General features: G+C 69.3%; 55 protein-coding genes, 1 tRNA gene and 1 pseudogene (1 of these 57 running past the window's edge). 27 read left to right on the top strand and 30 right to left on the bottom strand.

Features of this window, described 5'->3' with window-relative positions; genetic code table 11:
- A partial coding sequence (locus VI238_RS03495; protein WP_331648492.1) for a hypothetical protein occupies positions 1-306 on the top strand: 306 nt, incomplete at its 5' end.
- On the top strand, positions 303-1,199 hold the full coding sequence (locus VI238_RS03500; RefSeq protein WP_331648494.1) for a hydroxymethylglutaryl-CoA lyase: 897 nt from the start codon (positions 303-305) through the stop codon (positions 1,197-1,199). The genes VI238_RS03495 and VI238_RS03500, both read left to right, overlap by 4 nt.
- Positions 1,200-1,457: 258 nt before the next feature.
- Here the strand turns inward: VI238_RS03500 and VI238_RS03505 are convergent, their stop codons facing one another.
- The 3 genes from VI238_RS03505 to VI238_RS03515 form a co-directional block, all read right to left on the bottom strand.
- Positions 1,458-2,051 carry a hypothetical protein gene (locus VI238_RS03505; protein WP_331648496.1) on the bottom strand — a complete coding sequence of 198 codons (594 nt, stop codon included), beginning with the start codon at positions 2,049-2,051 and terminating at the stop codon, positions 1,458-1,460.
- Between the two features lie 171 nt (positions 2,052-2,222).
- Positions 2,223-2,714 carry a GNAT family N-acetyltransferase gene (locus VI238_RS03510; RefSeq protein ID WP_331648498.1) on the bottom strand — a complete coding sequence of 164 codons (492 nt, stop codon included), beginning with the start codon at positions 2,712-2,714 and terminating at the stop codon, positions 2,223-2,225.
- A gap of 4 nt (positions 2,715-2,718) precedes the next feature.
- Complete coding sequence (locus VI238_RS03515; protein ID WP_331648500.1) at positions 2,719-3,528, bottom strand: cyanophycinase; 810 nt, start codon at positions 3,526-3,528, stop codon at positions 2,719-2,721.
- 171 nt (positions 3,529-3,699) lie between these two features.
- On the opposite strand from VI238_RS03515, the gene VI238_RS03520 reads away from it, so the two are divergent.
- The 3 genes from VI238_RS03520 to yeiP all read left to right on the top strand — a co-directional run bounded on the left by VI238_RS03520 (position 3,700) and on the right by yeiP (position 7,243).
- Entirely contained in the window at positions 3,700-4,467 is a 768-nt protein-coding gene (locus VI238_RS03520) for an SDR family oxidoreductase (protein ID WP_331648502.1), read from the top strand.
- Between the two features lie 111 nt (positions 4,468-4,578).
- Entirely contained in the window at positions 4,579-6,567 is a 1,989-nt protein-coding gene (locus VI238_RS03525; RefSeq protein WP_331648504.1) for an acyltransferase family protein, read from the top strand.
- Positions 6,568-6,679: 112 nt separating this feature from the next.
- Entirely contained in the window at positions 6,680-7,243 is a 564-nt protein-coding gene (gene yeiP, locus VI238_RS03530; RefSeq protein WP_331648506.1) for an elongation factor P-like protein YeiP, read from the top strand.
- A gap of 36 nt (positions 7,244-7,279) precedes the next feature.
- On the opposite strand, the gene VI238_RS03535 is transcribed toward yeiP, so the two are convergent.
- A complete protein-coding gene (locus VI238_RS03535) occupies positions 7,280-8,137 on the bottom strand; it encodes a hypothetical protein (RefSeq protein ID WP_331648508.1) in 858 nt (285 codons plus the stop codon).
- 145 nt (positions 8,138-8,282) lie between these two features.
- On the bottom strand, positions 8,283-8,864 hold the full coding sequence (locus VI238_RS03540; RefSeq protein ID WP_331648510.1) for an NUDIX hydrolase: 582 nt from the start codon (positions 8,862-8,864) through the stop codon (positions 8,283-8,285).
- Positions 8,865-9,022: 158 nt separating this feature from the next.
- Here VI238_RS03540 and VI238_RS03545 point away from each other — a divergent pair, with 158 nt between their 5' ends.
- Positions 9,023-10,501 carry an amino acid permease gene (locus VI238_RS03545; protein ID WP_331648512.1) on the top strand — a complete coding sequence of 493 codons (1,479 nt, stop codon included), beginning with the start codon at positions 9,023-9,025 and terminating at the stop codon, positions 10,499-10,501.
- Between the two features lie 91 nt (positions 10,502-10,592).
- Positions 10,593-12,029, top strand: a complete 1,437-nt coding sequence (locus VI238_RS03550; RefSeq protein WP_331648514.1) for an amino acid permease — start codon at positions 10,593-10,595, stop codon at positions 12,027-12,029.
- 105 nt (positions 12,030-12,134) lie between these two features.
- Here the strand turns inward: VI238_RS03550 and VI238_RS03555 are convergent, their stop codons facing one another.
- Complete coding sequence (locus VI238_RS03555) at positions 12,135-13,631, bottom strand: DNA recombination protein RmuC (protein WP_331648516.1); 1,497 nt, start codon at positions 13,629-13,631, stop codon at positions 12,135-12,137.
- 123 nt (positions 13,632-13,754) lie between these two features.
- Complete coding sequence (locus tag VI238_RS03560) at positions 13,755-14,096, bottom strand: high-potential iron-sulfur protein (RefSeq protein WP_331648518.1); 342 nt, start codon at positions 14,094-14,096, stop codon at positions 13,755-13,757.
- Positions 14,097-14,320: 224 nt separating this feature from the next.
- On the opposite strand from VI238_RS03560, the gene VI238_RS03565 reads away from it, so the two are divergent.
- From VI238_RS03565 to VI238_RS03585, 5 genes are all read left to right on the top strand, one after another.
- Positions 14,321-14,968 carry a methylthioribulose 1-phosphate dehydratase gene (locus VI238_RS03565; protein ID WP_414650024.1) on the top strand — a complete coding sequence of 216 codons (648 nt, stop codon included), beginning with the start codon at positions 14,321-14,323 and terminating at the stop codon, positions 14,966-14,968.
- Positions 14,965-15,531: an acireductone dioxygenase gene (locus tag VI238_RS03570; RefSeq protein WP_331648520.1), complete on the top strand. Its 567-nt coding sequence runs from the start codon at positions 14,965-14,967 to the stop codon at positions 15,529-15,531. Before VI238_RS03565 ends, VI238_RS03570 begins: the two co-directional genes overlap by 4 nt.
- Positions 15,531-15,977, top strand: coding sequence for a PH domain-containing protein (locus VI238_RS03575; RefSeq protein ID WP_331648522.1), 447 nt, complete (start codon positions 15,531-15,533; stop codon positions 15,975-15,977). Before VI238_RS03570 ends, VI238_RS03575 begins: the two co-directional genes overlap by 1 nt.
- A 90-nt stretch (positions 15,978-16,067) precedes the next feature.
- On the top strand, positions 16,068-16,748 hold the full coding sequence (gene mtnC / locus VI238_RS03580; protein WP_331648524.1) for an acireductone synthase: 681 nt from the start codon (positions 16,068-16,070) through the stop codon (positions 16,746-16,748).
- A gap of 96 nt (positions 16,749-16,844) precedes the next feature.
- A complete protein-coding gene (locus VI238_RS03585; protein WP_331648526.1) occupies positions 16,845-18,380 on the top strand; it encodes a C13 family peptidase in 1,536 nt (511 codons plus the stop codon).
- A 143-nt stretch (positions 18,381-18,523) separates the two neighbouring features.
- Here the strand turns inward: VI238_RS03585 and VI238_RS03590 are convergent.
- Positions 18,524-18,600: transfer RNA gene (locus VI238_RS03590), tRNA-Arg, on the bottom strand.
- A gap of 107 nt (positions 18,601-18,707) precedes the next feature.
- Here VI238_RS03590 and VI238_RS03595 point away from each other — a divergent pair.
- The 8 genes from VI238_RS03595 to VI238_RS03630 all read left to right on the top strand — a co-directional run bounded on the left by VI238_RS03595 (position 18,708) and on the right by VI238_RS03630 (position 27,705).
- Entirely contained in the window at positions 18,708-19,526 is an 819-nt protein-coding gene (locus VI238_RS03595) for a class III extradiol ring-cleavage dioxygenase (protein ID WP_331648528.1), read from the top strand.
- A 183-nt stretch (positions 19,527-19,709) separates the two neighbouring features.
- Positions 19,710-21,242 carry an aldehyde dehydrogenase family protein gene (locus VI238_RS03600; RefSeq protein ID WP_331648530.1) on the top strand — a complete coding sequence of 511 codons (1,533 nt, stop codon included), beginning with the start codon at positions 19,710-19,712 and terminating at the stop codon, positions 21,240-21,242.
- A gap of 119 nt (positions 21,243-21,361) precedes the next feature.
- Positions 21,362-21,856 carry a cytochrome C gene (locus VI238_RS03605; protein WP_331648532.1) on the top strand — a complete coding sequence of 165 codons (495 nt, stop codon included), beginning with the start codon at positions 21,362-21,364 and terminating at the stop codon, positions 21,854-21,856.
- A 94-nt stretch (positions 21,857-21,950) separates the two neighbouring features.
- The gene (locus VI238_RS03610) at positions 21,951-22,238 is read left to right on the top strand and encodes a DUF4190 domain-containing protein (protein ID WP_331648534.1); all 288 of its coding nucleotides are present in this window, start codon (positions 21,951-21,953) and stop codon (positions 22,236-22,238) included.
- Positions 22,239-22,249: 11 nt separating this feature from the next.
- Positions 22,250-23,284 (top strand): quinone-dependent dihydroorotate dehydrogenase, encoded by a 1,035-nt coding sequence (locus VI238_RS03615; RefSeq protein WP_331648600.1) that lies wholly within the window; start codon positions 22,250-22,252, stop codon positions 23,282-23,284.
- Complete coding sequence (murB, locus tag VI238_RS03620) at positions 23,281-24,336, top strand: UDP-N-acetylmuramate dehydrogenase (protein WP_331648536.1); 1,056 nt, start codon at positions 23,281-23,283, stop codon at positions 24,334-24,336. Before VI238_RS03615 ends, murB begins: the two co-directional genes overlap by 4 nt.
- Before the next feature lie 94 nt (positions 24,337-24,430).
- Positions 24,431-26,275, top strand: a complete 1,845-nt coding sequence (locus VI238_RS03625; protein WP_331648538.1) for a DUF1800 domain-containing protein — start codon at positions 24,431-24,433, stop codon at positions 26,273-26,275.
- Positions 26,276-26,289: 14 nt separating this feature from the next.
- Positions 26,290-27,705 carry a DUF1501 domain-containing protein gene (locus VI238_RS03630; protein WP_331648540.1) on the top strand — a complete coding sequence of 472 codons (1,416 nt, stop codon included), beginning with the start codon at positions 26,290-26,292 and terminating at the stop codon, positions 27,703-27,705.
- A gap of 279 nt (positions 27,706-27,984) precedes the next feature.
- On the opposite strand, the gene VI238_RS03635 is transcribed toward VI238_RS03630, so the two are convergent.
- Positions 27,985-28,893: an adenylate/guanylate cyclase domain-containing protein gene (locus VI238_RS03635; protein WP_331648543.1), complete on the bottom strand. Its 909-nt coding sequence runs from the start codon at positions 28,891-28,893 to the stop codon at positions 27,985-27,987.
- A 284-nt stretch (positions 28,894-29,177) separates the two neighbouring features.
- On the opposite strand from VI238_RS03635, the gene VI238_RS03640 reads away from it, so the two are divergent.
- Positions 29,178-31,079: a choice-of-anchor J domain-containing protein gene (locus VI238_RS03640; protein WP_331648545.1), complete on the top strand. Its 1,902-nt coding sequence runs from the start codon at positions 29,178-29,180 to the stop codon at positions 31,077-31,079.
- 59 nt (positions 31,080-31,138) lie between these two features.
- Here VI238_RS03640 and VI238_RS03645 read toward each other — a convergent pair whose 3' ends face one another.
- The 4 genes from VI238_RS03645 to VI238_RS03660 all read right to left on the bottom strand — a co-directional run bounded on the left by VI238_RS03645 (position 31,139) and on the right by VI238_RS03660 (position 35,918).
- Complete coding sequence (locus VI238_RS03645) at positions 31,139-33,409, bottom strand: thiamine pyrophosphate-dependent enzyme (protein ID WP_331648547.1); 2,271 nt, start codon at positions 33,407-33,409, stop codon at positions 31,139-31,141.
- A gap of 30 nt (positions 33,410-33,439) precedes the next feature.
- Positions 33,440-34,093: a glutathione S-transferase family protein gene (locus tag VI238_RS03650; RefSeq protein ID WP_331648549.1), complete on the bottom strand. Its 654-nt coding sequence runs from the start codon at positions 34,091-34,093 to the stop codon at positions 33,440-33,442.
- Entirely contained in the window at positions 34,090-34,644 is a 555-nt protein-coding gene (locus tag VI238_RS03655; protein WP_331648552.1) for a GNAT family N-acetyltransferase, read from the bottom strand. Before VI238_RS03655 ends, VI238_RS03650 begins: the two co-directional genes overlap by 4 nt.
- Positions 34,645-34,745: 101 nt before the next feature.
- A complete protein-coding gene (locus tag VI238_RS03660; protein ID WP_331648554.1) occupies positions 34,746-35,918 on the bottom strand; it encodes an acyl-CoA dehydrogenase family protein in 1,173 nt (390 codons plus the stop codon).
- Between the two features lie 113 nt (positions 35,919-36,031).
- On the opposite strand from VI238_RS03660, the gene VI238_RS03665 reads away from it, so the two are divergent.
- Complete coding sequence (locus VI238_RS03665) at positions 36,032-36,847, top strand: polysaccharide deacetylase family protein (protein WP_331648556.1); 816 nt, start codon at positions 36,032-36,034, stop codon at positions 36,845-36,847.
- Between the two features lie 21 nt (positions 36,848-36,868).
- On the opposite strand, the gene VI238_RS03670 is transcribed toward VI238_RS03665, so the two are convergent.
- From VI238_RS03670 to VI238_RS03685, 4 genes are all read right to left on the bottom strand, one after another.
- Complete coding sequence (locus VI238_RS03670) at positions 36,869-37,360, bottom strand: hypothetical protein (protein ID WP_331648558.1); 492 nt, start codon at positions 37,358-37,360, stop codon at positions 36,869-36,871.
- Positions 37,357-38,292, bottom strand: coding sequence for a 5'-nucleotidase (locus VI238_RS03675; protein WP_331648560.1), 936 nt, complete (start codon positions 38,290-38,292; stop codon positions 37,357-37,359). Before VI238_RS03675 ends, VI238_RS03670 begins: the two co-directional genes overlap by 4 nt.
- A gap of 8 nt (positions 38,293-38,300) precedes the next feature.
- On the bottom strand, positions 38,301-38,648 hold the full coding sequence (locus VI238_RS03680) for a GFA family protein (protein ID WP_331648562.1): 348 nt from the start codon (positions 38,646-38,648) through the stop codon (positions 38,301-38,303).
- 62 nt (positions 38,649-38,710) lie between these two features.
- Entirely contained in the window at positions 38,711-39,334 is a 624-nt protein-coding gene (locus VI238_RS03685) for a rhomboid family intramembrane serine protease (RefSeq protein WP_331648563.1), read from the bottom strand.
- An 80-nt stretch (positions 39,335-39,414) separates the two neighbouring features.
- Here VI238_RS03685 and VI238_RS03690 point away from each other — a divergent pair, with 80 nt between their 5' ends.
- A complete protein-coding gene (locus tag VI238_RS03690) occupies positions 39,415-40,347 on the top strand; it encodes a CorA family divalent cation transporter (protein ID WP_331648564.1) in 933 nt (310 codons plus the stop codon).
- A gap of 39 nt (positions 40,348-40,386) precedes the next feature.
- On the top strand, positions 40,387-41,268 hold the full coding sequence (locus tag VI238_RS03695) for a PhzF family phenazine biosynthesis protein (protein ID WP_331648565.1): 882 nt from the start codon (positions 40,387-40,389) through the stop codon (positions 41,266-41,268).
- A 75-nt stretch (positions 41,269-41,343) separates the two neighbouring features.
- On the opposite strand, the gene VI238_RS03700 is transcribed toward VI238_RS03695, so the two are convergent.
- The 4 genes from VI238_RS03700 to VI238_RS03715 all read right to left on the bottom strand — a co-directional run bounded on the left by VI238_RS03700 (position 41,344) and on the right by VI238_RS03715 (position 43,585).
- On the bottom strand, positions 41,344-41,553 hold the full coding sequence (locus VI238_RS03700; RefSeq protein ID WP_131997266.1) for a cold-shock protein: 210 nt from the start codon (positions 41,551-41,553) through the stop codon (positions 41,344-41,346).
- 236 nt (positions 41,554-41,789) lie between these two features.
- Positions 41,790-41,978 carry a 30S ribosomal protein THX gene (locus tag VI238_RS03705; protein WP_331648569.1) on the bottom strand — a complete coding sequence of 63 codons (189 nt, stop codon included), beginning with the start codon at positions 41,976-41,978 and terminating at the stop codon, positions 41,790-41,792.
- 85 nt (positions 41,979-42,063) lie between these two features.
- On the bottom strand, positions 42,064-43,008 hold the full coding sequence (locus tag VI238_RS03710; protein ID WP_331648571.1) for a cation diffusion facilitator family transporter: 945 nt from the start codon (positions 43,006-43,008) through the stop codon (positions 42,064-42,066).
- 70 nt (positions 43,009-43,078) lie between these two features.
- The gene (locus VI238_RS03715) at positions 43,079-43,585 is read right to left on the bottom strand and encodes a MerC domain-containing protein (RefSeq protein WP_331648574.1); all 507 of its coding nucleotides are present in this window, start codon (positions 43,583-43,585) and stop codon (positions 43,079-43,081) included.
- Between the two features lie 81 nt (positions 43,586-43,666).
- Between VI238_RS03715 and VI238_RS03720 the strand changes: the two genes are divergently transcribed.
- Both VI238_RS03720 and VI238_RS03725 read left to right on the top strand, forming a co-directional pair.
- A complete protein-coding gene (locus VI238_RS03720; protein ID WP_331648576.1) occupies positions 43,667-45,712 on the top strand; it encodes a TonB-dependent receptor in 2,046 nt (681 codons plus the stop codon).
- 194 nt (positions 45,713-45,906) lie between these two features.
- A complete protein-coding gene (locus VI238_RS03725) occupies positions 45,907-46,920 on the top strand; it encodes a LacI family DNA-binding transcriptional regulator (RefSeq protein ID WP_331648577.1) in 1,014 nt (337 codons plus the stop codon).
- An 85-nt stretch (positions 46,921-47,005) separates the two neighbouring features.
- Here VI238_RS03725 and eda read toward each other — a convergent pair whose 3' ends face one another.
- The 9 genes and pseudogenes from eda to gltX form a co-directional block, all read right to left on the bottom strand.
- On the bottom strand, positions 47,006-47,671 hold the full coding sequence (gene eda, locus VI238_RS03730) for a bifunctional 4-hydroxy-2-oxoglutarate aldolase/2-dehydro-3-deoxy-phosphogluconate aldolase (protein WP_331648580.1): 666 nt from the start codon (positions 47,669-47,671) through the stop codon (positions 47,006-47,008).
- Positions 47,672-47,674: 3 nt separating this feature from the next.
- Positions 47,675-49,591 (bottom strand): phosphogluconate dehydratase, encoded by a 1,917-nt coding sequence (gene edd, locus VI238_RS03735; protein WP_331648582.1) that lies wholly within the window; start codon positions 49,589-49,591, stop codon positions 47,675-47,677.
- A 25-nt stretch (positions 49,592-49,616) separates the two neighbouring features.
- Entirely contained in the window at positions 49,617-50,342 is a 726-nt protein-coding gene (locus VI238_RS03740) for a 6-phosphogluconolactonase (protein ID WP_331648584.1), read from the bottom strand.
- The gene (gene glk, locus VI238_RS03745; RefSeq protein WP_331648586.1) at positions 50,339-51,346 is read right to left on the bottom strand and encodes a glucokinase; all 1,008 of its coding nucleotides are present in this window, start codon (positions 51,344-51,346) and stop codon (positions 50,339-50,341) included. The genes VI238_RS03740 and glk overlap by 4 nt, the downstream gene beginning before the upstream one ends.
- Positions 51,346-52,791, bottom strand: a complete 1,446-nt coding sequence (zwf, locus tag VI238_RS03750) for a glucose-6-phosphate dehydrogenase (RefSeq protein WP_331648588.1) — start codon at positions 52,789-52,791, stop codon at positions 51,346-51,348. The genes glk and zwf overlap by 1 nt, the downstream gene beginning before the upstream one ends.
- 135 nt (positions 52,792-52,926) lie before the next feature.
- Positions 52,927-53,223 (bottom strand): annotated as a pseudogene (locus VI238_RS18740) (family 1 glycosylhydrolase); the annotation flags it as partial.
- Between the two features lie 102 nt (positions 53,224-53,325).
- Positions 53,326-53,814 carry a transcriptional repressor gene (locus VI238_RS03755; RefSeq protein ID WP_331648590.1) on the bottom strand — a complete coding sequence of 163 codons (489 nt, stop codon included), beginning with the start codon at positions 53,812-53,814 and terminating at the stop codon, positions 53,326-53,328.
- A 115-nt stretch (positions 53,815-53,929) separates the two neighbouring features.
- Entirely contained in the window at positions 53,930-54,328 is a 399-nt protein-coding gene (locus tag VI238_RS03760; protein ID WP_331648592.1) for a zinc ribbon domain-containing protein, read from the bottom strand.
- A gap of 9 nt (positions 54,329-54,337) precedes the next feature.
- Complete coding sequence (gene gltX, locus VI238_RS03765; protein ID WP_331648594.1) at positions 54,338-55,738, bottom strand: glutamate--tRNA ligase; 1,401 nt, start codon at positions 55,736-55,738, stop codon at positions 54,338-54,340.
- A gap of 122 nt (positions 55,739-55,860) precedes the next feature.
- On the opposite strand from gltX, the gene VI238_RS03770 reads away from it, so the two are divergent.
- Positions 55,861-56,156 carry the 5' portion of a bifunctional 2',3'-cyclic-nucleotide 2'-phosphodiesterase/3'-nucleotidase gene (locus tag VI238_RS03770; RefSeq protein ID WP_331648596.1) on the top strand. The gene runs 1,753 nt beyond the window's last position, so only the first 296 of its 2,049 coding nucleotides appear in the window; it begins with the start codon at positions 55,861-55,863; its stop codon lies off the right edge, out of view.

Below are 56,156 nucleotides of genomic sequence, written 5' to 3' on the forward strand. Positions count from 1 at the left end.
CCGCCGCAGAAGTCGTTCTTCTTCGCCAAGTACCGCGTGCGCGGCGACCGCCTCGAAGTGCGCAAGGTGGACGACGCGAAGGCCGCCAAGCTCGTCATCGACGGCGCGCTCGAAGGCACCGTGCAGAAGGGGCGCAACGAACTGCACGTCTACGTGCGCGGCGGCCGCCAGCAGATGCTCGACCTCGTGCGCCGGCACGACCTGTTCGAGTCGAAGCCGTCGCTCGTGTTCACGCGCAGCCGCGAGGACTTGCAGGACTTCGAGCGCAGCCTGCAACGCGACGCGACCGGGGAGACGCGCCGATGAGCCTGCCCGCCGCGGTCCGCATCGTCGAGGTCGGCGCGCGCGACGGCCTGCAGAACGAGAAGACGATCGTTCCCGCCGCGACCAAGATCGAGCTCATCGACCGGCTTTCGGCGACCGGCCTGCGCACGATCGAGGCGACCAGTTTCGTCAGCCCGAAATGGGTGCCGCAGCTCGCCGACGCGGCCGAGGTGTTCGCGGGGATCGCCAAGCGCGACGGCGTCGCCTACCCCGTGCTCGTGCCGAACCTGCAGGGTTACGCGCGAGCGCGCGAGGTCGGGGCGCGCGAGGTCGCGATCTTCACCGCCGCGAGCGAGGCGTTCAACCGCAAGAACATCAATGCGTCGATCGACGAATCGATCGAACGCTTCCTGCCCGTGCTCGACCAGGCGAACGCGGACGGCGTGCGCGTGCGCGGCTACGTCTCGACCGTGCTCGGCTGCCCGTACCAGGGCGATGTGGCGGTCGCCGACGTCGTGCGCGTCGCCCGTCGCCTGCACGAACTCGGGTGTTACGAGGTCTCGCTCGGCGACACGATCGGCATCGGCACGCCGCTGAAGGCGCGCGCGATGGTCCGCGCGGTCGCGGGTGAAGTACCGGTCGCCGCCCTCGCCGTGCATTTCCACGACACCCGCGGCCAGGCGCTCGCGAACATTCTCGCCTGCCTGGACGAGGGCGTCGCGGTCGTCGACAGTTCGGTCTCCGGCACCGGCGGTTGCCCGTATGCGAAAGGAGCGACCGGCAACGTCGCGAGCGAGGACGTCGTCTACATGCTCGAGGGCATGGGCATCGAGACCGGCGTCGACCTGCCCGCACTCGTCGCCACCGGACTCTGGCTCAGCGAACAGCTCGGGCGGGCGACGTCGAGTCGCGTGGCACGCGCCATGGTTGGGTAGGGTGGGACGCAGCGGCGCGGTAGCGCGCCTGGATGCGACAACGCGCGACCGCGAGTCCCACCGATTCGACGGAGCAGCTCTGTCGAAGAGCATCGCGGCTGAAGCCGCTCCTGCAACAGCGTAGGAGCGGTTTCAGCTGCGTTGCGATTGCGCTCCGTCGCGCCCGGTGGGACTCGCGGTCGGACGCCGCGCACGCATGCGAAGGGCCGTGCCGCTGCGTCCCACCCTACGAGATCCCGACCGTGCGTGCGATCGGCCCTAGTGCACCGGCGCCATCAGGTGCTGGTACTTCGTCCCCGCCCACATCACGTACGGCTGCGACGTGTCGGGATCGGGCGACTTCGGATACGTGTCGTAGAAGGCGGCATCGGCGCCGACGACCATCACGTGCGGGCCGGTCTTGATCCAGTGATTCCCCGCTTCGGGCTTGGTTGCGTACGGATCGGTGTTGCTCGCGTCCGTGCCGCCCGCGAGCATGTACATGAAGCCGACCTTTCCGACTGCCGGATCCTTGTGATCCATGTACGCCTGGATCCACGCCATCGCGTTCGCATCCATGCACATCGGGTCGGGACCGGGCGTCGCGGGATTGTCGGGCATGCAGCTGAAGCCGTTGCTGCCCTTGCGCAGCGTGCGCATGCCGTTGCCATCCATGGCCACGACCGTCGCGCCCTTGGCGACGCTCGCAGGCGCGGCCTTCATCGCGCTCGCGATGAGGTCGGCGTCGGACGGGGCCTTGCCTTCCATCTTGTTCTTGTCGGCGTGGATCGTGTCGGCCGCCTTGCCCTTTTCGCCGGCGACGGCGGTCGCGGCGCAGAGCACGAGCAGCGGGATGGCGATGGAACGTTTCATCAACCAGGTTGCGAGCATGGCTGTCTCCCCGTTCGAGGCGTGGTGACCCGGCGCGCCCGCGCCGGGGAGGCGAATGTCCTCCCGCGGCTGCGCGGCGTCAATTGCCGCAGGATCGATCCTGCGCCAGTCAAACGGCATGCCAGCGATCGGCCCGCGGGGGCCGGGAAACGGCTACAGCTCGCGCAGGAAGTAGCGGTCGCAACCGTGGTGTCCGGTCGCGCCGAGCGCGCAGGTGATCGGCCGGAAGCCGTTCGCGCGATAGAGCGCCTGCGCCGCGTCCATGCCCGTCAGCGTTTCGAGGTAGCAGCGGCGGAATCCGTGCTCGCGGGCCGCATCGAGACAGCGCCCGATCAGCGCGCGACCGGCGCCCTTCCCGCGCAGCGTCGGCAGGAAGTACATCTTGCGCAGTTCGCACGTGTCGGCATCGCCATTCTCGAGCGGTGCGATGCCGCCACCGCCCTCGACCACGCCGTCGTGCTCGACGACGAAATAGGCGCAACGCGGCCGTGCATAGGATGCGCTCATCGCATCCACTTCGGCGTCGTGGATCGCGAAGCCGGGGCCGTCCGCACCGAATTCCGGCATCACGCGCCGGATGATCGCGGCGAGCTGCGCGTCGTCGCGCGGTTCGATCGGCCGGATCGCGATGGACGGTGCGTGCATCGGCTCAGTCGACGGTGCGGCGGAAGTCGAGGTCGTACCGCGCGCCGCCGGTCAATGCATGCAGGCGCAGGTTGGTGATGCGGATCGGCGCGCCGGGTGCGACGTCGGCGACGTTGGAGTGGGCCATCTCGGCCGGATCGATGATCGTGACGCCGCCGCCTCCGAACACCTCGAGCACGTTGTCGGGCCCGATCACGGCTGCGGTCGCCGCATCGAGACCGAGGCCGAGGGCGAACGGATTGAGCGCGAGCGCGGCGAGCAGGCGGCCGAGCCGGTCGCTCGCATGGCCGCCCTGGTCGATCACGACGCGGTTGGTGAGGCCGAGGCCGGGCGCGAAGTTCGCGCCGCCGCCGCGCGGCGTCGCACCTTCCGTCCCATGCGTGAGCATGTGCTCGCAAAGCAGCGCGGCCGCGCCGCCGCAGCCGGCGATGGCCATGCCGTCCGCGTTGCGCCGGCGCAGGGCGCGCGCGAGCGCCGTACCACCGACGAGCGTGGACAGGCGCAGCGGCTGGTCGGTCAGCAGCACGACGAGTTGCGCGTGTTCGACCGCATCGAGCAAGGCGCGCTGCTCGCTGTCGGTGCGCGCGTTCAACGGCGCGCGGCGTACTTCGCCCGCGCCGGCCGCATAAGCGGCCGACTCGAGGTCGGCTTCCGCGTCGGCGTCGTCGGATGCGCTGACGATGACGACGCGCGGCTGGGTGCCGACCAGCGCGAACACGCGCGCGAGCAGGTGCACGCCGCGCTCGCTCGCTTCGAGGTCGCCGCAGGCGACGATGAAGCCGCGGTGGCGGTCGGGAGCGAGTTTGGCAGGCATCGGAATCTTCGCCGGCAGCGGAAGCGCCCGAGTATAGCGACTCGACCACCACCCGCGTCGACTGCGTCGTCGCGGTGCTCACGATCACGTTTCGGCGCCGCGGACCTCGGCCCGCCGGCGCGTGTCGGGCAGCCTGCTAGAATCGCCGCCCTCGCTCATTCGGGACATCCCATGCAACTCGATCAGGTCAAGGCCGCGATCACCGGCGGCGCTTCCGGTCTCGGTTTCGCCGTCGCCCGGCACCTCGTCGCGCACGGCGCGCGGGTCGCCCTGCTCGACGTCAATGACGACAAGGGCCACGCGGCCGCGGCGGAACTCGGTGCGGGCGCCAGCTACCACCGAACCGACGTCACCGACGAAGCCGGCGTCGCCGCGACGCTGAAGGACGTGCACGCCAGGCTCGGCGGCCTCAATGCCGCGATCAGCTGCGCCGGCATCCTCGGCGCGGGACGCGTGCTCGGCAAGGAGGGGCCGATGCCGCTCAAGACGTTCGCGACGACGGTCATGGTGAACCTCGTCGGCAGCTTCAACGTCGCCAAGGCCGCGGCCGATCTCATGCAGCACAACGCGCCGGGCGAGGACGGCGAACGCGGCGTCATCGTCAACACCGCGTCGATCGCGGCGTTCGAAGGCCAGATCGGCCAGGCCGCCTACTCGGCGTCGAAGGGCGGCGTGGTCGGCATGACCCTGCCGATGGCGCGCGATTTCGCGCGCATCGGCGTGCGCGTGATGACCGTCGCGCCGGGCGTGTTCCATACGCCGATGGTCGACGGCATGCCGGAGCAGGTCTACCAGTCGCTGTGCGCGCAGGTGCCCTACCCGTCGCGCCTCGGAAAGCCCGAGGAGTTCGCCGACACGGTCGCCTTCATCCTGCAGAACCGCTACCTCAACGGCGAGACGATCCGCATCGACGGCGCGATCCGGCTTGCGCCGAAGTAGCGTCGCGTCGCGCGGCACGGGTTCCGCGCGCGCGGCGCGCGGGCCGCGTGGCGCGCCGCGAAGCCGAGCTCCCGGTCTCGACCACGGCCGTCAGCGATGAGACGCCTGCGCATGGATTCCGCGACCACCGGCCCGACCGGCGCCGCGGCGACGGCGGTCGATGGGTTCCCGCACCGCTCCCTTGCGCACGCGCCACGAACCGAGGCCGGCGTATACCGACCGGATATCGACGGCCTGCGTGCCGTCGCGATCCTGTCGGTGCTCGCGTTCCACGCGTTTCCGCAGTGGATGCGCGGAGGGTTCACCGGGGTCGACGTGTTCTTCGTCATCTCCGGTTTCCTCATCTCGCGCATCGTCTTCACGGGCCTCGCCGCAGGCACATTCCGCTTCAGCCACTTCTACGCGCGGCGCGCGCGCCGCATCTTCCCTTCGCTCGCGACCACCCTCGTCGCGGCCCTCGCGATCGGCTGGCCGATCGAACGGCAGCTGGACTACGCCCAGCTCGGCAAGCACGTGGCGGCCGGCGCGGGCTTCGTATCCAACATCGCCTTGTGGCTCGAGTCGGGCTACTTCGACGCGACGGCCGACGCCAAGCCGCTGCTGCACCTCTGGTCGCTCGGGATCGAGGAGCAGTTCTACATCGTATTCCCGCTGCTGGTGTTCCTCGCCTGCCGCGTACGTGTCGCACGAGCGCCGCTGCTGGTCGCGACCGCGCTCGCGTCGTTCGCGGCGAACCTGTTCCTCGTCACGCGCGATCCTCCAGGCGCGTTCTACCTGCCGCACGCGCGCTTCTGGGAGCTCCTCGCGGGGTGCCTGCTCGCGCTGGCGGGGCTCCGTGCGGAGGGTCGAATCGACGAGACGGAACCGCGGTGGCTGCGCCATGCGGCCTCGATCGCGGGGGCCGCGCTAGTCCTGGCCGGCCTGCTGTCCATCGATGCGACACGCCAATTTCCGGGCTTCTGGGCGCTGCTGCCGGTCGCGGGCGCCACCGCGCTGATCTGGGCGGGGCCCGGCGCGATCGTCAATCGACGCGTGCTCGCGCAGCGGCCGATGGTGTGGATCGGACTCATCAGCTTCCAGCTGTATCTCTGGCACTGGCCCCTGCTCGCGTTCCTGCACATTGCGCGCCCCGAGGACTCGAGCGGCGCTTCCCGGGCGCTCGCGATCGCCGCGAGTTTCCCGCTCGCGTGGGCGACGTATGCCTGGATCGACAAGCCGCTCCGAAGCGGACCGCGTTCGCGCGCCAAGGTCGTCGTCGCCTGCGCCGCCGTCGTCGGCGCGGGGATCGCGGGAGCGTTCGTCTACCGGCACGCGGGTTTTCCCGCGCGCACGCCGGACACGCTGTCCGCGCTCGCGAACTTCAAGTTCGATTACGCCGTGCCGTTCCGCGAAGGCACCTGCTTCCTGCGTCCCGAGCAGGACTTCCGGCAGTTCCATGACTGCACGAGCACCGTCGCCGGATCGGACGCAGTCGTGCTGTGGGGCGACTCGCACGCGGGGCATCTGTATCCGGGTCTCGCGGCTGCCGCTCGAGGTCGTTTCACGCTGACCCAACTCACCGCCAGCGGCTGCCCGCCGATCCTCGACCTGGACGCCAACCAGCGCCCTCATTGTCGTGCGATCAATGACGGGGTGTTCGCGCGCATCGAGCGCGAGCGGCCTGCGGAAGTCGTGCTCTCCGCTTACTGGCCGTCGTATCCGTGGGAGCGGCTGCCGGCGACCATCGACCGCCTGCTGGCGGCCGGCGTGGGTCGGGTGCTGGTCGTCGGGCCCGGCCCGCTGTGGCCGTCGGGCCTCGCCGGGATCCTCTACGCGCGGGCGAAGGCGGACGTGCCTGCCCATCGCATGCCACGACGCCTCCCGACCGGCGCGGACGCCCAGCAGAGGGCCTTCGATCAGCGCTTCGCGGCGTCGATCGCGCGCCCCGGAGTGGATTACGTCTCGATGCGGTCGATCCTGTGCAACGAGTCGGGCTGCCTCACGCATACGCGCGACGACGCCGCGTCGATCGTGTTCTACGACATCTATCACATGACCACCGAAGGCTCGACGTACGCGGTCGCGCACTTCCCCGACGGCGCCTTGCCGCCGTGGCACTGACGGTCGCGTCCGGCGCCATCGCGCACGCGTGCGGCCATCGACGATAATGCCGGCCCTCGAGCCGCCCTGTCCCGCGGGAGCGGCGCACCGACTACACAGCACGGAACCCCTCATGCGAGCAGCAGAGATCAAGAAAGGCAACGTCGTCGAACACGAAGGCAAGGTCTGGCAGGTGCGCGACATCGAGCGCAGTTCGCCGCAGGGCCGCGGCGGCAACGTCACCTATCGCCTCATCATGTACAGCGTGCCCGGCGGCACCAAGCTCGACGTGTCGCTGCGCGCGGAGGATGAACTTCGCGAGACCGAGCTCGTGCGACGCGCGGTCACCTACTCGTACAAGGACGGCGACGCGTACGTGTTCATGGACAGCGAGGACTACACGCAGTACACCCTCGACGCGAGCGCGATCGGCGACGCGGCGGGCTACCTCGTCGACGGCATCGAAGGCTGCTACGTGCAGCTGATCGAGGATGCGCCGGTCGCGCTGCAGCTGCCGCAATCGGTCGCGCTCGAAGTCGTCGAGACCGCGCCGGAGCTCAAGGGTGCGACCGCGACGAAGCGGCCGAAGCCCGCGAAGCTGTCGACCGGCATCGAGATCCAGGTGCCCGAATACATCTCGACCGGCGAAAAAGTCTACGTCAACACGGTCACGGGCGAGTTCGCCGGCCGGGCCTGATCGCGACGCGCGCGCCGCCGGAAGGCAGCGCGCGCATCATGGCGTCGCTGGGCATGCGGGCGGCCACGCTTCGTCGGCGCCGACGTGCCAGACGAAGAATTCCCCCGACAGCGGCCCTTTCGTATCGCGCGCGAACAGCACGGTGCGCCCGCTCGGCGAAAACGTCGCGCCGATCTCGCTACCGTTGCGGTTGATCTCGACCGGCAGCTTCTCGCGTGGAAGCCAGCGATCACCGTCGCGACGCACGCGGTAGTAGCTGTCGTCGCCTTCCACGAGCATCCACGTGCCGTCCGGCGACGGCAGCGGTTCGTACTCGTCGCCGGCACCGTTGAACGCGGTGCCGGCGTTCTCGACGACCCATGTGCCGTCGCGCTCGCGCGCGCGCCAGATGTCGGTCTTGCCGTGACCTCCGGGTCGGCCCGAGCCGAAGTACAGCCAACCGTCGGCGTCGAGACGCGGGAACCATTCCTGCGCGGTCGAGTTGACCGGTTCGGGCAGGCGCTGCGGCACGCCCCAGCGCCCGTCCGCGGCGCGTTCGACGCGCCAGATGTCGAGGTCCTTGCGTTTCGTGCCGTCGCTCGTGCGCGACGAGATGAAATACAGCACGCGGCCATCGGGCGTGAACCACGGATCGGCTTCGACGCCGTCCCCGGCGAATGCGGGCGGTTGCGGCTCGCTCCAGCCGCCGCTGCCGCAGCGGCTGACGAGGATGCGCCAGCCTTCGAACTTCGGCGAGCTGCGCACGAACCAGAAATCGCCGTTGCGCGGGTCGAATGCGGCGTGCGATTCGAACTGCGCGCTCGATACGCCGTGCGGCGTCCACGCCTCGACGCGTGCGCGAGCCGTCCCGGCCGACACCGGGATGGCGGCGGCAAGCACGATGATGGCGCTCATTCGGTTGAGGATGCTGCGGCATGTCGACGGCATCGCTTCGACTCCCTCTGCGTGATCGCGGAATGTTCGTCGTACACGACGCCGCGTGCGCTCCAGACCGGGCTCATCCGCGACGAGGCGAGCTTCCGGTGCGGCGGAGCGTGGGTCACGCGCTGCGCGCGAGCCATTTGCGTGCCATGCGACGCAACGACGCGTCCGCGGCTTCGTCGTGCGCGATGTCGGCGATGCGACGCCATGCGAGCGCATGCGATTCCGCGCCGACCACGTACGCCTCGCTGCCGCGTGCGCGCACGACGAAGCGCACGTCGTAGTGCCAGTGTTCGGGTTCATCGCCACGCGCGGGGATGCGGTGGCGGTCGAGGTCGAACACGATCGTCTCCACCTCGAGGTCGAGCAGGCCCGACTCCTCCTCGGCTTCGCGCAGCGCGACGCGTGCGAGATCGCCGTCGCCGTCGGCGTGGCCGCCGAGCTGCAGCCAGCGGTCGAGCTTGCGATGGTGGGTCAGCAGCACGCGTTCGCCGTCGGCACTGACGAGCCAGGCCGAGCCGGTCAGGTGCCCGGCCCGGCGCGCGCGCGAGGCGGCTGCATCATCCGTACTCGCAAGTTCACGAAACAGGGCGACGACGCCGGCCTCGTCGGGCCACGCGTGCTGATACGCCTCGAATAACGCGATCCAGTGCCGCTGGTCGGGCGTGACGCCTTGCGGCAGGGCAGCATGTCCGCTCATGACTTCGTTCGCTTGCCGCTCGCCGAGGGGTCGCGTATGTTACCGGACCGCTGCATTCGACCTTCGTCGAGTGCTCGCACGGTGTACGACGGCGCTGGGGGATTTCCGGGCGCACGCACGTTCATGGTCCGGCCATCCAAGCTCGCGAAGGGGATGCAATGATTTTCTGGCGTGTCAAACCGCTCAACCAGATTCTTGAAACGGCAGAAAAGAAATCCCTGAAACGACAACTCGGTGCATTGCAGTTGACCCTGCTCGGCATCGGCGCGGTGATCGGCACCGGCATCTTCGTGCTGACCGCCGAGGCGGGCCAGAAGGCGGGGCCGGGCATGATGCTCGCGTTCGTGATCGCGGCGATCGTCTGCGCGCTCGCCGCACTCGCCTACGCCGAACTCGCGTCGATGGTGCCCGTCTCGGGCTCCGCCTACACGTACACCTACGGCGTGCTCGGCGAACTCATCGCGTGGATCGTCGGCTGGGCGCTCGGCCTCGAATACGGCATCGGCGCGGCGGTCGTCTGCGTCGGCTGGTCGGGCTACATGAACGGCCTGCTCAAGGCAAACGACATGGCGTTGCCGGAATTCCTGCGCACCGGTTACTTCGCGGGAGGCGGATTCGACCTGCTCGCGTTCCTCATCGGCCTCGCGGTGACGGTCCTGCTCGTGATCGGAACCTCGAAGAGCGCGCGCGTCAATTCCGTGCTCGTGGCGATCAAGATCATCGCGCTGACGATCTTCATCTTCCTCGCGATTCCGGCGGTGAAGAGCAGCAACTTCGAGCCGTTCCTGCCCGGCGGCTGGGGAAGCCCGCTCGGCGGCGTCGGCGTGCTCGGCGCGGCCGCATCGATCTTCTTCGCGTATGTCGGCTTCGACGCGGTATCGACCGCGGCTGAAGAAACCAAGAACCCGAACCGAAACATCCCGATCGGCCTGATCGGCTCGCTGACCGTGTGCACGATCTTCTACCTGCTCGTCGGCTACGGCGCGGCTGGTTCGGTCGGCGCGCAGCCGATGCTCGGCGCCAATGGCCTGCCGCTCGATCCCGGTACGCCTGCGATGGCGGCCGCATGCGTCGGTTCCGATGCGCTCGTCTGCAGCAAGGAACCGCTCGCACACGTCATGCGCCTGCTCGGTCACACGCGCATCGGTGACTGGATCGGCATCGCCGCGATCCTCGCGCTGCCTTCCGTGATCCTCATGATGATGTTCGGCCAGACGCGCATCTTCTTCACGATGTCGCGCGACGGCCTGCTGCCGGACGCACTGTCGAAGGTGCACCCGCGCTTCCACACGCCGCACGTGATCACGATCCTGACCGGCGTCGTCGTTTCGGTGTGCGCGGCGCTGTTCCCGGTCGGGAAGCTCGCCGACACGTCCAACTCCGGCACCTTGCTCGCGTTCGCGATGGTCTCGATCGGCGTGCTGATCCTGCGCAAGCAGCAGCCGGAGCGCGCGCGGCCGTTCCGCACGCCGTTCGCGTGGATCGTCTGCCCGCTCGCGGTCGCCGGCTGCTTGCTTCTGTTCGTCAACCTCAGCATGACCGCTAAGGTCGTGTTCGTGACGTGGGCGGCGATCGGCCTGGTGCTCTACAGCGTCTACGGTTACCGGCGCAGCCACCTCGCCAACCAGACCGCCTGAGGCGTGCGCGTGCCGCGACGTTGAAACACGGAGGCCGGCGTGATGCCGGCCTCTTGCCGATCGCGCACCGCGCGACTGATCCGGAATCCCCATGCTCGACCAACTGCTCGCGAAGAAGACCGATTTCAGCAACGCCGCCGTCGACGACGACGGTCCGAGCCTGAAGCGGACGCTCGGTCCGTGGGGGCTCACGGCACTCGGCATCGGCGCGGTCATCGGCGGCGGCATCTTCGTGATCACGGGCCAGGCGGCCGCGGAACACGCCGGCCCCGCGATCATCCTGTCGTTCGTGATCGCGGCGCTGTGCTGCAGCTTCACGGCGCTCTGCTACGCCGAGTTCGCGACCCTGATCCCGATGTCGGGCAGTTCCTACTCGTACGCATACGCGACGCTCGGCGAACTCGTCGCATGGTTCATCGGCTGGAACATGGTGCTCGAGTACGGCGTGTCCGCGTCCGCGGTCGCGGTGAGCTGGACCGGCTACTTCACGAGCCTGCTCGACCATTTCGGCGTCCACCTGCCCGCGGTGCTCACCAATGCGCCGCTCGCGTTCAAGGACAACCAGATCGTCGCGACGGGCGCCTACTTCAACCTGCCTGCGGTCGCGATCGTGCTCGCGCTGACCTGGCTCTGCTACATCGGCATCCGCGAGTCGAGCGGGGTCAACACCGCGATGGTGATCCTCAAGGTCGCCCTCATCGTGATCGTGATCGTCGCGGGCTGGAGCTACGTCAATCCCGACCTCTGGCATCCGTTCATCCCGGAGCAGCAGGGCCCCGAAAAATACGGCTGGGCCGGCATCATGCGCGGCGCAACGCTCGTGTTCTTCTCCTACATCGGGTTCGAGGCGACCTCGACCGCGGCGCAGGAAGCGAAGAACCCGCAGCGCGACCTGCCGTTCGGCACGATCGCCTCGCTCGCGGTCTGCACCGTGCTCTACATCGGCATGGCTGCGGTGCTGACCGGCCTGTTGCCCTACGACCAGCTCGGTACGAGCGAGCCCGTGGTGACCGCGATCAAGGCACACCCCGAGCTCGGCGGGCTGCGCTGGCTGGTCGAGATCGGCGCGCTGATCGGCCTCTCCTCCGTGATCCTCGTGATGGTGATCGCGCAGCCGCGCATCTTCATGATCATGGGCCGCGACGGCCTGCTGCCGCCGGTGTTCGCGAAGATCCACCCGCGCTATCGCACGCCGCACATCAATACCGTGATCACCGGTGTCGGCATCGCCGCGCTCGCCGCGGTGTTCCCGCTCGACGTGCTCGGCGACCTCGTGTCGATGGGCACCCTGATCGCGTTCGTCGCAGTCTGCATCGGCGTGCTGATCCTGCGCCGCACCCAGCCGGACTTGCCGCGCACGTTCCGCGTGCCTTGGGCGCCGGTCACCTGCGTGCTCGGCGTGCTCAGCTGCCTGATGCTGCTGTACTGGGAGAACTGGTACAACTGGACGTTGATGGGCGTGTGGACCGTGATCGGCTTCGTGATCTATTTCGGTTACGGTTTCCGCCACAGCCGGTTGCGCCGCTGACGGATCGTGGTGGTGCGGTGGGTGGGACGCGCGGCCGGAGCCGACGCGACACGGCGCGTGCTGCCGCTGCGTCCCAACCCTACACGTTGATGGGCGTGTGGACGGCTACTCGGCCTCGTCGTTGCCGGTCTCCGCATCGGTGTCGGCCCGGGTGTCGTCCGGCAACAGCGACAGCTGCTTGCGCGTGTCCGCGCCGAGGCGGCGCAACTGGTCGATGCGCGCGAGCAGGTTGCCACGGCCGCTGCCGATGCGCTTGAGCGCGCCTTCGTGCAACGCCTGCGCGCGCGTCAGTGCGTCGCCGACGCCGTGCAGCTCGTTCACGAGCATCACGAAGCTGTCGTGCAGCGCGCCGGCCTGCTTGGCGATCTGCATCGCGTTGACGTTGCGGTCTTCGAGCCGCCACAGGTGCGACACCGTGCGCAACGTCGCGAGCAGCGTGCTTGGGCAGACGAGCGAGATGTTCTTCGAGAGCGCATAGGTGTAGAGGCCGTCATCGGCGCGCACGGCCTCGATCAGCGCCGCCTCGATCGGAACGAACAGCAGCACGAAATCGAGCGTGTTCAAGCCGGGGAGGCTGTCGTACTTCTTCCTCGACAGCGAATCGACATGGCGCCGCAACGAAGCGACGTGCTCGCGCAGCAACGCGTCGCGCTCGCCGTCGTCGACGGTCGATTGCATGCGCTCGTAGGCGGTCAGCGAGACCTTGGCATCGACCACGAGGTCCTTGCGCTCGGGGAGATGGACGATGACGTCCGGACGCGGGCGGCCGCCGTCCTCGTCGGCCAATACCCGCTGCAGCTCGAATTCGCGGCCCTCGCTGAGGCCGGAGGCCTCGAGCACGCGCTCGAGCACGAGTTCGCCCCAGGCGCCCTGCGCGCGCGTGTCGCCCTTGAGCGCGCGCGTGAGGTTGAGCGCGTCCTCGCTGATGCGCTGGTTGAGCTGGCGCAAGCTGTGGATCTCCTGCGCGAGCATGCCGCGCTCGCGCTGGTCGCTCGCATGGCGCAACTCGACCGTCTCGCGGAATTCCTTGAGCTGCAGCTTGAACGGATCGAGCAGGCCGCTGAGCTGCTGGCCGCTCTGCTCGCGGAAACGCTCCGCCTTGTCGTCGAGGATGCCTTGCGCGAGGTTCTGGAAAGCTTCGCGCAGGCGCACCTCGGCCTGCTCGAGCAGTTGCAGCTTTTCCGCGGCCGCGTGCGCCTGCGCGGCCGAGCGGGCCTCGAGCGCGGCATGGCGGCCGGTGAGCTCGACGAGTCGTGCCTGCGCCTCGTCGCGCAGGCGTCGCGCCTCGTCGAGCTCGCGCGCGAGCCGCTCCGCCTGCGCCTGCTGCGCGGCGGCGTGCGCGGTGACCTTGCGCAGGTTCTGCTCCGCGAGCGCCCCATCGTGTTCGTAACGCTCGACGCGCGCGGCCGACTCCGCGGCACGTCGCGCTTCGGCGTCGCGTTGTCCCGCCAGCGTCGCGATCTCGGCATCGCGGCTTGCCCGGCCCTCCGCATGCGCGCGCGCGACGCGCGCGCGCAGACCCAGCCACGCCAGCAGCGCGCCAACGACGAAACCGGCTACGACGCCGGCGAGAATAAGAAGCAGGGGGGCATCATTCGACACGCGCGAATCCGCTGTAGGTGACGGAGCGCGATTGTCGCAGGCCCGATCTCAGATACCGAGATTCGGCCACCGGACGTGCTCCCGGCTCTGCGCGCCGGGAGCGACGATCCATCCGGAACGCGATCAGACCTTCTTGGTCCAGCTCGCGCACCAGCCCTTGGCGCTGACGACCTTGCCCGGGAACAAGTCGCAGGGGCCGTAGGTCATCTCGGTATGACCCTTGTAGAAATTGCAGCCCGCGCAGGTGGAGCCTTCCTTGTACGTCGGATTGCCCTTCGCGGTGCTCGCATCTTCGGTGTAGGCGAGCGCCTTGGCGGTCGGGTCGTTCGGATCGAGATGCGGCGCCGAATCCTGCGCACGCGCGACGCGCGGCAGCAGGCCCGCGGCGACCGGCGCGATGGCGGCGCCGACGACGGCGATCTTAAGGAAACGGCGTCTGCCCTGGCTTTCGGCTGGGTCCGACATGATCCACTCCTCTGGTCTGCGTTGTCTTGAGCTCGGGCACGCCCGTGCCCGACGCGCCCAGCTTAGCGCGATGCGCGTCGACGGACATGCTGCTGCGCCGCTTTGCCGCATCGCACCGCGCGAACGGTAGCGGGCGGCCGATGACCCGCGCATGAAGCCCGGGCCGTCGCGCGGCTTCGGTATAGTAGTAGGAATCGTGGTCACCGGTTGCCGGGAGTCGCGCCATCAATTCCTACCCCATCGACCGCCGGCGCCTCGAGCACTGCGCGCAGCAGATCGCCGAAGCCGGACGCGAGCTCGGCGCGCTCGGCTGGACGCCGGCGACGAGCAGCAATTTCTCCATGCGCCTCGATGCGTCGCATGCGGCCGTGACAGTGTCCGGCCGCGACAAGGGTCGCCTCGGCATCGACGACATCATGGTCGTCGACCTCGACGGACGCGCGGTCGACACCGACGCGCGGCCGTCCGCGGAAACCGCGCTGCACACGCAGATCTACCGGCGCTTTCCGGCCGCGGGCGCCGTGCTCCACACGCACTCGCGTGTGCAGTCGGTCGCGTCTCGCCTGTACGCCCCGCGCGGTGTCGTGCGGTTCGAAGGCTGGGAATTGCAGAAGGCGATCGCCGGCTACACCACCCACGAGAGCGTGCTCGACCTGCCGGTGTTCCCGAACACGCAGGACATGGCGCAACTCGTCGCGCACGTGGATGCCTGGCTCGATGCCGGCAAGCCCCTGCACGGCTACTTGATCGACGGGCACGGCATCTACACATGGGGCAAGGACATGCCGGAAACGCGCCGCCACCTGGAGGCGTTCGAATTCCTGCTGAACTGCGAACTCGACCTGTTGCGCCTGAAGGGAGCCCCGACATGAGCCGTTTGCGCATTTACGACGACGCGCGCGCCGACGCGCCCCTCTCGACCCACACCGACCACGCCGCGATCGCGCGCGAACTCGCGGCGGTCGGCGTGCGCTTCGAGCGGTGGGAGGCGTCGCAGGCGGTCGTGCCCGGTGCGAGCCAGGAGGACGTCGTCGCCGCCTACCGCGGCGACATCGACCGCCTCATGCGCGAAGAGGGGTACCAGGCGGTCGACGTGATCAGCCTCGAGCCCGACCACCCCGATCGCGCCGCGTTGCGCCAGAAATTCCTCAACGAGCACACGCACAGCGAGGACGAGGTCCGCTTCTTCGTCGCCGGCGCGGGCCAGTTCACCTTGCACCTCGGCGGCAAGGTATACGAAGTGCTCTGCGAAAGCGGCGACCTCATCGGCGTGCCCGATCGCACGCCGCACTGGTTCGACATGAGCGAATCGCCCTACTTCGTCGCGATCCGCCTGTTCACGAACAAGGAAGGCTGGGTCGCCGACTTCACCGGCGACGACATCGCGAGCCGCTTTCCGCGCATGGCGCCGCACCGCCCGACCGGGGTGGCCTGATGTCGTACCTGGACGAGTCGCTCGCGCCCGGAGAAGTGATCGTCGCGCGCTTCGACCTGCACTGGACCGCGAAGTGGCGGCTCATCGTTTTCCTCCTGCTCGCGATCCCGACGCTCGGCATCGCGCTGCTCGCCGCGTTGTACGAGTGGATCCGGCTGCGCTCGATCGAACAGGGCGTGACCAATCGTCGCGTCGTGCGCAAGACCGGCATCATGAGCCGCGAGACCACCGAACTGCGCCTCGCCTCGATCGAGACCATCGACCTGCGCCAGAGCGCGTGGGGCCGCCTGTTCGGCTACGGCGACGTCGTGCTGACCGGCCGCGGCGAGACCGCGATGATCTTCACGCGACTCGCGGCGCCGATCGAGGCCAAGCGCGCGATCGAAGGCGCATACGCGGCGAACGTCGAGGCGACGCGCGCGCATCCGGCCGGGCATGCGTCGTAGCCGCGGCTCGCCGCCGCATCGCGGGAACACCGCAGGGTCATCGCGGCCGAACCGCTTCCATCCTTTCTTTTCGTGCGCGACACGAGGCCGATGATCACGACCATCCTCACCGACATCGAAGGCACCACGAGCTCGATCAGCTTCGTCAAGGACGTGCTGTTCCCGTACGCGCGCGCGCGCCTGCCCGCGTTCGTGGTCACCCACGCAGACGACGCGGACGTGCAGCACTGGCTGCACGAAGCGGCGAAGGAAGCGGGCCTCGTGTCGGCGAGCCGTCAGGAGATCATCGACCTGCTCGTCGCCTGGATCGATGCCGACCGCAAGTCGACCGCGCTGAAGGCCTTGCAGGGCATGATCTGGAAGGACGGCTACGCGAGCGGCGAATACCAGGCGCACGTCTATCCCGAGGTCGCTGCGCGACTGCGCGCCTGGCAGGCCGCCGGCAAGCGCCTGTACGTCTACTCGTCCGGTTCGGCACCGGCGCAGCGCTTGTTCTTCGCCCACTCCGAAGCGGGCGATCTCACGCCGTGCTTTTCCGGCTATTTCGACACCGAGATCGGCCCCAAGCGCGAGGTCGACTCGTACCGGCGGATCGCGGCCGCGATCGGCGTGCCGCCTGCCGAGATCCTGTTCCTGTCCGACATCGTCGAGGAGCTCGATGCCGCCGCGGGGGCCGGCCTGCAGACGACCCTGCTCGCGCGCGCGCCCGCGACGTGCCCGGCCGGCGCGGCGCATCGCTGCGTCGCTGATTTCGATGCGGTCGAGGCCTGATCGCGCGCGCGTCGCCGGTGGTGTCGCGCCCCGCGTGCACCGATAATGACGCGTGCCGCGCGAGCGGCCGCTCGACTCCCACCCTCCCGGTCCGCCGTGAATCGACTTCCCGCGATCCTCATCGACGGCCTGCGCGCCGCCCTGTTCCGCCATCCGCGCGTGTCCGCGACGACCGTCGGTGCCGGCATGTTCGTCGCGGTCGTCGGGGTGTACCTGCTCGTGTCGATCCTGCTCGGCATGGCCGGCACCGCGCCGCCGTGGATGCTCGTCCCGGGCGGCGTGCTCACGGTGCTGTGCGACGCGATGCTCACCCTGATCGCAGGCTGGCTGCTCGCCGTGCTCGCGGCTCGCCGCGAGGCCGTGTGGGGCATCGCGACGGTCCTGCTGGCGGCGACCGTCGCCACCGCGGTCATCGTGCACTGGCCGCTCGGCGAGCTCGCGGCCCGGCTGCTGCAGCACGACCACCGCGCGCTCGCGGTCCTCGTCGACCTCGTCGCGAGCACCTGGTGGTTCTTCGTCCTGCTCGTGTTCGCCCATTGGCTCGCGCCGCGCGGCCTCGGCCACGCACTCGGCAGCGCGCTGCTCGCGTATGCGATCAGCGCCGCCGCGTGGTGGTGGCTGCCGCAGCCGCGGCTCGTGAGCACGATGCCCGGCGTGGCGGCGACGGAGGCCCCTGAAGCCGTCGAAGCCGGCGACGACGCACGCGCGACCGGCGAGGAGGACGGCAGCGCGAACGAAGCCGCCGGTGCGAGCCCCTTCGACGCGGAAGCGGCGATGTACGCGCAACCCGCGCTGCTCGACGCCGCGCTCGCGAAACTGAAACCGCAGACGCCCGGCAAGGTCGACCTCTACGTCGTCGCGTTCGCCGGCGACGCGCAGGAAGACGTGTTCCGCAACGAAGCCGAGTACGTCGAGTCGCTGTTCGCGCAACGCTTCGGCGCGGCGGACCGCACGGTCGTACTGGAAAACCATGCGGCGACCGTCGCGACGCGCCCGCTCGCGAGCTGGACCAACCTGCAGCGCACGCTCGCAGCGATCGCGCGCACGATGGATCCGGCGGAGGACGTGCTGCTGCTCTACTTCACCTCGCACGGCTCGGACGATCACCAGTTGCTGGTCGACCTCGACCCGCTGCCGCTCAACCAGATCGGTCCGGACGACGTCGCCGATGCGCTGAAGACCGCGCCGGCGATGCGCTGGAAGGTCATCATCGTCAACGCCTGCTATTCGGGCGGGTTCGTCGACGCATTGCGCGACGACTCGACGATGGTGATCACCTCCGCACGCGCCGACCGCACGTCGTTCGGCTGCGGCGCGGACTCGGACATCACCTGGTTCGGCAAGGCATTCCTCGCCGAGGCGCTGAACAAAACGACCTCCCTGCGCGATGCGTTCGACCTCGCTCGCACGTCGGTCGATGCATGGGAAAGCGAAGGCGGGAAGGACGCGGCGCCCGCGGCGCAGGGTGGCACCGAGGTCGAGCCGATCCTGCACTCCGAGCCGCAGATCGCCACGAGCCCCAGCATCGAGGCGAAGCTCGCCGCATGGCGGCGTGGTCTGCCCGAGCGTCCGCCGGTACCGTTCGCGCCCGCGGGCGAGGCAGCGCCCGCGAGCAAGGCAGCGCCACACTGACGCAGCCGCTGCGCGCGACGCTTCGACGACCACGGCCGGCGCACGACGCACGCGCGGCACGTGTGCCGAGCGCGCCGGCGTGGATCATCCTGCGGAGGGGTTCCGTACGGGCCTGCGGGCGAAACGTCCTCGCACGCGAGGATTGGCGACCCCGGCCCGATTCGAACGGGCGACCTCGCCCTTAGGAGGGGCGCGCTCTATCCAGCTGAGCTACGGGGCCGCGTGGCCGCCGCAATTGTAGCGGCTCGCTACGACATGGCCTACCCGACGCTTGCACGGAGCGCCGAGCGAACCCATCTGACGGTTTTGGCCGAGGAATCGCCGAGCATGACTGCCTCCCTACGCCAGCCGGCCGTCTATCTTCCGCACGGTGGCGGCCCCTGCTTCTTCATGGATCCGCCAGCGCAAGCGCCGCTGGCCTGGAACGGCATGGCGACCTACCTGCGCGGCCTTGCCGCCTCGCTCGGCGCGCGGCCGTCCGCGATCCTATGCGTCTCGGCGCATTGGGAAATGGCACAGCCGACCGTGAACAGCGGCGCGCAGCCGGGCATGCTGTTCGACTACTACGGCTTTCCGCCGCACACGTACCGGCTGTCCTATCCGGCTCCCGGCTCTCCCGCGATCGCCGCACGCGTGCGCACCATGCTCGCGGGCGCGGGGATCGCTTCGGACGAGGACGCCACGCGCGGCTTCGACCACGGCGTGTTCGTGCCGTTCCTGCTCGCCTGGCCGCAGGCGGACATTCCGGTCGTGCAGCTGTCGCTGCAGGCCGGGCTCGACCCGCGCGCGCATCTCGCGATCGGGCGCGCGCTCGCGCCGCTGCGCGACGAGGGCGTGCTCGTCGTCGGCAGCGGCATGAGCTACCACAACCTGCGGGAGTTCTTCAGCGCCGATCCGCGCGTGGCCGCCGACGCGGAACGCTTCGATGTCGCGCTCACGCACGCGGTGGAACTCGCCGACGCGCGCGCGCGCGACGAGCAACTGGTCGAGTGGAAGCGGATGCCCGCCGCGGTCGCGTGCCCCCCGCGCGCGGAGCACCTGTTGCCGCTCATGGTCGTCGCGGGCGCCGCCGGCGACGACCCCGGCCGTCGCACGTTCAACGACCGCGTGTTCGGCAAGGCCGTGTCGGCGTTCCAGTTCGGCTGACGGGGCGCGCCCCGGCCGGGCGCCGCCGCGTGAGTTCGCCCGGGGTCGACGGGTGGCGCGTGTGCCCGAAACCGCGCGGCGTTCGCATCCGCGGCACCGCCACGCGGACCGCGCAGGGCCGGTCCTGCTAGACTATCGGGTTTCCGCGCGCACCGGCGCGTGCCCCGCTTTCCTGGAGTGTCCATGTCCGCGCAGATCCTCAAGTCCCTCGGCCTCGAGCCGGTCAATTCGGGTACCTACCTCGGCCACGGCGAATGGTCGAAGACGACCGATGCCGGCCTGCTGCAGTCGATCAACCCGAGCAACAACGAGGTGATCGCCGAAGTCCATTCGGCGAGCGCGGGCGACTACGAGACGATCGTCAAGCGCGCGCAGGCCGCATTCGCGACCTGGCGCACGACGCCCGCACCGCGACGCGGCGAGGCGATCCGCCTGTGCAGCGAAGCGCTGCGCGCGCACAAGGACGCGCTCGGCTCGCTCGTCGCGCTCGAAATGGGCAAGTCCAAGCCCGAGGGCGATGGCGAGGTGCAGGAGATGATCGACATCGGCGACTTCGCGGTCGGCCTGTCGCGGCAGCTGTACGGCCTCACGATGCACTCGGAGCGCCCGGGCCACCGCATGTACGAGCAGTGGCACCCGATCGGCCTCGTCGGGATCATTTCCGCGTTCAACTTTCCGGTCGCGGTGTGGGCCTGGAACAGCTTCATCGCGGCGGTGTGCGGCGACATCTCGATCTGGAAGCCGTCGCCGAAGACGCCTCTGTCGGCGATCGCGGCGATGAAGATCTGCAACGACGCGCTCAAGGCGGGCGGCTTCCCCGACCTCTTCTTCCTGTTCAACGACGCCGGCACCGAGCTCGCCGCGACCTTCGTCGACGACAAGCGCGTGCCGCTGATCAGCTTCACGGGCTCGACGAAGATCGGCCGAATCGTCGGCGAACGCGTCGCGCAGCGCATGGGCCGCTCGCTGCTCGAACTCGGCGGCAACAACGCGATCATCGTGGACGAGAGCGCCGACCTGAAGCTCGCGATCCCGGCGATCGTGTTCGGCGCCGTCGGCACCGCCGGCCAGCGCTGCACCACCACGCGCCGCCTGTTCGTGCACGAGTCGATCCACGACGACGTGCTCGCCAAGCTCGTCGCCGCCTACAAGCAGGTCGAGAAGAAGATCGGCGACCCGACCGACGCGAAGAACCTCATGGGGCCGCTCAACAGCCGCGACGCGGTGCAGGCCTACCTCGACGCGATCGCGCAGGCGAAGGCGAGCGGTGGCAAGGTCGAGACCGGCGGTGCCGCGATCGAGGGCAAGGGCAACTTCGTGCTGCCGACGATCGTCACGGGCCTGTCGAACGACGCCGCGATCGTGCAGCACGAGACGTTCGCGCCGATCCTCTACGTCATGAAGTTCAGCTCGCTCGAGCAGGCGATCACAATGCAGAACGCGGTGCCGCAGGGCCTGTCGTCCGCGATCTTCACCCAGAACCTCAAGGCGGCCGAGGCGTTCCTCAGCGCATCCGGCTCCGACTGCGGGATCGCCAACGTCAACATCGGCACGTCGGGCGCCGAGATCGGCGGCGCGTTCGGCGGCGAGAAGGAGACCGGCGGCGGCCGCGAGTCCGGCTCCGACGCGTGGCGCGCGTACATGCGCCGGCAGACCAATACGATCAACTATTCGGACGCGCTGCCGCTCGCGCAGGGTATCAAGTTCGAGTTCTGATTCCGAGGCGGGGCGTTCGCGACGGCGCTTCGAAGAGGCTTTCCCTGATAGGAAAGTCCGCGCGTGGACGTACTGGGACTTCGAAGGCGCGGCATCCCGCCGCGCCGGCAGGATGTCCCATGAACAAGCTCGTCATCGCGCTCGCCGTGCTGCTCGGCACGAGCGCCGCCGTCGCCACGCTCGCCGCCGCCTCGCGCAACGACCTCGTCCAGCGCGGCCGTTACGTCGTCCTGATCGGCGGCTGCAACGATTGCCATACGCCGGGGTTCACCGCGAACGCCGGCAAGGTGCCCGAATCCCAATGGCTGACCGGCGACGACCTCGGCTGGTCGGGGCCGTGGGGCACGACCTACGCGCCGAACCTGCGCCTGCGCCTCGCGACGATGGACTCCGCGTCGTTCAAGCGCTATGCCCACGCGTTCACTGCGCGTCCGCCGATGCCGTATTGGGCGGTCAACGCGATGAGCGATGCCGACCTCGACGCGCTGTACGCGTTCGTGCAATCGCTCGGCCCGGCCGGCAAGGAAGCGCCGTCCGCACTGCCCCCCGGCATCGTGCCGCCGGGCCCGGTGGTGCAGTTCCCCGCGCCGCCCGAAAGCGTGGCCGCGCACTGACGCCGCCTGCTGCGCGACGCGTTGAACCGTCGCGCGCGAGTGACTACTCTTGCGCACCGGCGCCGGAGCGCGCTGTTCCCCGGTTTTTCCGCGCATGAATGCCACCTCCCCGCGCACGAGCACGACCGCGATCCTCAGCCTCGTCTTCGGCATCGTCTGCTGGCTCGCGCTGCCCTTCATCGGCGCCATCGCCGCGGTGATCTGCGGTCATCTCGCGCGCGGGGAGATCCGACGCGCGCCGCCCGGCACGCTCGAGGGCGACGGCATGGCGATCGCGGGACTCGTGCTCGGCTGGGTGCATCTCGCGCTGTTCGTGCTCGGGTTCCTCGCGATCATGTTGTTCTTCGGCGGCCTCGCGTTCTTCGGCGCCCACTGGCATTGAGCGCATCCGGCTTGTACGCGCTCGCCCGCCCGTTCCTGTTCTGCCTCGACGCCGAGCGCGCCCACGATCTCGGACTCGCCGCGATCGAAGGCGCGTGGCGAACCGGCACGAGCGCACTGCTCGCGTCGACGCCGGCGCCGCTTCCGGTCGACGCGTTCGGCCTGCGCTTCGACAACCCGGTCGGACTCGCGGCCGGCCTCGACAAGAACGGCGCGCACGTCGACGCGCTCGCCGCACTCGGCTTCGGATACATCGAGGTCGGCACGACCACGCCACGCGCGCAGCCGGGCAACCCGAAGCCGCGCATGTTCCGGCTGCCCGAGCACGAAGCGGTCATCAACCGCCTCGGCTTCAACAATGGCGGCGTCGACGCGCTCGTGCGCAACGTCGAGCGCGCGCGCTACGCCGGCGTGCTCGGCATCAACATCGGAAAGAACAAGGACACGCCGAACGAGCGCGCGACCGACGACTACCTGCATTGCCTCGAACGCGTGTACGCGCGCGCGAGCTACGTCACCGTGAACATCTCCTCGCCGAATACGCAGGGCCTGCGCGACCTGCAGGAAGAGGAAACGCTGAGGCGTTTCATCGGCACCCTGCGCGACGCCCAGGAGCGCCTCGGCGCGAAGCACGGCCGGCGCAAGCCGATGCTGCTGAAGATCGCTCCCGACCTCGCCGAAGCGGAGCTCGACGCGATCGCCGACGTGCTGCGCGCCGCGCGCATCGACGGCGTGATCTGCACCAACACGACGATTGATCGCGCCGCAGTCGCCGGCCATCGCCTCGCGCGCGAAGCCGGCGGCCTGTCCGGCGCGCCGTTGTTCGCGCGCTCGACCGCGGTGCTGCGCGGCATGCACGAGCGCCTCGGCGACGCCGTGCCGCTCGTGGGCGTCGGCGGCATCGTGCGCGGCGCGGACGCAGCGGCGAAGCTCGATGCCGGCGCGACGCTCGTGCAGTTCTACAGCGGCCTGGTCTACCGTGGCCCCGCGCTCGTCGGCGAGTGCGTCGAGGCGATCCGCCGGCACGCGAAGGGCGGCGGCGCATGAGCGGGTACCGCGTCGGCGCGGCCATCGCCGAAGGCGACGGTTACACCATCGTCGAGAACGCCTCGCTGCTCGGCCGCAATACGTTCCACGTCGCCGCCCGCGCGCAGATGCTCGTCGACGTGCGCAAGCCGGCCGCGCTCGGCGAACTGTTCGGCTACGCCGCGTTGCGCACGCAGCCGCTGCTCGTGCTCGGCGAAGGCAGCAACATCCTGTTCACGCGCGACTGGCCGGGCGTCGTGCTCGCGATCGCGGCGCACGGCGTGCGCGTGCTCGCCGACCGTGGCGATCGGGCCCACGTGCGCGTCGAGGCCGGCGAGCCGTGGAACGACTTCGTGCGCTGGTCGCTCGCATGCGGCTTCGTCGGCCTCGAGAACCTCGTGCTCATCCCGGGCACGGTCGGCGCGGCACCGATCCAGAACATCGGCGCGTACGGCGCCGAAGTGCGCGAGTTCATCCTCGCGGTCGAGGCCTGGGATCGCCGCGCAGGCGAGCTCGTGCGCATCGACAACGCGGCCTGCGCGTTCGGCTATCGAGACTCGGTGTTCAAGCGCGAACACGAGCGTTACGTCGTCACGGCGGTCGAGTTCGAGCTCGTGCGCGAACGCGCGCTTCGCCTGGACTATGCCGGCGTGCGCGAGGAACTCGCGGCGATGGGTATCGAAGAGCCGCGCGCACCCGCGGTCGCGGAAGCGATCGCGCGCATCCGCACGCGCAAGCTGCCGAATCCCGTCCTGCTCGGCAACGCGGGCAGCTTCTTCAAGAATCCGCTGGTGGACGCAGCGCAGGCCGAATCCCTGCGCCGCGCGCATCCCGCGCTGCCAGCCTGGGCGACCGGTTCGCAATGGAAGCTCTCGGCGGCCTGGCTCATCGAAACCTGCGGCTACAAGGGCCTGCGGGCCGGAGACGCCGGCGTCTCCGGCCAGCACGCGCTCGTGCTGGTCAATCACGGCCGCGCGAGCGGTGCCGAAGTGTGGGCACTGGCCGAACGCGTGCGCGCGGGCGTGCAGGAGCGCTTCGGGGTCACGCTCGAAGTCGAACCGCTCGTCGTCTGATCCCGCGCGCGCGAAGCGCGCGCGGGATCACAACCTTCGGCGTCCCGGCCGACGACAATGCGGCCACCCGTTTCGCGCTTCCGGAGTCGGTCCCATGGCCTCAGCCCCTGCGAGTGCCGCGTTCAGCGCCGCGCGCCGCCGCCTGTTCGATGCCGTATTCGCCTCGGTCGCGCCCACGACCGACCTTCGACTGTCGCGGCGTCGCCCGGGCCGCGACGGGCAGTTCGACGACGACCTGCCGCAGAGCCCCGACGCGCTGTCGTTCCCGCCCGCCGCGGTACGCTGGCTCACGCGTGCGACGTTCGGTTACTCGACGCTGGACCTGTTCGCGTTCAACGCGCTCGGCGCGGACGACGATGCGCGCTGGCAGGCCTGGGTCGACCGCCAGCTCTCCCCCGCCACGATCGACGACAGCGCGTGCGACGCCCGCCTCGCGGGCGCGGGGTTCACCACGCTCGACAGGACGCCCGAGCAGTTGTGGGCCGCACGCGAAGCGGTCGGCAACAGCAACTATTTCCTGCGCATGCTGCCGATCGCCGAGACGGAGTGCGCGACACTGATCCGCCAGATCTACAGCCAGCGCCAGCTGTACGAGGTGATGGCCTCCTTCTGGCACGATCATTTCAGCGTGTTCGGCTGGGATTACGACGGCGGCCCGCTGTTCCCGCCGTTCGATCGCGACGCGATCCGCCCGCACGTGTTCGGCAACTTCCGCGCGATGCTGCAGGCGACCTGCGAATCGGCCGCGATGATGTACATGCTCGACCTCTACACGAGTTACTCGGGCCACCCCAACGAGAACTACGCGCGCGAGCTCATGGAATTGCATACGCTCGGCGCGGAGAACTACGCCGGCATCGTCAGCGATCCCGACGACGACCCTTCCCTGCCGACCTACATCGACTGGGAAGGCAAGGTGCAGCGCCTGCAGTACGTCGACGACGACGTCTACGAGGCCGCGCGCGTGCTGACCGGCTGGACGATCTCGCAGAGCACCTGGGAAACGCGCAACGACCCGAATCCGGGCGCATTCGAATACGTGCAGGCGCTGCACGACGCCGGCGTCAAGCGCGTCCTGCACCGCAATTTCTCCGCCGGCGGCGGTCAGAACGACGGTACCCACCTGTTCGACATGCTCGCGCAGCATCCGGGCACCGCGCACTTCGTCGCCGGCAAGCTCTGCCGTCGCTTCATCGGCGACTACGTGCCCGATTCGCTGGTGCAGGCGGCGGCCGACCTGTTCCACCAGCGGTGGACGGAGCCCGACCAGATCGCGCAGGTGGTCGCCTTCATCCTGCACTCGAACGAGTTCAAGACCGGCTGGGGCACGAAGATGAAGAGCCCCGCGCGCAGCGTCGTCAGCGCGCTGCGCGCGACGCTCGCGAACTTCACGCCGGTGCCCGACAACACCTCGACCTACACGCCCACCGAGGAACTCCTCGGCCGCCTGCAGGCCGCCGGCCAGCGGCTGTTCTACTGGCCCGCGCCGAACGGTTACCCCGACACGATCACGGCGTGGTCGAGCACGGGCGCGCTCGGCCTCACGCTGAAGCTGCTGCCGCGCCTGCTCGAGATGCACCAGACCGAAAGCTACAACAACGCCTACCCGTTCCTCGTCGACATCCAGGGGCAGACGTTGTCCGCGTTCCCGAACGCGAACGACCGCACGGCGGGCAACATCATCGGCTTCTGGTGCGACCGCATCCTCGGCTACCGGCCGCAACCGACGTTCGGCGTCGTGCTCGATTTCTTCCGCCAGGAGGCCGCCGCGACCACGCCCATCGACCTCGTCACGGACTCCACCAGCAACGGCCAGCCGCAGCACGTCGGCGTCTGGCACCTGAATCCACCGAACACGCTGTCCATGCACTACACGATCGCACGCCTGCGCGTGGCGATCGGCATGCTGCTGTGCTCGCCCGAATTCCTGCGCCGGTGAGGGAACGAATCGCCATGAACGCATTCAATCGTCGCGACTTCCTCAAGGGCTGCTGCGTCAGCGCGATCGCCGCCGGCTCGGGCAGCCGTGCACGCGCCTATTTCGCGCCGCCGCCGCTGTTGCCCGCGACGGCGACCGACGACACGCTCGTGATCGTGTTCCTGCGCGGCGCGATGGATGGCCTGAGCCTGTTGCCGCCGGGCGCGTCGAGTCCTTACCGCGCCGACTACGAGACCTCGCGCACGAACACGCGCGTGCCGCTGAGCGGCACGGGTGCCGCGTTGGCACTGAACAATACGACCTGGGCGCTGCATCCGCGCGCGAGCGGCCTGCACGCGCTCTACCAGGCCGGTCATGCGGCGTTCGTCGTCGCCGCCGGCCAGGTGCAGCCGAACCCCGTCGTGCGCAGTCATTTCGAAGCGCAATCCAACCTCGAGTTCGGTGTCGGCGGCGGCGGATCCGGCATCGGCTGGCTCACGCGGCACCTCGTGAGCGGCGGCCTGCCGTCGAACGTGCCGCTGCCGGCCGCGTCGATGGGCAGCATCACCGCGAACAGCCTGCTCGGCAGCAGCGATGCGATCACGATGAACAGCGGCTCGGACTTCCGCCTCGACACGTTCCACTGGTCGTGGCAGGAAGACGATGCCGCGCACGGGATCGTCGGTGCCGTGAGCCGCATGGATGCGCTGTGGAACAGCAATGCGACGCTGCTCGAACGGGCCGGGATGGAGACGCTCGACTCGCTCGCGTTGCTGCGGCCGATCGACTTCGGACTCTACGATGCGACCAACAATCCGGACGGCTACCAGCCGAGCGGCGGCGCCAACTACGCGCTCGCCAACAACGGCGGCTTCGGAACCCAACTGCGCAACGTCGCGCAGATGATCAAGCTCGGCCTCGGCCTGCGCGCGGTCACGATCGATCTCGGCAACTGGGACACGCACGTCGGCCAGGGCAACCCGACGCAGAGTTACGACTGGTTCGGCAACCAGGTCGAGAGCCTGTCGCAGGGGCTGTCCGCGTTCTACACCGACCTCGCGAGCGCGGCATCCGGCAATCTCATGCAGCGCGTGAGCGTGATCGTCGTCAGCGAGTTCGGCCGGCGCGTGCTCGAGAACTCCGACGGCGGCACCGACCACGGCTACGGCAACGTGATCACGGTACTCGGCGGGTCGATCAACGGGGGCCAGGTCTACGGCACGTTCCCGGGCCTCGCGAGCGACCAGTTGTACGAAGGCAACGACGTCGGGGTGACCACCGACTATCGTCGAGTGATCTCGGAAGCCCTGATCCGGAGGATGGGCAATCCGAACATCTACTACACCTTCCCGGGTTATTCCGGTTACGCGCCGCTCGGCATCTTCCAGGGTGCCGACCTGCCGCCGACGGGATTCGACCAGATCTTCAAGAGCGGCTTCGAGGCGGCCTGACGGCAAGCTCGGCACATCGAGGCGGCGCGCCCCGTTCCCGGAAGCGCGGAGGCGTCCGCGCGCACCCGATCGACACAAGCGGCGACGGTCCGCGCGTGAGCGCAACGACGATGCCGCAGTATCGAAGCGGCCCGACGGCGCACCGGGCGCGACGGATACCGCTTGATTCGCCCCGATGCGCGGCGCTCCGCATCGCGCCACATCGACGCGAAGGCGCGACGGATGGGCGGCGTCCGGGGCTTCGCGGCGGCGCGCGAACGATGCCCTCGCGATCGACGATCACTCGCCCCCGCACTGGAACCAGATGAGGTCGGCGACGTCGATCTGGTGCGCCTGCCCGAGGCTGATCGAGCCGCTGCGCCGCAGGTGGGTTTCGTCGCGATGCACGAACAACTCGTCGTCGTCGCCGATCTTGAGCCAGCTGCCGTTGGTCGAACGGTCGGCGAGCATGAAGTAACCGCGCTTCCATTCGATCAGTGCGTGGTTGCGCGACACCCATTCGGTTTCGACGACGAGGCTGCTCGCGGGGTCGCGACCGATCGAAAACGGCGTTGCCTCGTCGACTTCGAAGACCTGGCTCTTGAAACGCAAGGTCAGGCGCGGCCGATCCGACGGCGTGGCCTCGATCGGCGTCATCACGCGCTGCACCGTCGTCACGTGCGCGAGATCCTCCTGCCACATCACGTCGACGATCTCGATCGGCGCCTGCTTGCCGAGCACCCACGCGCTGCCGAGCGGCCGCACGCGCAAGCCGGTCGTGTTGGTCACGCCGTTGACGGTGCTTGCGGTGGCGACGATCTGGTCGCGACGCGCAAGGCTCTTGTCCGCCATGCGAGCCGCGGTGTTGACCGCGTCGCCGAACACGTCGCCGTTCTCGACCAGCGCCTCGCCGTGATGCAAGCCGATGCGGATCGCGAGGTTGTCGCGCTGGAATTCGGGATCGCCCTTGATGCGCCGATGCATGTCGGTCGCGGCGAGCAAGCCGTTGAGCGGACCCGGAAACGTGCACATGATCTCGTCGCCGATCGTCTTCACGACCCGGCCGCCGTGGCGCGCCGAGACTTCGGCGAGCGCGAGCAGCACGTTCGCGACGATGCGCCGCGCGACTTCGTCACCGCGTGTCTCGAACAGCCGCGTGCTGCCGGAGACGTCGGCAAAAAGGATCGTGAGGGGGCGGCGCTCGGTCATTGCGCGAATGATAGCGAATCCCCGCAAGCGCGGCATTTTTGTGCTGGACTTCTCACTTTTCGCTCGCAATACTGCGCTTGACCGCTGCGCCCCTTGCGCGGCGGCCACCACTTCGTTCTCAGGGGGACGACATGCACACCCGATTGGCCGCGCTGGTCGCGGCCGGCTTCGTATTCGCTCAATTCGCCCACGCGGCGAATGACCCGCGTTCCGCGCGACCCGGATTCGCCACGGATGCCATGCCACCCGCGGCGAATCCGGCGGTCATGGCGCCGAGTGCACCCATGGCCAACAGCCTCAATGAAGGGTTCGACAACATTGCGACCCTTGGCGGTGACGGATGGTTTCTCATCAACAATAGCGCTCCCGTGGGTGCCCTTTCCTGGTTCCAGGGCACGTCAACGACGGCGACACCGACGCCCGGCCCGTTCAACGCGTTCGACGGCGCCGCGAATGCGTACATCGCCGCGAATTTCAACAGCACCGGCAATACCGGCACCATCAGCGACTGGTTGCTGACGCCTCCGCTCGACTTCGGCAACTCCGCGACCGTGACGTTCTACACCCGCAAGCCGACGATCAGTGCCGGGCAGACCGACTATCCGGATCGCCTCGAAGTGCGACTCAGCACCAACGGTGCCAGCACGAACGTCGGGGCTCCTGGAAACAACGTCGGTGACTTCACCACGCTGCTGCTTTCCATCAATCCGTCGCTCGTCACCAATGTCTACCCGCAGACCTGGACCCAGTTCACCGTGAGCGGCCTGCCGCACAACGGGCAGGGTCGCATCGCGTTCCGATATTTCGTCACCGGCGCAGGCGCGCTGGGATCGAATTCAGACTACATCGGCATCGATCGCGTCGTGTACAACACGGGAGCGCCGGAGTACCAGATCAGCGGCAGCGTCTCCGGGCTCGCAGGTTCCGGCCTCGTGCTGCAGCTCAATGGCGGCAACGACCTGCCGGTCAATGCCGATGGCTCGTTCACGTTCCCGCCCTACATTACCCAGGGCGGCAGCTACGACGTGACGGTCGCGTCGCAGCCGAGCAACCTCAGCCAGACCTGCTCGGTCACCAACGGCAGCGGTGCGGCTTCCGGAACGGTCACGAACGTGCAGGTCTCGTGCGTGACCAACGCGTTCTCGGTCGGCGGCCACGTCGGCGGCCTCGCCGGTTCGGGTCTCATGCTGCAGGTCAACGGCGGCCAGGACCTGTCGATTGCCGCCGATGGGTCGTTCGCGTTCCCGACATCGCTCACGGATGGCAGCGCGTATGCCGTGACCATAGCCGCACAACCGACCAACCTCACCCAGACCTGCGCCGTCACGAATGGCTCGGGCACGCTCGCCGGCACGAACGTCTCCGACGTTGAGGTCACGTGCATCACCTCGAGCTATTTCGTCGGCGGCAGCGTATCGGGTCTCGCCGGCTCCGGCCTCGTGCTGCACCTCGACAGCGGGCAGGACGTGCCGGTCTCGACGGATGGCACCTTCATGTTTGCCAATTCCATCACCGACGGCAGCGCCTACTCGGTCAGTGTCGGCACGCAGCCGACCAACCTCAATCAGAACTGCGCCGTCACGAATGGCTCCGGCACGCTCGCCGGTGCGAATGTCTCCGACGTCCAGGTCACCTGCGCCACCTTGAGCTATTTCATCGGCGGCAGTGTGTCGGGCCTCGCCGGCTCCGGCCTCGTGCTGCACCTCGACAGCGGGCAGGACGTGCCGGTCGCGGCGAACGGCAGCTTCATGTTCGCCAACCCGGTCACCGACGGCAGCGCCTACACGGTCAGCGTCGGCACGCCGCCGGGCAACCCGAACCAGAGCTGCACGGTCGTCGGTGGCAGCGGCACGCTTGCCGGCAACGACGTGACCAGCGTGCAGGTGTCGTGCACCACGCTTGCGCACACGATCGGCGGCAACGTCGCCGGTCTCAGTGGTACCGGACTCGTGCTCCAGCTCAATGGCGGCGATGATCTTCCGGTGCCGGCCGACGGCGCGTTCGTATTCAGCCAAGGCATCCAGGAAGGCGCTTCGTACGCGGTGACGATCCTGAGCCAACCGAGTGGTGGCGGCAGTTTCCTGTGCTTCGTCGCGAACGGCGACGGCACGATGAATGCGCAGCCGGTGTCCGACATCGCCGTCATCTGCGACGTCATCTTCCTGAGCGGATTCGAACTGCCGTAGTTGTCCCGCCGCGTGGCGGAGAATGCAAAGGGCGCCGTCATCGGCGCCCTTTTTCTTTGTTACTTCGCGAGCTCGCGCGCGGCCGCGACGATGTCGGCATCGCCGGGAAGGACGAGGAACGCGGCGCCCGCGAGCGGCGTGTAGGTGTCCGCGCCGACGACGCGGCGCAGCGGCTTGGCGCCCTCGCCCGCTTCGACGATCGCGGTGATGACGCCTTCGCCGACGCCAGCGGAATGGCGGCCCTCGTCGACGACGAGGATGCGCTTGGCGCGCCTCGCCTGCTCGCCGATGAACGCTTCATTGAGCGGAACGAGCCAGCGCAGGTCGACCGTGCGCACGGTCCAGCCGAGCGCCTTCTTGATCTCGCGCGCGGCACGCAGGCTCATCGGCACGCCGTTGCCGTACGTGAAGATCACGAGGTCGTCCGCCGCGTCTTCGTAGATGCGCGCTTCGCCGAGCGGCATCGCCTGGTCCGGCGCGGGATACGAGGTGAGCCACTGGCCGTCGCCGGGCTCGTACAGGTCCTTGGTCATGTACAGCGCGATCGGCTCGAGGAACACCGTCACGCGGCCGTCGACCTTCGCGAGTGCCGCCAGGGTGCGCAGCATCATCGCCGCATCGTCGCCGCGGCTCGCGCAACCGACGACGAGGCCGGGAATGTCGCGCAGCGCGGCGATCGAATTGTCGTTGTGGAAGTGTCCGCCGAAACCACGCTGGTAGCCGAGTCCGGCGATCCGCACGAGCATCGGGTTGCGGTACTGGTCGTTGGAGAAGAACTGCAGCGAAGCCGCCTCACCGCGGATCTGGTCGCAGGCGTTGTGGAAGTACGCGAGGTACTGGATCTCCGGCACGGGCAGCATGCCCATGTTCGCGTAGCCCTGGGCGAGGCCGAGGATCATCGTCTCGTCGAGCAGCGTGTTGAACACGCGCGCGTTCTTGAACGCCTTGTGCAGGCCCTTGGTGACCGTGTAGACGCCGCCCTTCTGCGCGACGTCCTCGCCGAACAGCAGCGTCTCGGGGTACTTGCAGAACAGGTCGTGCAGCGCGTTGTTGATCTGGATCGCGAGGTGGCGCGGCGCGAGCTTCTCGGGCAGTTTCTCCTCGCCGCCGAACACGGCGAGGCGCTTGTCGGCGTAGTCGGCGCGCTTCGCCTCCGCGGCGACCTTGTCAGGCGTGTACGGCGCGAGCGGCGCGATCACGTCCTCGAGCCTATCGAGCTTGGGCCGGCGATCGGCTTCCTCGGCCGCGGCGAAGCACTTCCGGCGGATGTCCTCGTACGTCGCGAGCAGCGACGCCTTCGTGTAGAGACCCGACTCGAGCGCGATCGCCGCGCTGCGCAGCAGAGGATCGGTCGCTTCCACCGCGACGAGCTCCTCCACGCTGCGCCATTCGATCTCGAAATCGGTGCCCGCGTGACCCATGATGCGCGTCGTGCGCAGGTGCAGGAACGTCGGCCGGCGCGTCGTGCGGCAGTGATAGACCGCGCGCGCGACCTGCTCGTAACCGTTCGCGAGATCGAGGCCGTCGGCGTAGAAGTAATCGAGGCCGTCGCGGTGGCGGAACGCATTCGCGATCCACCCGCCCGGGGTCTTCACCGAGATGCCGATGCCGTTGTCCTCGCAGACGAACAGCACCGGCGCGGGCAGTTTCTGGTATGCGGTCCACTGCGCCGTGTTGAACGCGGTCTGCGCGGTCGCGTGGTTGGACGACGCGTCGCCGAACGAGCAGATCGCGATCGAATCCTCGGGGATCGGCAGCGTGTGCCCGATGCGGCGCGCCTGTTCGATCGCGACCGCAGTGCCGAGCGCCTTGGGCAGGTGCGAGGCGATCGTCGAGGTCTGCGGCAGCACCCAGAGCGGCTTGCTGCCCCATACCTTGTGGCGCCCGCCCGAAGCGGGATCGTCCTTGCTCGCCGCGAACGACAGCGCCGAATCCATGATCGGATCCATCCCCGGCAGCTTGCGGAAGCGCTCGGCCATGAGCGCACCGCTGCGATAATGCAGGAACGCCGGATCGGTGTGGCGCGTGAGGCGCGCGACCATCGCATTGCCTTCGTGGCCGGACGAGCCGATCGTGTAGAACACCTTGTTCTTCACGCGCAGCACGCGCGCCATGAGATCGAGGTGGCGCGAGATCAGCTGCGACTCGAACAGTTCGATGAAATCGTGCGCGGTGCACAGGCTGCCCGGCAGCACCGGCTCGTCCGCGCGCGGCGCGCGGCGCGGCGTGCCGCTCCAGGCCTGCACGTACTCGGCGAAGTTCTGGTCGCAGACTTCGGCGCGGTTGACGTTCTTGTGGCGGGCGGGAATCGGGGTCGGCATGGCGTTCATGGGTTCGGGTGACCGGAATGGGTCGCGGGATCAGAGGGAGCGCGCGATGCGTTCGAGATTCTCGGCCGCGATCGGCGGCATCGGCACGAACCCCGCCTGCGCCTCAATGCGCGCGAGCCATGCGCGCAGCGCGGGGTACGCGGCGAGCGCGATGCCGCCCTCGTCCGCGCAGTGGGTGTACGCATACAGTGCGATGTCGGCGATGCCGTAGCCGGTCGCGCCGAACCAGTCGTGCGACGACAGGTGCTTCTCCATCACCGCGAGCGCCTGGTGGCCGCGCTCGCGCAAGCGCGGCAGGTCCGCGCGGCGCGGCGAGTCGAGCGGCGTCCAGCCGCAGATGAAGCGCGCGACCGCGACGTACGGCTCGTGGCTGTACTGCTCGAAGAACATCCACGACAGCGTCTGCGCGCGCTCCCAGGCGTCGCCGGCGAAGAATGGCGTGCCTTCGGCGAGCCAGTAGAGGATCGCATTCGACTCGACCATGATGCGGCCGTCGTCGGTTTCGAGCATCGGCACGCGCCCGTTCGGATTCTTCGCGAGATACTCGGGCGTGCGCGTCGCGCCGTGCGCGCTGTCGGTCTCGATCCAGCGGTAGTCGCGTCCTTCGACGCGCCCGAGATGGCCTAGCAGCATGCGCACTTTGTGGCAGTTGCCCGAGGGCGAATAGCCGTGGATCGTGATCATGCGCGTGCCTCCCCGCGTCGCGCGACCCACGCCTCGCGCGTCTGGCCCCAGATGTCGATCGCGACGTCCTCGAACGGTGGCGGCAGTCGGCCCGCGCCGCGGTTGCTCGAGCCGAGCCGGTGCGCGAGCGCCTGCGACGCGGTGTTGCCGGGGTCGATCGAATGGATCACCTCGGTCCAGCCGAGGTTCGCGAATGCCCAGTCGATCGCCGCGGTGGCGGCTTCGGTCGCGTAGCCCTTGCCCCATGCGGACGGATGGAACGCCCAGCCGACTTCGGTTCCGGGCCAACCCTCCGGCTGCCACGGGCCGGCCTGGCCGATCCAGCGGCCGCTCGCCTTCTCGACCACCGAGAACATCGCGTAACCCTGCAGCATCCATGCACCGGGCATCTGCAGGAACTTGCGCCATGCGGGCGCGCGCAGCAGGACGCCGCCGATGTGGCGCGACGCGTCCTCGTCGGCGTGCATCTCGGCGTACGCATCGAAGTCCTCGATGCGCGGCAGGCGCAGGATCAGCCGATCGGTCTCGAGCTGGATGTCATTCGGATTCACGCACACGCCCTCTTGGGATCGTGACGACGATGGCTTCGCGCGCTGGCCACGACGGAGCGCAGCGCGGCGCAGCGCCGGAACGAGGCCCGGCGTGGCGCGCTTCAGAACGCGTTGATACCCGTGACTTCGCGGCCGACCACGAGCTGGTGCACGGTCTCGGTGCCTTCGTAGGTGATGACCGACTCGAGGTTCAGTGCATGGCGGATCGGGCAATGCTCGGTCGTGATGCCGGCGCCGCCGAGGATGTCGCGGCACTCGCGCGCGATGTCGATCGCCATGCGCACGTTGTTCCACTTCGCGAGCGACACCTGGGTCGGCTGCATCGCGCCGGCGTCCTTGAGCCGCCCGAGCTGCAGCGACAGGAGCTGCGCGAGCGTGATCCGACGCGCCATGTCGGCGAGCTTGATCTGCACCGCCTGGGTCGCCGCGATCGGACGCTGGAACAGCGTGCGGTTCTTCGCGTACTCGGTCGTTTCGGCGAAGCACGCGATCGCCGCGCCGATCGGGCCCCAGGTGATGCCGTAGCGGGCCTGCGTGAGGCAGCCGAGCGGACCCTTGAGCCCCTTCACGTTCGGCAGGCGGTTCGCCTCCGGCACGCGCACGCCGTCGAAGAACAGCGCGCTCGTGACCGACGCGCGCAGGCTCATCTTCTTGTGCACTTCCTGCGCGGTGAAGCCGGGCATGCCCTTCTCGACGAGGAAACCCTGGATGCCGTCGTCGGTCTGCGCCCAGACGATCGCGATGTGCGCGAGGTTGCCGTTCGTGATCCACATCTTCGCGCCGTTGAGGATCCAGTCGGCGCCGTCCTTCTTCGCATTCGTCTTCATGTTGGCCGGATCCGAACCACCGTGCGGTTCGGTCAGGCCGAAGCAGCCGATCACCTTGCCGGCGGCCATGTCCGGCAGCCAGCGCTTGCGCTGCTCCTCGCTGCCGTAGGCATAGATCGGGTACATGCAGAGCGAGCTCTGCACGGAGGCGAAGCTGCGGATACCCGAATCGCCGCGTTCGAGCTCCTGGCAGATCAGGCCGTAGCTGACGCCGTTCATGCCCGCGCAACCGTACTCGGTCGGCAGCGACGAGCCGAGCAGGCCCAGTTCGGCCATTTCCGGGACGAGTTCGATCGGGAAGCGCCCCTGGTCGAAGCAGTCGCCGATGATCGGCAGGACGCGCTCGTCGGTGAAGCGCGCGACGGTGTCCTGCACCATGCGCTCTTCTTCGGTGAGCATCGAACGGATGTCGTAGAGGTCGGTCGGGTTCAGCGGGGTGGCGGGCATGGTCGTTCCGGGCGCGGGGCAAAGCGCGCCATTGTAGCGGGCCGCCGCGTGCCGGACCATGTGCCGGCGCGGCATCGTGCCGCATACTGGCCCATTCGCCGCCCGCCATCGCCATGCGCGTCCCCGTCCTGACCTACCATTCGAACAACGTCGCCGGAAACGATTACGCCGACAACGACCACGTCGCGCTCGCCGCGGACCTGCGACTGATCGCGCGACGAGGTCTGCGCATCGTCCCGCTCGCGACCGTCGTCGACGTTCTGCTCGGCGAAGCGCCTGCGAGCGAGGTCGCGCGAGCGGTCGCGCTGAGCTTCGACGACGGCTCGTGGTTCGACTGGCACGACATCGACCACCCCACCTGCGGCCCGCAGCGGGGTTTCGCGGGCATCCTGCGCGATTTCGCCGCGGACACGGGCGCGGCCGTGCACGCGACCAGCTTCGTCATCGTGTCGCCGCAGGCGCGCGCGACCCTGGATCGCACCTGCCTCGCCGGACGCGGCTGGTGGGACGACGCATGGTGGCGTCCCGCCCAGCAAGAAGGCCTCGTCGCGATCGAAAGCCACAGCTGGGACCACAACCACCACACCCTGCCCGTGACCGCGCAGCACGCGCAGCGCACGGGCACGTTCCGCACGATCGACACCCGTGCGGACGCCGACGCGCAGATCCGCCAGGCCGCGGATTGGCTCGATCGCCGGCTCGCGCCGCATCGGACGACACTGTTCGCATTCCCGTACGGCGAATCGAACGATTACCTGCTGCGCGAGTACCTGCCGCGCCACGCGGGCGAACACCGCGTTCGCGCCGCGTTCGGAACCGATCCGGCACCGGTCGAGCTGACCGCCTCGCGCTGGAATCTGCCGCGCTACGTCTGCGGCTCGCACTGGCGCTCGCCGGCCGAACTCGAGCGGCTGATCGCCACGCGCTAGCCCCGCGCCACCGACGATGGGTCAGAACGGGCCGATCGCGTGCGCCTGCGCGACGAGTCGCGCGCATTCGGCGTCGGCGAGCGCGCGCGTCCAATGCACGAGGAGGTGCGCGTGGCCGGTCGGCCGGAAGCCCGCCGCGAGGTCGACGCGTTCGGCGAGCGCATCGCCGCAATAGCCGAAGATCGCCTTGTGCGTCGGCGCAAAGTGCCGCACGGCCCAGTCGAGCGTCATGCGGTAAAGCCCGCCTTGCGCGCGGATCCTTGCGCGCAGGTCCGCGGCCATGGTGCGCATCACGCGTCGGTCGACGCAGGCGCCGCCGCCGAGCAGGAGTTCCCCGACCGGCGTGAAGTGCACGTAGGATGCAGGGGTTTCGATCCCGCTCGCATCGCGAACGAAAGCGATCACGTGATGGGGAAAGGACGGCGGTTCGTCGCCGAAATGCCGGCGGAAAAGATCGCGCGCGCGCTCCGCGCCGTCGGCGGCTTCGCGGATGTCGAGCCCGGGCGCCGTCACGTCGCCGGGCGCTTGCGCCGCGGCACATGGCCGGTCGCGACATGCCGCCGCGCCGACTCGACGTTGGCGACCGAATCGTCGAAGAAGATGTCGGCGCCGAACGCCTCGAGGAACGGACCCTTCGGCCGGCCACCGAGGAACAGCGCCTCGTCGATGCGCACGCCCCAATCGCGCAGGGTCAGGATCACGCGCTTGTGCGCGGGCGCCGAACGTGCCGTGACGAGCGCCGTGCGGATCGGCGCGTCCTCGCTCGGAAACGCCTGCTGCAGGCGATGCAGCGCGTCGAGGAAACCGCGGAACGGCCCTCCCGACAGGGGTTCGCGGGCTCGCTCGGTCTCGTGGCGATGGAACGCGTCGATGCCGGCGCTCTCGCTGACCTCTTCCGACTCGTCGCCGAACAGCACCGCGTCGCCGTCGAAGGCGATGCGGACCTGGTCCGACTGCCGCTGCGGCGCCTTCGACGGCAGGATCGTCGCCGCGGCGATGCCCGCGCGCAACGCCTGGGCGACGCTGTCGGGGTTCGCCGACAGGAAGAGGTCCGCGCCGAACGCATGCACGTACGGCGAGGTCGGTGCGCCACGCGTGAATGCCGCGCGCGCGATGTCGAGGCCGTAGTGCTCGATCGAGTTGAAGATGCGCAGGCCCGTGTCGGCCGAGTTGCGCGACAGCAGGATCACCTCGACGCGCGGCGCCGCGGGCGCGGCGCGGTTGAGGTGCAACAGCTTCTGCACGAGCGGGAACGCGATCCCGGGGGCGAGCAGTTCGTCTTCGCGCTCGATCTGGTGCTGCGCGAACGCCTCGACGCCTTCGCGTTCGAACAGCGCGTGGCTGTCGCCGAGGTCGAACAGCGCACGCGAGGAGATCGCCACGACGAGGCTGTCTCCCCTGTCCGCGGGTGCACGTTCGTCGGGCCGGCTGGCGGCGGAAGGCATGGTTCGCCTCAGAGGCTGCGACCGTCGAAGGACTGGATCTCGAGCGAGCGCAGGTCGACCCCCTCCAGGCAGCGCACGTTGACCGCGAACGTCTCGTTGCCTTCGCGATCGGTGCCGCGACCGAACGGCGCGATGCCGCACACCGGACAGAACTGATGGCGGATGCGATGCGTGTTGAAGGTGTACGTCGACAGGGCCGATTCCGGAGTCCGCAGCACGACGTTCGAGGCGGGCACGAACGCGAGCAGGTGCCCCTTCTTGCTGCAGATCGAGCAGTTGCATTCGATCGCCGTCGCGATGTCGGCGTCGACCTCGAACGCGACCCGACCGCAATGACATCCTCCCTTGTGACTCATGTGCGACTCCTCGATGGCGTGTGCGGATTGTCGGCATCCCGACCGTGCTTGCAAGCGCCCGCTTACCCCATGACGGGGCCCAGCAGCTGCGCGAAGAACGCGCCCAGGATGCGCGGCTCGACCAGGACGGTGACGATGACGCCGTACACGGCCCCCCACAGATGCGCACTGTGGTTGATGTTGTCGCTGCGCTGGCGATCCATGTAGATCGTGTAGGCGATGTACGCCACCGCGTAGAGGATGGCCGGGACGGGCAGTACGAACACGTAGATCGTCGTCCACGGATGCCAGAGTATGAACGCGAACAGCACCGCCGACACCGCTCCGGAAGCGCCGAGGCTGCGATAGTTCGGATCGTTGCGGTGACGCTGCCAGCTCGGCAACGACGACACCACGAGGCCGCCGACGTAGAACAGCAGGTAGCCGATCGCTCCCGCTTCGAGCGTGTAGAAGCGCTCCATCGGCGCGCCGAAGAAATACAGCGTGATCATGTTGAACAGCAGGTGCGGCGGATCGGCGTGGATCAGGCCGCAGGTCGCCAGGCGCCAGTACTCCCTGCCGCGCGTGATCGCGGGTGGCCACAGGATCAGGCGATTGAGCAACTGCGGATTGGAGAACGCCATGAACGACACGATGCAGGTGACGGCGATGATCGCGACGTTCACGACGGCGGCGGAGGTGGGCATTACGGGGGCGCTCGACGGCAGGCGGGAGTGAACGATATATGATGCATGCGCCGCCGCGCACTAGAGTGGAATGCGCCCGCATGCTGACCCGCCACCTTTCCGCCGCTGCACGCCCCGCCGACAGCTCCGACATCGACGGCACCTGGTTCGACCTCGTCGACGGCGATGCCGCCGAGCGCGCGCGCGCCGAAGCCGCGAGCGGCGTTCGATTGCCCGGCCGCGAGCGGCTCGCGGGCATCGAACTGTCCAACCGCGTCGGCATCGTCGACGACGTCCTCCGGCTCGGCATTCCCTACTTCAGCCCCGACGACGCGGCGCCGCCTGCCCCGGTCGGTTTCGTCCTGACGCCGAGGTTCCTCGTTTCGTTGCGCTTCGCCGCGTCGCCCGCGTTCGAGCTCGCGGCCGAGCGCGTGCGCGCGGCCGCGCCGGGAACGAGTACCGACGCGTTCGTCGTGCTCGTGCAGTCGATCGTCGCCGACGCGGCGGACCGCATGGAGGCGGTCGCGGCCGAGGTCGGCGCGCTGTCGACGCGCATCTTCGGCGGGGAACGACGCGACACCGGGTTGCTGCGCGCGACGCTCGCGGAGATCGGCCGCGTCGAAGCCCGCCTGGCGCGCCTGCGCCTCTCGACGACCGGGCTGCTGCGCATCCTGCTCGCGCTGCGCGAAGCGCCGCCCGCGTGGGTCGGCCAGCCGGCGCTGGCGCGCCTGCATGCGGCGCAGAAGGATCTCGAAGTGCTGGGCGAGTTCGACAGCCAGCTCACCGACAAGCTGCAGTTCCTGCTCGACGCGGTGCTCGGCTTCATCAACATCGACCAGAACGACGTGATCAAGATCCTCACCGTGGCATCGGTCGTGTCGATCCCGCCCGTCATCCTCGCCGGGATCTGGGGCATGAACTTCGATCACATGCCCGAACTGCACCTCCCGCATGCGTATCCGCTCGCACTGGCCGCGATCGTATCGAGCATGGTGCTGCCGCTCGCATGGTTCAAGCGACGCGGCTGGATGTAGCAGGCGTATCATCGCCGGCCCGATCCGACGCCACGACGCATGCCCGTGAATTCGCGCTATCTGCAGCTCGACGTGTTCCCGGCGACGCCGGGCGGCGGCAATCCCCTCGGCGTGGTTCTCGATGCGGAGGGCTGGAGCGACGCGGAGATGCAGCGCTTCGCCGCGTGGACCGACCTCGTCGAAACCACGTTCGTGCTGCCGCCGACCACGTCCTCTGCGAGCTATCGCCTGCGCATCTTCACGCCGGCCAGGGAGATTCCGTTTGCGGGGCACCCGACGATCGGCAGTGCGCACGCGGTACTCGACGGCGGCATCGCGCGAGCGAGCGGCGGCCAGCTCATCCAGGAGTGCGCCGCGGGCCTGCTGCCGATCCGCGTCGAGGAAGGCGCGCAGCGCCGGCTCTTCGTGCGCGCGCCCGCCGCGCACGTGCTGCGCGAGGGCGTCGGCGACGAGCCGCTGTTGCGCGCGCTGCTCGACCGCGTCCGACTGGGCGCGTTGCCGCCCGCGCTCGTCGAAGGCGGGCGCCGTTGGTGGGTCGCCGAATTCGCCGACGAATCCGCGGTGCGCGCGTGGCAGCCGGACCACGCCGCGATCGCGCGCCTCGCGCGCGCGAGTGACGGCCTCGGGCTGTGCGTGTTCGCTCGCTGCGGCAACGACGCATACGATCTCGTCGTGCGCGCGTTTCCAGCCGGCGTCGGCATCGTCGAGGATCCCGCATCGGGTGCCGCGAATGGACTCGTGGCGGCCTGGATCGCGCAGCGCGAGCCGAACGGGCCGCTTGCGCGAGGCTATCGCGTGAGCCAGGGACGCGAGATCGGCCGCGACGCGGCGTTGCTGATCCGCATCGACCGCGCCGACGTCTGGGTCGGAGGCGAGACCGCGACGGTCGTCGCGGGCGAAGTTCGCTGGCGGCCGCGCTGAGCCGGCCGCGAGAACAAAAAAGCCCCGGGCGTCGCCGCCCGGGGCTTCGAAGTTACTCTGGCTAGCCGGCGTGGATCAGATCACCTGGACCTGATCGGCCTGCATGCCCTTCTGGCCCTGCACGGCGACGAAGCTCACGCGCTGGCCTTCCTGGAGCGACTTGAAACCGGTGCCCATGATCGCGCGGAAATGCACGAACAGGTCCGGGCCGCTCTCCGGGGTGATGAAACCGAAACCCTTGGCATCATTGAACCACTTGACGGTACCGGTTTGACGATTCGACATCTGTGAAACTCCTGAAAACACGTTGAACATCGCGAGCGCGGATCATTCCGCGTCCGAGACTGGGTTGCCGGGAGCTAACGAGGCGAAACGATGAGCGGATCGTCTGAGGATCAACTGCATCAAAGGCCACGATTCACAGTGACCCTAGCAAACACAGTGCGGCCGACTATAACCGCATTCGTGGACGAATGCTAATTCCGTGTAAAGGTCCCGTTGGACGCGGTGCCCGGGGGCCGTCAGCCCGCCTTCTTGGCGGCCGCCTTCTTGGCCGGAGCAGCCGCTTTCTTGACCGCCGGCTTCGCGGTCTTCGCGACCGGCTTCGCCGCGCCGGCGGTACCGGCGGTCTTGGCCGAATGCGGACGCACGTTGCCGTAGCTGCGGATGCTGATCTTGCCCTTGCGGGTCTTGCGGTCGCCCTTGCCCATGATGGCTCCTGTAACGATTCGGTAAGCGGGCGCGCAGGATAGCAGTCCGCCACCGCGGCGCAAGCGCGGGTGCGGCCCCGCCGGCTCAGGAATGGGGCGCGCCGCAGGGCGCCGCCGCGCAGCCCGTGGTCTCGAGCTGCACCGTCGCATGCACGATCCGGAAGCGCTCGCGCAGGACGCGTTGCACGTCGTCGAGCGCGCGATCCGGGTCGGCGCCCTCCTCCACGCGCGCATGCAGCGTCGCCACCGCGCGTCCGCCGGCCAGTTCCCACACGTGCACGTGATGGACGTCGACGACGCCGACGCCGGACTCCTGCAGCACCGTCGCGACGTTGGCCGCGTCGAAACCGCTCGGCGCCCCCTCGAGCAGGATGTGCCCCGACCGCCGCAGCAACTGCCATGCGTTGCCGAGGATGAGCACGGACACGAGCACCGAGATCGCCGGGTCCGCCCAGTTCCAACCGAACCAGCGGATCAGCAGCGCGGCCACGACCGCGCCCACCGACCCGAGCAGGTCGCCGAGCACGTGCAGGCGCGCGCTCGCCGTGTTCACGTCGTCATGGTCGTGGTCGTGCAGTACGCGCAATACGAGTGCATTGACGAGCAAGCCGGCGAGCGCGACGGCGAGCATCGTGCCGGTGAGTATCGCGGTCGGCCGCATCAGGCGGCCGGCGGCTTCGACGACGATCCACGCGACGAGGATGAACTGCGCGAGTGCATTGGTGTACCCGACCAGCACTTCGAGCCGCGCGTAGCCGAAGCTGCGGCGCGCGTCGGCCGGCCGCTGCGCGAAACGCGCGCCGAGCCACGCGAACAGCAGCGCGAGTGCATCGACGAGCATGTGCCCCGCGTCGGCGAGCAGTGCGAGCGATCCCGACCACCAGCCGCCGGCCGCCTCGGCAACGAGGGTGCAGGCGGTGAGTGCGAACGCAATCAGCAAGCGCCGTTCGCGCTCGCTGCCCGACGCGCGCCGGTGGCCGTGGTCGTGCGGGCGATGCGCGTGGTGCGCGTGGTCGTGCGAAGGGCTCATGCCGGCGGGCGACGCGGATCCATCGTCACGATGCTAGGCGCCGCGACGACGGTTACACAATCACGGGCGCTCAATGGCCGCACGCCGCGTCATGCACGTGGCGATGGGCGAGTCTCAGGTTCGCCACGTGCGAGAGCGCGACGAGCATGCCACCGGAACTGACCAGCAGGGCGTGCACGAGCGGGCGCCCGTCGATGTCGATGACGATGCCCGTGATCAGCAGGATGACGCCGGGAACGAGGAACCAGAACGCGCGGAATCGCCCATGGCGGCGGAACCCGATAGCGAGCGATGCGAGCGCGAGCACACTCGCGAACGCGATGAAGCCTCGCTCCAGCTGGTGATTGGCGAGGAAGCCGAGGCCGAGCGCCGGCAGCAACGCGAGCAGCAGCGGCAGCGCCGCGCAATGCAGGGCGCAGACGAACGACGCCGCGGCGCCGAACCGATCGGCCAGACGCGTGAAACGAGTGAGGTTGCGTCGTATCAACTCGGTGCCTCCCGCAAGGCTACATTGTAACGCTGCAGTGGGCACCGTGGTGACGGGCTCGCAGCTCTTCAAGCGTACGTTCATCGACATGCGTGACCTTCTGCTCAGCCTGGATCGGATTGAAGGTTATGTTATAACATTCTTTCATCAACATGCCCAAGGAGTTCGCCGATGCTCGTCCGTGCCCTCGCCCTCTCCGTTTGCGCCGGTCTCGCGCTGTGCACCCCGCCGACCCGGGCCGAGGTCCTCCCTGCCACGCCGGCCGCGGGAGGAACCGGTGGCGACGGCGCCGTAGCGCCCCCCGAAGGCGAGCGCAGCGGTGCGAAGCCGAAGGTCGACCGCGAAACCTTGCCGGCCGTCGTCGTCACTGCGATCCCGGGCGAGCAGGCGGCGGACCGGATCGTCGCACCCGTGAGCGTCCTGTCCGGCACCGAGCTCGACGAGGCTCGGGCGGGCACGATCGGCCAGACGGTGTCGAATGTCCCCGGCGTGCAGACGACCTCGTTCGGCCAGGGCGTCGGCCGGCCGGTCATCCGCGGCTTCGACGGTCCGCGCGTGTCGGTGCTCAGCGACGGCCTCGGTTCCGAGGACGTATCGAACGTGAGCCAGGATCACGCGGTGACGGTGGAGCCGTTCCTCGCCGACCAGATCGAGATCCTCAAGGGGCCATCCACCCTGCTGTACGGCTCGGGCGCCATCGGCGGCATCGTCAACGTCGTCGACGGCCGCATCCCGACCGCGGCGCCGGCGGACGGCATCAGCGGCCGCGTGCAGGCCGGCTACGACAGCGTGTCGAACGGCAGCTCCGAAGCCTTCCGCGTCGATGCGGGCGGTAGCGGTTTCGCCGTGCATGCCGATGGACTCGACCGGCACGACCACGACTACGACGTCGACGGCCAATCGCTGCCGAACAGTTACGTCCACACGAAGGCGGGAGCGATCGGTGGCTCGATGGTCGGTGACTGGGGCTACGCCGGGCTTTCCGTCTCGCGCTACCTGGACAACTACGGCAATCCCGCCGAAGCGGGCGACCTGGCGACGGGCGAGGCTCCCGTGCACCTGCAGATGGCGCAGACCCGCTACGACCTCAAGGGCGCCGTCGACGCGCCGTTCGCAGGCATCGACAAGCTGGAACTCAACCTCGGCCATTCCGACTACCGGCACGTGGAATTCGACGGCGACGTGCCCGGCACGACGTTCACCAACGATGCCAACGAGGGGCGCGTGCTCGTGACGCACGCGCCGCTCGCGGGCTGGCTCGGCGCGTTCGGCATGCAGGCGTTCCATCGCGACTTCGCCGCGGTCGGCGACGAGACCTTCGTGCCGCCCACCTCCACGCGCGGAATCGGCCTGTTCGCGACCGAGCGACGCGATTTCGGCGTGCTCGATGTCGACCTCGGCGCGCGCGTCGATCGCCAGAGCAGCATCCCCGACGGCGGCAACGAACGCGCTTTCCGCCCGCACAGCCTCTCGGCGGGTTTCGCCTGGCGCCTCGACGACGCCTGGCACCTCACGCTCAACCTCGATCGTTCGCAACGCGCGCCGGCCGAAGAGGAGCTGTTCGCGAACGGCCCGCACGACGCGTCGGCGACCTTCGAAATCGGCGACCCGCGACTGCGCGAGGAAACCGCGAACCAGGCCGAGCTCGGACTGCACTGGCACGGCGAGCGCATCGATGCGAAGGTCGCCGCCTACGCGAACCGCTACGACGACTTCATCTATCTCGCCGACACCGGCCTCGTCGAGGACGCCCTGCCGGTGCGCGACTGGTCGCAGGCGAACGCACGCTTCCGCGGCGGCGAAGCCGAGGCGACGTTGCACCTCGCGGCGAACGCGAGCGGCCACTACGACCTGCGCGTCTGGGGCGATACGGTGCGTGCCACCCTGCAGGATGGCGGAAACCTCCCGCGCATCCCCGCCGCACGCGTGGGCAGCGCACTGTCGTGGCACGACGATCGCTGGCGCGCGAGCATCGGCGCGACGCGCTACTTCGCGCAGGACGAGACGGCGTCGTTCGAAACCGGGACGGCGGGCTTCACGCTCGTCAACGCGCACCTCGCCTGGAGCTTCCACGCAAACGACCGCGGCAGCTGGGAAGCATTCCTGGACGGCAACAACCTCGCCGACCAGACCGCTCGCCTGTCGACGTCGCTGATCAAGGACGCCGCTCCGCTGCCCGGCCGCAACATCTCGGTCGGCGTGCGCGCGCTCTTCTGATTCCGCTGCACGGGCCCCGCGATCATCGATCGTCCCGCACGAGCCGCGGGACGGTCGATGCGGCAGTACCCGCGCGCGGACATTGCCAGGGATCGCACGCACGCGGCTTGCCGCCCTTGGCTGCTGTGTCGCAGCATGACAGCCTTATCGAGTGGTCGCATGATGTAAACGTTTACATCATCCTAGACGGACACATGGCTGTAACGATCAAGGACGTTGCGAGGGCAGCGGGCGTATCCGTCGCATCGGTCTCGCGCGCGCTCAACGGCCGCGACAACGTCACCGATGCGACACGGCATCGCATCCTCGAAGTCGCGACCAGACTGCGCTATCGCCCGAACGACGCTGCACGCAGCCTCATCACGAAGCGCACGCGGACGATCGGCGCGGTGCTTCCCGACCTGCACGGGGAGTTCTTCTCCGAACTCATACGCGGCATCGACGTCGCCGCACGCGCACGAGGCTTCCACGTACTCGTGTCGAGTTCCCATGGCGACTCCGACGAAACGAGCGCCGCGATCCGCGCGATGCAGGGGCGCGTCGACGGTTTGCTCGTCATGTCGCCGCACGTCGACGCGACCTTCCTGCACGAGAGCCTGCCGGACGCGCTGCCCGTGGTGCTGTTGAACGCGCCGCCGGACCGCTCGCGCTTCCCTGCCCTCCATCTCGACAACCACGGCGGCGCCCTGGCGATGACGCGGCACCTGCTTTCCCGCGGCCATCGGCGCATCGCGATGATCGGCGGGCCGGCCGGCAACCTCGACGCCGACGAACGTCGCCGCGGCTGGCTCGACGCGCTCGCCGAAGCATCGCTCGCCGACGATGCGCCATTCTTCGACGGCGATTTCTCGGAGGCATCGGGCCACGCCGCCGGCCAGCGCATCGCTGCACTCGCGCAGCGGCCGGATGCCGTGTTCGCGGCCAACGACATGATGGCGGTCGGCTGCCTGATCGCCCTCGGCGAGCGCGGAGTCCGCGTGCCGGGCGATGTCGCGCTGGCCGGCTTCGACGACGTGCCGATCGCCCGCTACGTCTCGCCGCAACTCACGACCGTTCGCGTACGCATCGCCGACCTCGGGCGTGCCGCATTCGAGCGCCTCGTCGCCGAACTCGAAGCGCCGGGCACGCGGCCCGTGCGCGCCGAAGTGCTGCCCTGCGAGATCGTCGTGCGTGCCTCGTGCGGCCGCTGCCCAGAGCGAACGGCGTGACGCTCGCGACTTCGAGCTGCGCGTACGCGACGAGCCCCCATGCCGCGGATCGAAATGCGCGACGAGGTCGCGCGGGCGCGAGGCGTCAGCTGTTCGCGCGCGCGATCGCTGCCAGCGAGCGCGCGGTCGCTTCGGTCACGAGGTCGTAGCGTTCGTCCGCGAGCCATTCGGTCCGCATCATCCATGAGCCGCCGACGCAGGCGACGTTGCGTTCAGCGAGGTACTGCGGCGCATCGTCCTCGCCGATGCCGCCGGTGGGGCACAGCAGCATGTCGGCGAGCGGTCCTTGCAGCGCGCGCACGAGCGGCAGGCCGCCGACCGCGCTGGCGGGGAACAGCTTGCAGACGCGGAAACCACGCTCGCGCAACGCGAGCAGTTCGGTCGGCGTCGCCGCGCCCGGGACGACCGGCAGCCCGCAGTCGGCGAGCGCGTCGGCGAGCGCCGGCGGCGTGCCCGGCGTGACGAGGAACGCCGCCCCGGCGCTGCGCGCGGCCTCGATCTGCGGCAGCGCGATCACCGTGCCCGCGCCGACGACGATCCCCGCGACGTCGTGCCTGACCGCCGCGATGGCATCGAGCGCAGCAGGCGTACGCAAGGTGATCTCGATCGCGGTGACGCCCCCGGCCTGCAGCGCGCGCGCGACGGCGACGCCCTGCGCCGGCGACGAAACGGTGACGACCGGCAGGATGCGCGTCGCGCGCAGCAGTCCGATCGCGGCGTACTGGGTGCTCTTCAGCCTTGCGGGATCCATGACTCAGGCGTCCTTCGATTCGAACGGCGCATGCGCGGCGACGCGGCCGATATCGTATTCCCTCTCGGTGCGCCGCGCGCCCGCGTGCGAATCCGGCAGAGGCGGTGGCCCGCAGGAAATCGACAGCGCGCCCTCGTCGGCGGGGCCGACATTCGCGCGACTCCACGCGAACAGCGCGCGACCGATGTCGTGGCCAGCCGGTGCGTCGTTCGCAGCCGGCCGGCGCTCGCTCCACGCGTGGTCGTCGACGCGCGCCTCGAGCACGCCGGCTTCGCAGTCGAGCAGCACGATATCGCCGTCGCGCACGCACGCGATGCCGCCGCCGCGGTCGGCCTCCGGCGTCACGTGGATCGCCGAAGGCACCTTTCCCGACGCGCCCGACAGGCGTCCATCGGTGACGAGCGCGACATGCCGGCCCTGGTTCTGCAGCATCCCGAGCAGCGGCATGAGGCTGTGCATCTCCGGCATGCCGTTCGCACGCGGCCCCTGGTAGCGCACGACGGCGACGAAATCGCGCGGCAGGCGGCCCTGCTTGTGCAGCACGCGCAACCGGTCCGGATCGTCGACGACGACCGCAGGCGCTTCGACGCGACGATGCTCCGGCTTGACCGCGGAGACCTTCACGAGCGCGCGGCCGAGATTGCCCTGCAGCAGGCGCAGGCCGCCGCTCGCCTCGAACGGCGCGTTCGCCGGACGCACGACCGCGTCGTCGCCGCTCACCGCCGCCGCGTCCACGTAACGCAGGCTGCCCGCGTCGAGGCGCGCCTCGCGCGCGTACGCACGCAGGCCGCCCGGCACGATCGTCTCGATCTCGTGCAGCAAGCCTGCATCGAGCAGTTCGCGGAACACGAACGCGGTGCCCCCGGCGACGTGGAAGCGGTTCACGTCGGCATCGCCGTTGGGATAGATGCGCGCGAGCAGCGGCACGCACGCCGCGAGGTCGTCGAAATCCTCCCAGGTCACGCGCAGGCCGGCCGCGCGCGCGACCGCGACGAAGTGGATCGTATGGTTGGTCGACCCGCCCGTCGCGAGCAGCGCGACGATCGCATTGACGAGCGCGCGTTCGTCGACGAGCCTTCCGATCGGGCGATAGTCGTCGCCGAGCGCGGTGATCGCGGCGGCGCGCACCGTCGCGGCGCGCGTGAAGGCGTCGCGCAACGGCGTGCCCGGGTGGACGAACGAGGTGCCCGGCAATTGCAACCCCATCGCCTCGAGCAGGATCTGATTGGAGTTCGCGGTGCCATAGAACGTGCACGTACCCGGAGCATGGTACGAGGCCGACTCGACCGCGAGCAGTTCTTCGCGCGTCGCCAGCCCCGCCGCGTAGCGTTCGCGAACCTCCACTTTCGCCTTGTTCGACACGCCCGTCGGCATCGGCCCGGCGGGTGCGAACACGACCGGCAGATGGCCGAACGCGAGCGCGCCGATGAGCAGCCCGGGCACGATCTTGTCGCAGACACCGAGGCACAGCGCCGCATCGAATGCGTCATGGCACAGCGCGATCGCGGTCGCCTGCGCGATCACGTCGCGACTGAACAGCGACAGCTCCATGCCCGCGCGTCCCTGCGTCACGCCGTCGCACATCGCGGGCACGCCCCCGGCTACCTGTGCGGTCGCACCCGCGGCATGGGCCGCTGCACGGACCAGCGTGGGATACGCCTCGAACGGCTGGTGCGCCGACAGCATGTCGTTGTACGCAGTGACCACGCCGATGTTCGGCTTCGCCGACTCCAGCAGAGCGACCTTGTCGTCGGCTCCGCACGCGGCTGCGACGTGGGCGAGGTTGCCGCACGACAGGCGGCTGCGATTGGGGGCGCGCGAGCGCGCGCCGTCGACGAGCGCGAGATAAGCGGCGCGCGTCGCGGCGCTGCGCTCGCGGATGCGTTGCGTGACGGTCTCGATGCGCGGATTCATGGACATGATCGGACTCCGGGTCGGTTCCGCCTCACGCGGCACACCAGTGGACATGGAGAGGAACGCCGGGCACCTCAAGCGCGGCGTGCACCGGCGCGCGCATCGCGTCCGAGTTCATCGCGCGTTCGAATACCACGCGCTTGGCGTCGCCGCGCATCAACAGCAGGCGCGTCGAAGCCTCGGCCCAGCCGGCGGGCGTGAGCGTGATGCGCCTCGGCCAGCGCCCCGCGCCGGCGCAACCGCTGGCGTCGATCGCCGCATAGGGGTCGCTGGCCGCGAGCGCTGCGGCGAGGCCACGCGCCCCCGGGAACAGCGATGCCGTGTGCGCATCCTCGCCCATGCCGAGCACGACCGCGGCGAGCTCGAGGCGTGCGGACGCCGCGCGCCAGCGCGCGTTCGCCGCGGCGACCGCGGCGTCGAGCGACACATCGCGCGGGCGCAACGGCCAGAACTCCGCGGCCGACGCGGCGCCGGCGAGCATCGACTCCGCGGCGAGGCGCGCATTGCTTCCGTCCGCGTCGGGCTCGACGTCGCGCTCGTCCACGAGCGACACGACGACGCGTCCCCAATCGAGTTCGAGCCGCGCGAGCGCGCGATGGACCGGTGCGGGGGTCGTGCCGCCGGACAGCAGGATCATCGCGCGCGGCGCGCGCGCGAGCGCCTGGGCGAGCGCATCGCGCAGCGCCGCGGCTGCATCCTGCGCCCAGGTCGCCTCGTCGGCGCTCGCGTGCCACACGCACGACGGCGCCGCGTTCATGGGCAACCGCCGCGCGCGAGCAATGCGCGGCCGTCGTCGAGCACGGCGAGCGCGGCGGCGCCGAGCAGGCCCGCGTCCTCGTGCAACACGGCGATCGTCGGCACGTTCGCGAGCACGCGCTCGTAGCGCCCCTTCGCTTCGAAGCGCCGGCGGAATTCGCCCGCCTGGAGCCAGGCGAGCAGTTTCGGCGTGAGCCCGCCCGCGAGGTAGACGCCGTCCCAGGCGCCGAACGCGAGCGCGAAATCGCCCGCGAACGAGCCGAGCATCGCGCAGAAGCGCTCGATCGTGGTGCGGCAAGCCGCATCGTGCTCGGCGCCGCTGGTGATCGCTTCCGGCGTCGCGATCGGCCGCATGTGCGGATGCAGCGCCGCATGCAGGTTCACGAGGCCCGAACCGCACAGCACGCGCTCGGCCGAAACGCGGCCGAACGTCGGCATGAGCCGGCGCAGGACCTCGAATTCGACCTCGTCCCCCGGTGCGAAACCGACGTGGCCGCCCTCGGTTTCGAGCGCCACGTAGCGGCCGTGCTCGACGACGAGTCCGCCGACACCGAGACCGGTGCCGGGGCCCACGATCGCGTAGGTACGCCGCCCTGAGGCGTGTTCGCGCGCCGCCGGCGCGGCGCCGAGCGGCTGCACGTCGCGTGCGCCGAGCAGCGGCACGCAATGGCTCATCGCCGCGAAATCGTTGACGATGCGCAAGCGTTCGAGCCCGAGTTCGTCGAGCAGCGGCGCGCGCGACAGCACCCAGGGATGGTTCGTCATGCGCACGCTGTCGCCGGTGACCGGGCCGGCGACCGCGAGTACGCCGCGTCGCGGCCGCTGCGGCAGCATCGCGAGGTAATCGCGCGCGGCGTCGCCGAAGCGCTCGAAGTCGGCGACGCGCCGGCGCCGCACGGTGTCGCCGAGCAGCGGCATCGGCGCGCCGGTGTCCGCCAGCGCGAAACGCACGTTGGTGCCGCCGACGTCGGCGAGCAGCACCCACTCGCCGGCCGGCGCATCCATCACGCGCTGCGCACGGTGCGCGCGCGTTCGGCCGAGGTCGGCAGGTTGCGCAGGAAATCCGCGGCCGCACCCGGTCCCCAGCTGCCCGCCATGTACGGCAGGATCGCCGCATCGGCCTCGCGCCAGGCCGCCTCGATGCTGTCGATCCAGGTCCAGGCCGCTTCGACTTCGTCGCTGCGCACGAACAGGGTCGAGTTGCCGTTGAGCGCATCGAGCAGCAGGCGCTCGTAGGCGATGCGCCGGCGCAGCGGCGGTTCCATCGAAAGATCGAGCGGCAGCGGCTGCAACTGCAAGGCGCCCCATTCGGGACCGGCAAGGCTGCCCATGAGCTGCAGTTCGATGTTCTCGCTCGGTTGAAGTCGCAGCACGAGGCGGTTCGGGCTCGCGCGTTCGCGGCGCGGCTTCTCGAACAGCCAATGCGAAGTCGGTCGGAAGTTCACCACCACCTGGGTCACGCGCTGCGCGAGGCGCTTGCCGGTGCAGAGGCGGAACGGCACGCCGGCCCAGCGCCAGTTGTCGATCGAGGCGCGCAACGCGACGAACGTTTCGACCGGCTCGCGACCCTGCACCGCCTGCAGCGAAAAACCGCGCACGGGTTCGCCGTCGACGAGGCCGGCGTCGTAGCGGCCGCGCACGGAGTCGCCCGCGACGGTGTCGGCGCGCAGCGGCCGAAGCGCGCGCAATACCTTGACCTTCTCGTCCCGCAGCACGTCGGCGTCGAGCGACGACGGCGGCTCCATCGCGACGAGGCAAAGCAGCTGCAGCACGTGGTTCTGCACCATGTCGCGCAAGGCGCCGTAGTCGGCGTAATAGCTTTCGCGACCGTCCACGCCTGCGGTTTCCGCGACGAGGATGTCGACCGACTCGATCCAGCGGTGGTGCCAGACCGCCTCCAGCAACGTATTGCCGAAGCGCAACGCGAGCAGGTTCTGCACCGCGGCCTTGCCGAGGTAGTGGTCGATGCGGAAGATGCGGTCCTCCGACAGGCACGCCGCGAGCGTCGCATTGATCGCGCGCGCCGAGGCGAGGTCGCTGCCGATCGGTTTCTCGAGCACGAGCCGCGACGGCTCCTCGAGCAACCCGGCGGCCTTGAGGCCGTGCGCGATCGTCGTGAACAGGTAGGGCGGCGTCGCCAGGTAGCTCACGCAGCGCCCCCGGATCGCCGACAACGCGGGCGCGATCGCCGCCGCGTCCCCGAGATCGACGTGCACGTAGTCGATCCGCGCGAGCAGCGCGCCGACGGCGTCCCCGCCCGACGGCTCCTTCGCGAGCTTGTCGGAGAGCCACGCGCGGAACTCGGCAGTCGACATCGGCTGGCGCGCGACCGCGACGATGCGGAACGCATCGGGCAGCAGGCGATCGACCGACAGGTGCAGCAGCGACGGGAACAGCTGGCGCGCGGCGAGATCACCGGTGGCGCCGAACAGCAGCAGCGTGTCGTGCAATGTCGCCTCCGTCCTCGCGCGCCGCTGCCGCGGCCTGGATCCTGCACGGCGCGCGGCGACCCGGCACGGGCGCGACGGTCGCCGCCGACGATGCCCGGTGCAGCCATGCGCTCCGCCGGGCGGGCGCATCTGCGTCCGAAAATCGTCGTGCACGATGCCGAACCGCCTTGAGACGCCGAGCGACCACTCGAGATCGTCGAGCAGCGACCACGCCATGCAGCGGCGTACGTCGCAACCATGCCTACCGCGGCATGGATCGCGCGCAGGTGCCTGCGAAGGTAATCGACAGGCGACGGATCGTCCAGCGCGTGGCCTTCGGCGGGCGCCAGGTCGTTGAGCGCCGAACCGTCGTCGGTGATGCAGGCCGGCGGGCGCGTGCCGGTGAGGCGCGGCGCGGACACTACCCAACGCGTCTCCGCGCAGGCCGCGCATGGCGTCGCCCGCAACGCCTGCGGCGGTCGCGAATGTTCCGCATGGCGTGCCGCGCCGCGCGTGCAGCAGTCGAATCCGATCCAGTCCAACGGTTGCCGGCGATCAACCCGCAGCGGCCGTTGCGCGGCAGCCCGCGCAGATGCCGTGCACTTCGAGCGTCTGCGCCCGCGGCCGGAAGCCGCGCTCCTTGGCTTGCTCGACGAGCAGTTTCGACACGCGCTCGTCGCAGACCTCGACCGCGGCCGAACATACGTCGCAGATCAGGAACGGCACCTGGTGAGCCTCGTTCGGGTGATGGCAACCGACGTACGCATTGATCGATTCGAGCTTGTGGATGAAGCGGTTCTCGAGCAGGAAATCGAGCGCGCGGTAGACCGTCGGCGGCGCCGCGCTGCCGTGATCGTCCTTGAGCCGATCGAGCAGGTCGTAGGCCTTGACCGGCTTCTCTTCCGCCGCGATGAGCTCGAGGACGCGCAGGCGCAGCGGCGTCAGGCGCAGGCCGCGCAGTTCGCACGCGCTGGAAACGGCACCGACGAACGCACGCGCATCGTGCTCGTGTTCATGGTGGCTGTGGCGACTGGCTTGGCTCATGGCGTACGGGTCCGGCGGAGGCCCATCTTAGCGCCCGACGCGAAGGGCGGCGTCGAGCGCCGACGGAGCAGCATCGAGATGCGGCCCACCCGCCGCGGAACAAGTCCCGGGGCTTTCACCAGCCGCGGCCGCGATCGATGCGCTTGAGGGCGGACCGCTCCGAACGCGCCGCCGCCGCGGCGAGGTTGACGCCGCAATGGCGGCACGCTTTCGCGGCCGGCACGTTGCTTTTCCCGCAGTCGGGGCATTCGACCAGGCCGGACTTCGACAGCAGCACGACTGCCCAGCCGATCGGGCCGAGCGCCGCGCCCCATACCAGGCCCGCGAGCCAACGGCCGCGCACCCAGCCGATCGCCAGGCCGACCGCGGCGCAGCCGAGCGTGATGCCGATCGCCCACTGCCACAGCGTCGGATCGAGCAGCGCGCGCGTGCAGGTCCGGAGCGCCGCGGGCGCAGCATCCGGGTCGCTCGGATCGAGCGCGAGGAAGGCCTGGATGCAGGTGTCGAGCGCCACGGTCGCCTCTCAACTCGTCTTCGGAATCGCCGCATCGATGCGCCTCAACGCCTCGTCGCGGCCGGCAAGGAACACGGTATGGTCGATCGATGGCGACACCTGCGTGCCGGTCAGGGCGACGCGCAGCGGCTGCGCAACCTTGCCCATGCCTTCGCCGATCGATGCGGCAGCCGCTTCGATCGCGGCATGGATCGCCGCGACGTCCCATTCGGCGATGCCCGCGAACTGCGCGCGCGCGGCCTCGAGCGCGGCGCGTGCGGTCGGCGTCTTCAGGTGCTTGGCGACGGCCTGCTCGTCGTAGGCTTCGAGCGGCGCATACCAGACGCGCGCCTTCTCGGCCATTTCCTTCAGCGTCCGCGCGCGATCGCGCAGCGCGACGACGACGTCGACCGGATCCGGTCCTTGGCGCGGGTCGATGCCGGCCGCGCGCAACTGCCACTCGAAGTGCGGTGCGAGCTCGAGCGGGTCGTCGCTCTTGAGGTACTGCTGGTTCAGCCAGGAGAGCTTCTCGAGGTCGAAGCGCGATGCGGACTTGTTGACGTCGGCCGCGTCGAACAGCTCGATCATCTGCTCGCGCGAGAAGATCTCCTGGTCGCCATGCGACCAGCCGAGCCGGACGAGGTAGTTGAGCAGCGCGTGCGGCAGGAAACCGTCGTCGCGGTACTGCATGACGCTGACCGCGCCGTGGCGCTTGCTGAGCTTCTGCCCGTCCGGCCCGAGGATCATCGGCAGATGGGCGAAGTTCGGCACGGCGGCGCCGAGCGCGTGGTAGATGTTGACCTGGCGCGGCGTATTGTTGACGTGGTCGTCGCCGCGGATCACGTCGGTGATCCGCATGTCGATGTCGTCGACGACGACCGCGAAGTTGTAGGTGGGGAACCCGTCGGAGCGAATCAATACGAGGTCATCGAGCTCCTCGTTCGACCACTCGACGCGACCCTTGACCTTGTCGTCGAACACGACGCTGCCGGAAGCCGGGTTCTTGAAGCGCAGCACGCGGTTCGGATCGTCGCGGTACGGCAGGTTCTGCTCGCGCGCGCGTCCGTCGTAGCGCGGCTTGAGGCCTTTCGCCATCGCTTCCGCGCGCATCGCCTCGATGTCTTCCTTCGATTCGTAGGCGTAGTAGGCCTTGCCCGCCTTGAGCAGGTCCTCGGCGACCGCGCGGTAGCGGTCCATGCGCAGCGTCTGGTAGTACGGGCCTTCGTCGTACGACAAGCCGAGCCAGTTCATGCCGTCGAGGATCGCCTGCACCGCGGCTTCGGTCGAACGCTCGCGATCGGTATCCTCGATGCGCAGGATGAATTCGCCGCCGCGATGCTTCGCTTCCAGCCAGCAGTACAGCGCGGTGCGCGCGCCGCCGATGTGCAGGTAACCGGTGGGACTGGGGGCGAATCGGGTACGGACGGTCATCAGGGAATCGGCTTCGGGGGGACGGCGCGCAAGTTTACCGGAGCGGCGAGCACGCGTGACGCGCGTGGTGTCGACCGTCGACGATTGCGGGCAGAATGGCTGCCTGCCCCGAGATGTCGTCCATGCCGCACGCCCCACGCACCCTGCTGCTCGCCTTCCTTGCCTTGCTCGGCGCCTGCGCCGCACCGCAGCCCCGCACGGCGGCCGTCGCCGAAGGCACGCGCGCACGCCTGGCGCTGCTGGAATCGACGGACCTCCATTCCAACGTGCTCAGCTTCGATTACTACCGCCTGGCCGAGGACAAGGCGCTCGGCTTCGAGCGAATGGCGACGCTCGTCGCGCAGGCGCGCTCGGAATACCCGAACACGCTGCTGTTCGACGCCGGCGACACGATCCAGGGCACCGCGCTTGCCGACTA

The sequence above is a fragment of the Dokdonella sp. genome (assembly GCF_036518555.1).
Classification (GTDB): Bacteria; Pseudomonadota; Gammaproteobacteria; order Xanthomonadales; family Rhodanobacteraceae; genus Dokdonella_A.

Bases quoted from the DNA above. Each gene is read 5' to 3' on its own strand.
- yeiP (WP_331648506.1), top strand. From the start codon at position 6,680: ATGCGAGCAGCAGAGATCAAGAAAGGCAACGTCGTCGAACACGAAGGC.
- VI238_RS03575 (WP_331648522.1), top strand. From the start codon at position 15,531: ATGTCGTACCTGGACGAGTCGCTCGCGCCCGGAGAAGTGATCGTCGCG.
- VI238_RS03690 (WP_331648564.1), top strand. From the start codon at position 39,415: ATGCTGACCCGCCACCTTTCCGCCGCTGCACGCCCCGCCGACAGCTCC.
- VI238_RS03540 (WP_331648510.1), bottom strand. From the start codon at position 8,864: ATGAGCGGACATGCTGCCCTGCCGCAAGGCGTCACGCCCGACCAGCGG.
- murB (WP_331648536.1), top strand. From the start codon at position 23,281: ATGAGCGGGTACCGCGTCGGCGCGGCCATCGCCGAAGGCGACGGTTAC.
- VI238_RS03680 (WP_331648562.1), bottom strand. From the start codon at position 38,648: ATGAGTCACAAGGGAGGATGTCATTGCGGTCGGGTCGCGTTCGAGGTC.
- VI238_RS03600 (WP_331648530.1), top strand. From the start codon at position 19,710: ATGTCCGCGCAGATCCTCAAGTCCCTCGGCCTCGAGCCGGTCAATTCG.
- VI238_RS03675 (WP_331648560.1), bottom strand. From the start codon at position 38,292: ATGCCTTCCGCCGCCAGCCGGCCCGACGAACGTGCACCCGCGGACAGG.
- VI238_RS03545 (WP_331648512.1), top strand. From the start codon at position 9,023: ATGATTTTCTGGCGTGTCAAACCGCTCAACCAGATTCTTGAAACGGCA.
- VI238_RS03625 (WP_331648538.1), top strand. From the start codon at position 24,431: ATGGCCTCAGCCCCTGCGAGTGCCGCGTTCAGCGCCGCGCGCCGCCGC.
- VI238_RS03705 (WP_331648569.1), bottom strand. From the start codon at position 41,978: ATGGGCAAGGGCGACCGCAAGACCCGCAAGGGCAAGATCAGCATCCGC.
- VI238_RS03720 (WP_331648576.1), top strand. From the start codon at position 43,667: ATGCTCGTCCGTGCCCTCGCCCTCTCCGTTTGCGCCGGTCTCGCGCTG.
- VI238_RS03510 (WP_331648498.1), bottom strand. From the start codon at position 2,714: ATGCACGCACCGTCCATCGCGATCCGGCCGATCGAACCGCGCGACGAC.
- VI238_RS03595 (WP_331648528.1), top strand. From the start codon at position 18,708: ATGACTGCCTCCCTACGCCAGCCGGCCGTCTATCTTCCGCACGGTGGC.
- eda (WP_331648580.1), bottom strand. From the start codon at position 47,671: ATGGATCCCGCAAGGCTGAAGAGCACCCAGTACGCCGCGATCGGACTG.
- VI238_RS03515 (WP_331648500.1), bottom strand. From the start codon at position 3,528: ATGCCTGCCAAACTCGCTCCCGACCGCCACCGCGGCTTCATCGTCGCC.
- VI238_RS03725 (WP_331648577.1), top strand. From the start codon at position 45,907: ATGGCTGTAACGATCAAGGACGTTGCGAGGGCAGCGGGCGTATCCGTC.
- VI238_RS03605 (WP_331648532.1), top strand. From the start codon at position 21,362: ATGAACAAGCTCGTCATCGCGCTCGCCGTGCTGCTCGGCACGAGCGCC.
- VI238_RS03560 (WP_331648518.1), bottom strand. From the start codon at position 14,096: ATGTCGGACCCAGCCGAAAGCCAGGGCAGACGCCGTTTCCTTAAGATC.
- VI238_RS03700 (WP_131997266.1), bottom strand. From the start codon at position 41,553: ATGTCGAATCGTCAAACCGGTACCGTCAAGTGGTTCAATGATGCCAAG.
- VI238_RS03685 (WP_331648563.1), bottom strand. From the start codon at position 39,334: ATGCCCACCTCCGCCGCCGTCGTGAACGTCGCGATCATCGCCGTCACC.
- VI238_RS03640 (WP_331648545.1), top strand. From the start codon at position 29,178: ATGGCCAACAGCCTCAATGAAGGGTTCGACAACATTGCGACCCTTGGC.
- VI238_RS03635 (WP_331648543.1), bottom strand. From the start codon at position 28,893: ATGACCGAGCGCCGCCCCCTCACGATCCTTTTTGCCGACGTCTCCGGC.
- edd (WP_331648582.1), bottom strand. From the start codon at position 49,591: ATGTCCATGAATCCGCGCATCGAGACCGTCACGCAACGCATCCGCGAG.
- VI238_RS03610 (WP_331648534.1), top strand. From the start codon at position 21,951: ATGAATGCCACCTCCCCGCGCACGAGCACGACCGCGATCCTCAGCCTC.
- VI238_RS03695 (WP_331648565.1), top strand. From the start codon at position 40,387: ATGCCCGTGAATTCGCGCTATCTGCAGCTCGACGTGTTCCCGGCGACG.
- VI238_RS03740 (WP_331648584.1), bottom strand. From the start codon at position 50,342: ATGAACGCGGCGCCGTCGTGCGTGTGGCACGCGAGCGCCGACGAGGCG.
- VI238_RS03550 (WP_331648514.1), top strand. From the start codon at position 10,593: ATGCTCGACCAACTGCTCGCGAAGAAGACCGATTTCAGCAACGCCGCC.
- VI238_RS03645 (WP_331648547.1), bottom strand. From the start codon at position 33,409: ATGAACGCCATGCCGACCCCGATTCCCGCCCGCCACAAGAACGTCAAC.
- VI238_RS03520 (WP_331648502.1), top strand. From the start codon at position 3,700: ATGCAACTCGATCAGGTCAAGGCCGCGATCACCGGCGGCGCTTCCGGT.
- VI238_RS03665 (WP_331648556.1), top strand. From the start codon at position 36,032: ATGCGCGTCCCCGTCCTGACCTACCATTCGAACAACGTCGCCGGAAAC.
- VI238_RS03715 (WP_331648574.1), bottom strand. From the start codon at position 43,585: ATGTCGATGAACGTACGCTTGAAGAGCTGCGAGCCCGTCACCACGGTG.
- VI238_RS03505 (WP_331648496.1), bottom strand. From the start codon at position 2,051: ATGAAACGTTCCATCGCCATCCCGCTGCTCGTGCTCTGCGCCGCGACC.
- VI238_RS03710 (WP_331648571.1), bottom strand. From the start codon at position 43,008: ATGAGCCCTTCGCACGACCACGCGCACCACGCGCATCGCCCGCACGAC.
- VI238_RS03630 (WP_331648540.1), top strand. From the start codon at position 26,290: ATGAACGCATTCAATCGTCGCGACTTCCTCAAGGGCTGCTGCGTCAGC.
- glk (WP_331648586.1), bottom strand. From the start codon at position 51,346: ATGGATGCGCCGGCCGGCGAGTGGGTGCTGCTCGCCGACGTCGGCGGC.
- VI238_RS03525 (WP_331648504.1), top strand. From the start codon at position 4,579: ATGGATTCCGCGACCACCGGCCCGACCGGCGCCGCGGCGACGGCGGTC.
- VI238_RS03755 (WP_331648590.1), bottom strand. From the start codon at position 53,814: ATGAGCCAAGCCAGTCGCCACAGCCACCATGAACACGAGCACGATGCG.
- VI238_RS03535 (WP_331648508.1), bottom strand. From the start codon at position 8,137: ATGAGCGCCATCATCGTGCTTGCCGCCGCCATCCCGGTGTCGGCCGGG.
- gltX (WP_331648594.1), bottom strand. From the start codon at position 55,738: ATGACCGTCCGTACCCGATTCGCCCCCAGTCCCACCGGTTACCTGCAC.
- VI238_RS03650 (WP_331648549.1), bottom strand. From the start codon at position 34,093: ATGATCACGATCCACGGCTATTCGCCCTCGGGCAACTGCCACAAAGTG.
- VI238_RS03500 (WP_331648494.1), top strand. From the start codon at position 303: ATGAGCCTGCCCGCCGCGGTCCGCATCGTCGAGGTCGGCGCGCGCGAC.
- VI238_RS03570 (WP_331648520.1), top strand. From the start codon at position 14,965: ATGAGCCGTTTGCGCATTTACGACGACGCGCGCGCCGACGCGCCCCTC.
- VI238_RS03660 (WP_331648554.1), bottom strand. From the start codon at position 35,918: ATGCCCGCCACCCCGCTGAACCCGACCGACCTCTACGACATCCGTTCG.
- mtnC (WP_331648524.1), top strand. From the start codon at position 16,068: ATGATCACGACCATCCTCACCGACATCGAAGGCACCACGAGCTCGATC.